Origin of the sequence: Flavobacterium reichenbachii, assembly GCF_002217435.1 — a bacterium.
GTDB lineage: Bacteria > Bacteroidota > Bacteroidia > Flavobacteriales > Flavobacteriaceae > Flavobacterium > Flavobacterium reichenbachii.
Genome location: NZ_MUHF01000029.1, coordinates 1 through 57,671, shown reverse-complemented (window position 1 = coordinate 57,671; position 57,671 = coordinate 1). Strand labels below are relative to the sequence as shown.

At 34.1% G+C, this 57,671-nt stretch carries 33 protein-coding genes and 1 pseudogene (1 of these 34 running past the window's edge); 3 read left to right on the top strand and 31 right to left on the bottom strand.

Annotated features, from left to right (window positions below):
* The 20 genes from B0A68_RS21250 to B0A68_RS21155 all read right to left on the bottom strand — a co-directional run.
* Nucleotides 1–29 carry the 5' portion of a SusD/RagB family nutrient-binding outer membrane lipoprotein gene (locus B0A68_RS21250; protein ID WP_035689975.1) on the bottom strand. Its footprint begins 1,396 nt before the window's first position, so 29 of the gene's 1,425 nt are visible here — the first part of the coding sequence; it begins with the start codon at nt 27–29; the stop codon falls past the left edge of the window.
* 11 nt (nt 30–40) lie between these two features.
* Nucleotides 41–3,223, bottom strand: a complete 3,183-nt coding sequence (locus B0A68_RS21245; RefSeq protein WP_035689973.1) for a SusC/RagA family TonB-linked outer membrane protein — start codon at nt 3,221–3,223, stop codon at nt 41–43.
* A gap of 923 nt (nt 3,224–4,146) precedes the next feature.
* A complete protein-coding gene (locus B0A68_RS21240; RefSeq protein WP_035689971.1) occupies nt 4,147–6,618 on the bottom strand; it encodes a glycoside hydrolase family 95 protein in 2,472 nt (823 codons plus the stop codon).
* A gap of 43 nt (nt 6,619–6,661) precedes the next feature.
* On the bottom strand, nt 6,662–8,647 hold the full coding sequence (locus B0A68_RS21235) for an alpha-L-arabinofuranosidase C-terminal domain-containing protein (RefSeq protein WP_035689970.1): 1,986 nt from the start codon (nt 8,645–8,647) through the stop codon (nt 6,662–6,664).
* Nucleotides 8,648–8,665: 18 nt separating this feature from the next.
* Entirely contained in the window at nt 8,666–10,105 is a 1,440-nt protein-coding gene (locus tag B0A68_RS21230; RefSeq protein WP_035689969.1) for a glycoside hydrolase family 28 protein, read from the bottom strand.
* Between the two features lie 136 nt (nt 10,106–10,241).
* Nucleotides 10,242–11,879 (bottom strand): sodium/sugar symporter, encoded by a 1,638-nt coding sequence (locus B0A68_RS21225; RefSeq protein WP_035689968.1) that lies wholly within the window; start codon nt 11,877–11,879, stop codon nt 10,242–10,244.
* Between the two features lie 242 nt (nt 11,880–12,121).
* On the bottom strand, nt 12,122–13,264 hold the full coding sequence (locus B0A68_RS21220) for an acyltransferase family protein (protein ID WP_035689967.1): 1,143 nt from the start codon (nt 13,262–13,264) through the stop codon (nt 12,122–12,124).
* Nucleotides 13,265–13,320: 56 nt separating this feature from the next.
* Nucleotides 13,321–16,461, bottom strand: coding sequence for a glycoside hydrolase family 2 TIM barrel-domain containing protein (locus B0A68_RS21215; protein WP_035689966.1), 3,141 nt, complete (start codon nt 16,459–16,461; stop codon nt 13,321–13,323).
* Nucleotides 16,462–16,645: 184 nt separating this feature from the next.
* On the bottom strand, nt 16,646–17,521 hold the full coding sequence (locus B0A68_RS21210; RefSeq protein ID WP_035689964.1) for an inositol oxygenase family protein: 876 nt from the start codon (nt 17,519–17,521) through the stop codon (nt 16,646–16,648).
* A 641-nt stretch (nt 17,522–18,162) separates the two neighbouring features.
* Nucleotides 18,163–22,200, bottom strand: coding sequence for a hybrid sensor histidine kinase/response regulator transcription factor (locus B0A68_RS21205; RefSeq protein WP_035689963.1), 4,038 nt, complete (start codon nt 22,198–22,200; stop codon nt 18,163–18,165).
* Between the two features lie 46 nt (nt 22,201–22,246).
* Nucleotides 22,247–24,082, bottom strand: coding sequence for a metallophosphoesterase family protein (locus tag B0A68_RS21200; RefSeq protein ID WP_035689961.1), 1,836 nt, complete (start codon nt 24,080–24,082; stop codon nt 22,247–22,249).
* A 58-nt stretch (nt 24,083–24,140) separates the two neighbouring features.
* A complete protein-coding gene (locus B0A68_RS21195) occupies nt 24,141–25,724 on the bottom strand; it encodes a glycoside hydrolase family 28 protein (protein ID WP_035689960.1) in 1,584 nt (527 codons plus the stop codon).
* Between the two features lie 88 nt (nt 25,725–25,812).
* The gene (locus B0A68_RS21190) at nt 25,813–26,661 is read right to left on the bottom strand and encodes a DUF4861 family protein (protein WP_035689958.1); all 849 of its coding nucleotides are present in this window, start codon (nt 26,659–26,661) and stop codon (nt 25,813–25,815) included.
* Between the two features lie 84 nt (nt 26,662–26,745).
* Nucleotides 26,746–28,542, bottom strand: coding sequence for a hypothetical protein (locus B0A68_RS21185; protein WP_035689956.1), 1,797 nt, complete (start codon nt 28,540–28,542; stop codon nt 26,746–26,748).
* Nucleotides 28,543–28,654: 112 nt separating this feature from the next.
* Entirely contained in the window at nt 28,655–29,227 is a 573-nt protein-coding gene (locus B0A68_RS21180) for a hypothetical protein (RefSeq protein ID WP_035689954.1), read from the bottom strand.
* A 9-nt stretch (nt 29,228–29,236) separates the two neighbouring features.
* Nucleotides 29,237–31,513: a GH92 family glycosyl hydrolase gene (locus tag B0A68_RS21175; protein WP_035689952.1), complete on the bottom strand. Its 2,277-nt coding sequence runs from the start codon at nt 31,511–31,513 to the stop codon at nt 29,237–29,239.
* A gap of 181 nt (nt 31,514–31,694) precedes the next feature.
* Nucleotides 31,695–34,007, bottom strand: coding sequence for a GH92 family glycosyl hydrolase (locus B0A68_RS21170; protein WP_035689950.1), 2,313 nt, complete (start codon nt 34,005–34,007; stop codon nt 31,695–31,697).
* Between the two features lie 264 nt (nt 34,008–34,271).
* Entirely contained in the window at nt 34,272–35,885 is a 1,614-nt protein-coding gene (locus tag B0A68_RS21165; RefSeq protein WP_035689948.1) for a RagB/SusD family nutrient uptake outer membrane protein, read from the bottom strand.
* A gap of 19 nt (nt 35,886–35,904) precedes the next feature.
* Nucleotides 35,905–38,916, bottom strand: coding sequence for a SusC/RagA family TonB-linked outer membrane protein (locus tag B0A68_RS21160; protein WP_035690100.1), 3,012 nt, complete (start codon nt 38,914–38,916; stop codon nt 35,905–35,907).
* A 257-nt stretch (nt 38,917–39,173) separates the two neighbouring features.
* A complete protein-coding gene (locus B0A68_RS21155; protein ID WP_035689946.1) occupies nt 39,174–41,345 on the bottom strand; it encodes an alpha-N-acetylglucosaminidase in 2,172 nt (723 codons plus the stop codon).
* Nucleotides 41,346–41,876: 531 nt separating this feature from the next.
* On the opposite strand from B0A68_RS21155, the gene B0A68_RS21150 reads away from it, so the two are divergent.
* Nucleotides 41,877–42,098 (top strand): hypothetical protein, encoded by a 222-nt coding sequence (locus B0A68_RS21150; protein WP_035689942.1) that lies wholly within the window; start codon nt 41,877–41,879, stop codon nt 42,096–42,098.
* 72 nt (nt 42,099–42,170) lie between these two features.
* On the opposite strand, the gene B0A68_RS21145 is transcribed toward B0A68_RS21150, so the two are convergent.
* Together B0A68_RS21145 and B0A68_RS21140 are read right to left on the bottom strand one after the other, a co-directional pair.
* Nucleotides 42,171–42,773: a murein L,D-transpeptidase catalytic domain-containing protein gene (locus tag B0A68_RS21145; protein WP_035689940.1), complete on the bottom strand. Its 603-nt coding sequence runs from the start codon at nt 42,771–42,773 to the stop codon at nt 42,171–42,173.
* A 323-nt stretch (nt 42,774–43,096) separates the two neighbouring features.
* Complete coding sequence (locus tag B0A68_RS21140) at nt 43,097–43,348, bottom strand: hypothetical protein (RefSeq protein ID WP_035690099.1); 252 nt, start codon at nt 43,346–43,348, stop codon at nt 43,097–43,099.
* A 237-nt stretch (nt 43,349–43,585) separates the two neighbouring features.
* Between B0A68_RS21140 and B0A68_RS21135 the strand changes: the two genes are divergently transcribed.
* Nucleotides 43,586–43,867: a hypothetical protein gene (locus B0A68_RS21135; protein WP_035689938.1), complete on the top strand. Its 282-nt coding sequence runs from the start codon at nt 43,586–43,588 to the stop codon at nt 43,865–43,867.
* 158 nt (nt 43,868–44,025) lie between these two features.
* Here the strand turns inward: B0A68_RS21135 and B0A68_RS21130 are convergent, their stop codons facing one another.
* Both B0A68_RS21130 and B0A68_RS21125 read right to left on the bottom strand, forming a co-directional pair.
* Nucleotides 44,026–44,688, bottom strand: a complete 663-nt coding sequence (locus B0A68_RS21130) for a hypothetical protein (RefSeq protein ID WP_035689937.1) — start codon at nt 44,686–44,688, stop codon at nt 44,026–44,028.
* A gap of 315 nt (nt 44,689–45,003) precedes the next feature.
* Entirely contained in the window at nt 45,004–45,489 is a 486-nt protein-coding gene (locus tag B0A68_RS21125; protein ID WP_123947537.1) for a hypothetical protein, read from the bottom strand.
* Between the two features lie 464 nt (nt 45,490–45,953).
* Between B0A68_RS21125 and B0A68_RS21120 the strand changes: the two genes are divergently transcribed.
* Nucleotides 45,954–46,568 (top strand): hypothetical protein, encoded by a 615-nt coding sequence (locus B0A68_RS21120; protein ID WP_035689934.1) that lies wholly within the window; start codon nt 45,954–45,956, stop codon nt 46,566–46,568.
* A gap of 282 nt (nt 46,569–46,850) precedes the next feature.
* Here B0A68_RS21120 and B0A68_RS21115 read toward each other — a convergent pair whose 3' ends face one another.
* From B0A68_RS21115 to B0A68_RS21085, 7 genes and pseudogenes are all read right to left on the bottom strand, one after another.
* The gene (locus B0A68_RS21115) at nt 46,851–47,033 is read right to left on the bottom strand and encodes a hypothetical protein (protein WP_035689932.1); all 183 of its coding nucleotides are present in this window, start codon (nt 47,031–47,033) and stop codon (nt 46,851–46,853) included.
* A gap of 706 nt (nt 47,034–47,739) precedes the next feature.
* Entirely contained in the window at nt 47,740–48,282 is a 543-nt protein-coding gene (locus B0A68_RS21110; protein ID WP_035689930.1) for a hypothetical protein, read from the bottom strand.
* A gap of 226 nt (nt 48,283–48,508) precedes the next feature.
* Nucleotides 48,509–49,051, bottom strand: a complete 543-nt coding sequence (locus tag B0A68_RS21105; RefSeq protein WP_035689929.1) for a hypothetical protein — start codon at nt 49,049–49,051, stop codon at nt 48,509–48,511.
* 52 nt (nt 49,052–49,103) lie between these two features.
* Nucleotides 49,104–49,259: pseudogene (locus tag B0A68_RS24890) on the bottom strand (IS1/IS1595 family N-terminal zinc-binding domain-containing protein); the annotation flags it as partial.
* 336 nt (nt 49,260–49,595) lie between these two features.
* Nucleotides 49,596–50,159: a hypothetical protein gene (locus tag B0A68_RS21095; protein WP_035689927.1), complete on the bottom strand. Its 564-nt coding sequence runs from the start codon at nt 50,157–50,159 to the stop codon at nt 49,596–49,598.
* A 1-nt stretch (nt 50,160) separates the two neighbouring features.
* A complete protein-coding gene (locus tag B0A68_RS21090; RefSeq protein WP_240475342.1) occupies nt 50,161–53,760 on the bottom strand; it encodes a DUF6443 domain-containing protein in 3,600 nt (1,199 codons plus the stop codon).
* A 12-nt stretch (nt 53,761–53,772) separates the two neighbouring features.
* Nucleotides 53,773–57,066, bottom strand: coding sequence for a hypothetical protein (locus tag B0A68_RS21085; protein ID WP_035689925.1), 3,294 nt, complete (start codon nt 57,064–57,066; stop codon nt 53,773–53,775).
* Between the last annotated feature and the right edge of the window lie 605 nt (nt 57,067–57,671).

The window sequence follows — 57,671 nt, the reverse complement described above, 5'->3', positions numbered from 1 at the left end:
AACGTTATATAGGAAAGTTTTTTAAGCATGATTCTGTGTTTTAAAATTTAAGATTAACATTAAGACTGAAATTTCTGGTAGTTGGCAGAGATAAACTCTCCAATCCTTGTGCATTTCCGGTATTGAAAGCTGTTTCAGGATCAATATTTGGTGCATCTTTATAGATAAAGAAAAGATTGCGGCCTACAGCAGTAATACTAGCTCCCTGCAATCCAAGTTTTTTAGCAAATGACTTATTAAAATTATATGCCAGTTTTATTTCTCTTAGTTTTACAAAAGTTGAACTATAAATAAAAGCTTCGCTGATATTGTAAGACGCTTTATGATATTCCTGCGCAGTAATTATCTGATTATTAGGAGTTCCATCTGCAAATACTCCATCAAAAATAACTCCGTTATCATATACTGTTGTTCCATTTGGAGCAGCTCCTGTAAGTAAGGTTTTTGTAGTTCCCACATTATAGTAACTTAATCCGCCATTTGCTGCATCACGACCTGCAAGAGTTTCTGCCAGTACACCAGTGTAAGTACCGGTTCTGTTTGTTCCGGAAAAAATTTCTCCACCTACGCTTGCATCAACAAGAAATGATAATTCAATATTTTTATAAGTCAACGTATTTGTAATTCCACCAATAAAGTCCGGAGTATAATGTCCTAAAACTTTCTTTTGCGAATCTGCTCTTGGAAGTCCTTTGCTGTCTACAACAATATTTCCATTTGCATCACGAAGATAAGCTGTACCATAAAGTGCGCCGTAAGGTTGTCCTACAGATGCCAGTACATCAACACCTCCTGTAGAACCAATAGTGTAGTTTTGAATCTGTTTATCATAATCCAGAACCTCTACTTTGCTTGTATTCTTAGAATAATTTACACCCACATTCCATTTAAACTTTTCAGTTTGAATAGGGCTTCCATCCAATTGAATTTCTATACCATTATTATTTATTTTACCTGCATTAATTAATTGCGAATTATAACCGCTCGAAGCAGTAGTTTTTATTTCCAGAATCTGGTCAAAACTATTGGTGTTATAATAAGCAAAATCAAAATGTAATCTGTTTTTCCAGAAAGAAGCTTCCAAACCTAATTCGGTAGAACGAGTAGTTTCCGGTTTCAAGTTTTCATTGAGTTTCTTTTGAGAAGAGGTTTGAATCGGATTTCCGTCAAATGCAGTTTGAAAATTATAAACCGTAGACAATTGATACGGATCTGCATCGTTACCAACTTCAGACCATCCCGCACGTAACTTTAACAAATCTAATGTATTACCTTTTAAATTTAACGCTTCTGATAAGACTAAACTACCATTAACAGAAGGATAAAAATAAGATCTGTTGCTGCTTGGTAAAGTCGACGACCAGTCATTACGAGCCGTAAGATTTAAGTAAGCGTAATTTCTATACCCCAGTTGTGCTGATGCATATGCACTATAAACTCTCAATCTCGATAATGAGTTAGATGACGTTAACGGATCTCTTGAATTGGTCAACGTATATAAATCCGGAACTGCCAGACGTGGTGCTTTTTGATAATTGTTGGCATCGCTGTGGTTACGAATATTGAATCCGCCAAGAGCATCCAGACTAAAATCATCACTTAGTTTTTTAGTGTAGGTAAAAATACCTTCTGTATTTCTTTCGCTTACTGTATAAGCATCTTCAGCATACGACCCGAAAGGAGTTCCGTTTGTACCGTATTTAATTGTATATTTTCTACGATCGTTATAATAATCGACTCCTGTACGGAATTTAAAATTAAGTCCCTCAGCAAGCTTTGCATCCAAATGGATATCACCAATTATACGGTTACGCTGCTGACTTGTAGTATTATAATAAGCGTTCCAATACGGATTGCTGTAATAACTGTTGTTCCAGTTAACATTTCTGTTATTTCTAAGCTGATCGATATCTACCTGACGTCCGAACCAAATAAATTGAAGCATTACACCCGCAGCACGTCCGCCCGATGGACCACCCGGCAGCGCTGGAGCATCTGTAACAATGTAGTTTGCAGTTACACCAACTTTTACATTTTTAGATATTTGATAATTAGTGTTGACCGTAAAGTTTGTTTTGTTTATTTCACTATTAGGTACTACTCCAGTCTGTTTTTGATTATTTACTCCTAAACGAAAATCTGCTTTGTCACTCGATTGAGCCACAGAAATACTATTATCAAGCGTAATCCCTGTATTAAAATAATCTTTTACATTATTAGGATGCGCCACAAAAGGAACTGCCTGACCGTTTGAATAAAATTGCGGAATAAGACGCCCGTCCAATTTAGGTCCCCAGCTTTCATCAACTCCATCATTAATTCCCCCTCCTTTACCGTCTACATAGCTAAACAATCCGTTTGAACCTTGTCCGTATCCATTTTGAAATTTAGGTAAAGTAGCCACTTGAGAGATTGTTACACCTGTATTAAAGGTTACACCCAGTCCATTATTTCCTTTTCCTGATTTTGTAGTAATCAAAACAACACCATGTGCCGCACGAGAACCATAAAGAGCTGCAGCATTAGGCCCTTTTAATACTGTTAATGTTTCAATATCCTGAGGATTCAAATCGGCAACAGCATTTCTAAAGTCTCTAGAAGCACTAGCACCGCCAACAGTATTCAACTGAGAATTATCAACAGGGATTCCATCTACCACAAATAAGGGCTGGTTGTTTCCAGATATAGAAGTTTCTCCACGAATAATAATACGTGAAGATCCCATATCTCCCTGCGAATTGGTGATGCGTACTCCTGCCAGTTTACCAGAAAGACTATTTAGAAAATTGGTTTCTTTTGTATCTGCTATTTCTTTGTTCTTAAGTGACTGTGTAGTATATCCTAAAGATTTTTTCTCTTTTGAAATACCCAGCGCAGTAACTACAACTTCTGACAGCGCATTCGGTTCCTGAGTAAGATTAATGACAACCGAATTTTCACTAACTACAGTTTCTACTTTTTTATATCCCAGAAAACTTACTATCAGCGTATAAGGAAGTTTTTGTCCTGTTTGGAAATAAAACTTTCCATCAAAATCTGTTAAAACTCCATGTGTAGTTCCTTTAATATTTACTGAAGCCCCAATAACAGGCTCTTTTGTAGCAGCATCTAGTACGATTCCTTCAAGTTTTGACTGGATTAAAGGTTTCGTTTCTTGAGCTTTAACCCCTATGGAAATCAACAAAATACATAACCATGTATATATATTTAATTTTTTTTTCATTACTTTGTTTTAGTTTAATAAATAAGGTGAGCCTCAAATGGATAACCATTCTCGCTTTCCTTATAGAGATGTACAATTTCTTTAAGCTTCGCCATTTCTGCTGGAACAGGAATGGTTTTTTTTTATCTGCAACACATTCGTTTCTTCATTTATACTTATTTTGAATTATTATTATTTGAATTGATTCTATAAGATTTCGACCCTAAAATTAAGGAGCGGTCTTATTAAAAAATTTGTGTGAATTAGGGTGAAGGATTTTAACAGCGATAACTAGTAAGCTCTCAATTACTTAATGGTTTCGGCATGTTTAAAAATGAAATCTCTTTGAGTCTTTAATCCTTATTTAATAACTATTTTTATATTCTACTAATTTGATAGAACAAAGGTAAATTAAAAAATTCAAAACCAAAATTTTAACTGTATTTTTTGAAAAAAAAATGTTAATTAAATGTATTACAAAAATTCAAAATACTGTAATACAAATACTTAAAGTCAATACAAAATTTTAAACCGTGTAAGAATTTTTCTAAATGGACAGCATTAATTAGAGCTTTAAATGTTTTTTAAAGCCGAATACATTAAAAAAGATAGCACTGGAACGTTGCGTTTAAAGACTGTTCAAAATAAAAATCAATAAAAAAAGAGCTAAAATGTTTTTACAAACATTCTAACTCTTTGAATATTATATTACGGCTCGAACATACTTTTTATGTTCCAACCTGCCTGTTAAGTGTAATTATTTTAACACATAGAAGCATAGATTTTGCATACTTATAAAAGGCGTTTTACTTGTATTAACAAACATAGCTATGTGCGAAAATCAAGATTTTTTAAAATTATCTTTTCTAAATACTAAAAAATCTATGCTTCTATGTGTTAAATTATCTTTTTACTAATTACGCACAACGGGTTTATCTTTAAATCTAATTTATCGGTTTTAGTATATAAGATTCTTCTTTTTTAGTTTCGAAAACAACGGTATAACCTATTGCCGATTTTTTGCTTTTTAAATTCAGTTTCTCAATTATAAAAGGCTCAGCCGATCTCACCGTACAAGTTCCGCCGTTTTTAGATAGAATTTTTGAATGAATCATTTTGCCTCCGTTCCAGTTTATATCTACAATAAAATTTCCTTTAGCCGTAATACCTTTAATTTCGCCCTCTGACCAAGAATCTGGCAGAGCAGGAAGCAGCTGGATTTCTTTATTCTGACTTTGCATCAGCATCTCGATTACTCCGGCGGTTCCTGCAAAATTGCCGTCAATTTGAAAAGGCGGATGAGCATCAAACAGATTAGGATAACAACCGCCATGTCCGCTATATTCAGAATCATTGTCTTTGGTAAGTCTAAGCTGATTTTTAAAGAGCTTGTAAGCGTGATTTCCGTCCAAAAGTCGAGCCCACATATTTACTTTCCAGGCAAGACTCCATCCCGTACCGTCGTCACCACGTAGTTCTAAGGTGCGTTTTGCAGCCGCGGCGAGTTCTGGTGTTTTAAGAGGCGATATTAAATCTGCCGGATGCAGTGCGTAAAGATGAGAGGTATGTCTGTGATGCGGATCTTCTTCTTCAAAATCCTTATACCATTCTAAAAGCTGTCCTTTACTTCCTATTTTAAAAGGAAATAATTTTGACGAAGCTTTATCGAGAGTTTGTCTGAATTCAGAATCAATGTCAAGAACTTTAGATGCTTCTCTGGTATTTTCAAATAAATCTTTGATAATAGCAATATCCATGGTAGAAGCTGTGGTTACTGTTCCCTGCTTTTTTCCATCATAATAATATTTATTTTCCGGCGAAGTAGAAGGCATCGTTACCAAATAACCATTCTGATCTTCCTGAAGCCAGTCTAAACTAAATTGTGCAGCACCTTTTATAATTGGATAGACTTTTTTAAGATATGCTTTGTCTCCCGTATATTGATAATGTTCCCATAAATGCCTGCTCAGCCAGTTGGCTCCCATATACCAGTTGGCCCACATAGGATCTCCTTTTCCAAAATCACCTACAGGGTTTGTGGCCGCCCAAATGTCTGAATTATGGTGCAGCACCCATCCGCTCGCGTGATAAAAACTTTTGGCCGTTTCTGCTCCTGTTACCGAAACATTTTTAATGAATTCGTCAAGCGGAAAAAACAATTCAGATAAACTTCCCGATTCTACAGGCCAGTAATTCATCTGCAAATTGATGTTGGTCGTGTAATTACTGCTCCATGGCGCACGAAGTTTATTATTCCAAATTCCCTGCAGGTTCGCAGGAACGTTATGCGTACGGGATGAAGAAATTAGTAAATAACGACCATATTGAAAGAACAGCGCTTCAAGGCCGGAATCTTTCTCTCCTTTAGCATATTGCATCAGCCTTTCGTCAGTCGCCAGATTGGATTTATTGGTTTCTTTTTCATTCAATTTTAAAGAAACCCTGTTGAAGAAATGCTGAAAATCTGCAACATGTTCTTTTAATAAATTATCATATTTTTTACCCGTTGCTTTTTTAATTGGAATTTCTGCAAATTTATGTTCGTCTTTTCCTTCACTGTCCGGGCATTTATCAAAACCATTGAAACTCGTTGCTGCCGAAACGAAAAGTATAATCTCACTTGCATTTTTAATCACTAATTTATTTCCCTCGTAACTTACCGCACCATCTTTTACAATCGGTTTAATAATTAATTCAAAACGCATGCCTCTGCATCCAGTTGTATCGGTGTAAATAACAGGTTCTTTATTGTAATCAATATAATTAGGATCTGAGTGTGAAGGCGCTTTTCCTTTTAAAACCAAAGACTGATTTTGTATTATTTTTTCGTTTTTTAAGAGACTCCCTGCATCAATTGTAACAGAAAGTTTTTTCAATTGATCAGCCGAAAGTTTAATTATAATACACTGCGCCGGCGCCGAAGCAAATAGTTCTCTTTTGTATTGTACACCGTCAATTTTAAAATTAGTTACCGCCAGTCCTGTTTGTATATCAAGGCTTCGGTTGTACAAATCTGGTTTATGTCCGCCAAAATCCTGTGTCAGAATAAGATCTCCCAATGGCATAAAACTTTCACTGTAAGCCCCCTGCATGTTTTTAGTCAGGTCATACGCTTTTTGATAATTTTCCTTCTTAAGTTCATCTCTGATCAGAGCAAGGTTTTTAAAAGCATTTGGATTTACATTTTTCTGCACCGGTCCACCGCTCCACAAAGTAGCTTCGTTCAGCTGAATTAATTCGGTATCCACACGTCCAAAAATCATTGCGCCAAGAGTTCCGTTTCCAATTGGGAGCGCTTCCGTCCATTCTACTGCCGGCTGGTTATATTGAAGTTTTAAATCCTGCTGTGCATGGATATAGGATCCCATCAGCATACAAAACAAGAAAAGATATTTTTTTAGAAAACTGTACAACATGTATTTTTATTTTAGTTGGAAGATCATCAGAATGAATTCTTTTTTAAATCATTTTAAGTTTTAAAACCGTTACCGAATAAGCAGGAAGAGTCAATTCTTGTTTCCCTTTCGTTATTTTATATTCGCTTTGTTTTGGACTTATTTTTTTAGGATCTGCAAAAGTATTCTCATCTTGTACATTGGAACTGGCAAGATTTATAATCGTTCCTTTTGAACCTAATTTTGCTCCTTTTAGATCGAGGTTAACATCTTGAGGCGTTGTCGCTGTATTGACCAATTTTATAATTATTTCCTTGCTGTCTGCATCTTTTACCGCCGATGCATACAAATTATTTTGTCCCGTTAAAGGTTTTCCTTCTTTGGTAATACTCAATAAATCTGTTCCTTTATTGGTTGAAAATAATTGCTGTACATAATAATTTGCCGAACCATAAGATTCCAAATTATTAAACCAAATCATATCTGGTGTCCACTGCCAGGCATCTTCATGAGCCATTAAAGGAGCATAAGAAGTAAGATGAACCACTGCCGCATTTCTTTCCAAACCTGTCATAAAAGCAGCTTCAGAAAAAGCGCATTCCCAATTGTTTCTATTGTTAGGATTTGCTCCCGAAACACTTTGAGCCGCATATTCTCCTGCAAATATTTTTGGTCCTTTTCTGTCGTAATTATCATAGCGTCCTGCATTTTCTCTAAACCATTGCGGACTTTTGTAATAATGCTCGTCTACCAATTCTGCATTCAGTTTTTTAAGTTCTTCCATAGCATAATCAAAATGCTCACCGTCTGGCGAAGGACCGCTTCCTGATACAATAATGATATTTGGATATTTTGCTTTTATTGCCTTCTCAAAAACTTTGTATCTGTCGATATAATCTGGTCCCCACTGCTCATTTCCAACTCCAATATATTTTAGATTAAAAGGTTTCGGATGTCCCATATCAGAGCGCATTTTTCCCCAAGTTGTGGTAACAGCACCATTGGCAAATTCAATCAAATCCAAAGCATCCTGAACATATGGATCAAGTTCATCTATCGGAGCTAATTCTCCTGTATTATATTGACAAGCCATTCCGCAGCTTAAGATTGGCAGCGGTTCTGCTCCAATATCTTCTGAAAGCTGAAAATATTCAAAATATCCTAATCCAAAACTTTGAAAATAATCTGGAGTTAATTTGTGGTTGAATTCTACATTCCAGCGATTCATCATCGTTTTTCTCTCTTCAACATTTCCTACCGATTTTTTCCACTGATAACGGTCAGACAATGTTCTTCCTTCTACAATACAACCTCCGGGAAAACGCAAAAAACCAGGTTTCATATCATACAAAAGCTGTACAAGATCTTTGCGAAGACCATTTTTTCTGTTTTTCCAAGTATCTTCGGGAAACAGCGAAATCATATCTAAATCGATCGTTCCAGTTCCTTCAAAGGTTAATTTTAACTTTGCTTTTGCTTCGGTCTGATTTGCTGTAATTTGTGCCGTATAATTTGTCCATTGATCAGATTTTGGAACAATACTGGTTTCTCCAATCACTTTCTGATCTTTATCAATAAACTGAATAATGATTTTTTTGATGCCGCCATTCTGATTGGCCGCTTTTAAAGAAAGATTGTATTTTGAATCTTTCTTTACTCCCATTCCCCTAAATCCTTCATTAATTAAGGAATATCCTTTGGCATTGTTTACCTCTACCCGGCAAAAATTAGAATTGGTTTTATTTTCTGAGAGTTTAATTGGCGTCGCACTCCCCGATTCTTTGTTTAAAGAGGATCTTTTTGTATTAGGCTGTTCCCATCCCATCAAGGGTTTATCAAATTCAAAAGATCTGTTTTTAATCATTTCGGCATACAAACCGCCGTCTGCAGCAAAATTGATATCTTCAAAAAACAAACCGAACATAGTGGGCTGAATTTTAGTAATCGTGTTCGCTGCATCAACTTCTAAAGTTGTTTTTTGAGCATTTGCATAAACACCGCTCAATAACAAGCTGCAAATGGTAAATTTGGTAAGGATATTATTTTTCATAGTTTTAGAATGAACTTCTTATTTTTTGACTGCCTCTAATTTAGCAGGAAAAGCCGATTGTCCGTCTAAATTAGTAATAATCAATGAATCTACATTTTTACTTTCAACTGCATATTTAAAATAGTCCGGTTTATTTTTTCCCCATTGTACGGTGCAATTCTGAACTTTTATACGTTCTGCCGAATCAAAATAAAATCCAGAAGTGCTTCCTTTTACAAAACCTTCCAGATTAGAAGGACGTCTGTCATATACTCCCCCGGGATGCGCTGTTATTTTATCAATAAAAACACTCACATTATCAAACACAATATTATTAATTTTATCTTTTGATTCGCCGCTTACGTACACACCATTTTCGCTTGTACATTGAATATTAGAAAAATAGATGTTTTTTATTTCACCAACTTTCCCCTCTGTTGCACCTTTTGGAAAACGCCAGTTGGCATCTTTATGATTCCCTTTTGCTCTGCTGTAAGCCGTCACATAAATAGGTTCTGCTTTTCCCCACCAAGTGTCTGTAGTTAATTTACTTTCGATAATAATATTAGAAAAAATAACGTCGCTTACAGTTCCTTCATCTCTATTTTGGATTCCTAACGCCCGGTTGCTGTTTTTAATAATGCAGTTATTGAACACGACTTGTCTGATCGCATCCATGTTTTCTGAACCAATTTTAATCGCACAGCTGCTGCTGGTCATGGTACAATTGGTAACCGTAATGTTTTCGCACGCACCAAATTCTTCAAATTCCCTTCTGTTTTTAAGACAGATACAATCATCACCGCTCTCAATATAACAATCGCTGATTCTCACATTTTTAGAATGATCCAAATCGATTCCGTCGCTGTTGCGGACTTTTAAACTATTCAATAAAGTAATCCCGCTGATTACAACATCATTACAGCCCACTAAATGAATGGTCCAATACGCAGAATTTCCGATATGAACATCTTTAATTCTGATGTTTTTTCCTCCAATGATAGTGAGAACGTGAGGTCGCGGATCCAGAATATTAAAAGGTTTTAAAACGTATGAATCCTCTAATTCTTCGCCCATAAAAGAAATTCCGTTTCCGTCTATTTTTCCGCTTCCGCTAATGGTAAAATCCTCTACATTTTCGCCTCCAATCCATATTGTACCTTCGCCTGGATTGGTTCTAAAAGCGCTTTTAGTATATAATTTTTCATCCGGACTTGCCAGTAATTTAGCTCCCGCTTCTATATGAAGTTCTACTTTTGATTTTACATCAAATGGGCCTGCCAAAAACGTAAACGACGCTGGAATTAAAACTCTTCCGCCTGTTTTACTACAAGCATCAATTGCTTTCTGAATGGCCGCTGCATCATTTGTTTTTCCATCTCCTTTTGCTCCGTATTTTTTAATGTCGTAAACATTTTGTGCCGAAACAGTTAAGGACAAACAAAAAATCAGGATCGCGATTATAGATTTCTTTTTCATTTCATTTTATTTATTAAAAACCTTGTTTAAGATGACCTGCACAAAGTTTTTGGTTTATTTTTTAATCTCGCAAAGTCGCTTTTCTATTAAGTCTATCTTATAAAACTTTGCGCCTTTGCGAGCAATTTTGGTAAGCTTACCAAAAAACGGTATACAAAGCCACTAATACTCCGCTGATAATAAAGGAACCAACAATAAACTCTGAAGACACTTTAAACATCGAATTATCTACTTCTATTTTATGCGTTTCAAATTCCAGTTCTGATGCAGGTTTTGCAAGACTGATAACCACCATAATAAATACAATTATAAAGAAAACAATACTCATTCGGTCTAAGAAAGGATAATCAGGAAAAGCGCCATTGGTCCACATAGGAAGGAATTTTAATACTGCCGCAATTGGTACAGTCAATAATGCGCCGGCTAATCCTGCGGAAGGAGTTGTTTTTTTCCAGAACATTCCCAATAAAAAAATGGCCAAAACGCCCGGCGAAAAGAATCCCACATATTCCTGTATAAACTGATACGCCTGATCTAATGTTTTTAATGCCGGAGCAACAATTGCCGCAATGATCATGCAGACTACAACACACCATCTTCCGGTGCGAACCAGTTTTTTTTCTGTTGCTTCTGTATTAAAATATTTTTTATAAATGTCTAAAGAAAAAATAGTCGAAATACTATTTGCTTTTCCAGCCAAAGAAGCAACAATTGCTGCGGTTAAAGCCGCCAAAGCAACACCTTTTAGTCCGGCCGGCAATAGATTCATTAAAGTTGGATAGGCATGATCTGGTTTTAAAACTCCTGTAGCATCTACCATTTCCTGCTGAAACATTCCGTTTTGGTGCATTACAAACATCGCGATACCCGGCAGAACGGCAATAATTGGAACTAATAATTTTAGAAAAGCGGCAAATAAAATACCTTTGCGAGCTGTTTTTAAATCTGCTCCCAAAGCTCGCTGAACAATATATTGATTACAACCCCAATACGCGAGATTATTGATGAGCATGCCGCCAACTAAAACAGACATTCCCGGTAATTCGCTGTAATGCGGATTTGATTTTTCTAATATCATATGCAGATGTCCGGGTGCCTCGTCGGCAATAACGGCAAGTCCTTTTAGAATATCTTTTCCAAATCCGAACTGCTCAGAAAGTAAAGTCAAAGCCAGATAAGTTGTTACCAATCCGCCAAGAATTAAAACAATAACCTGAAACATATCGGTATATCCTATTACCTTCATTCCGCCCAAAGTAACAATAACAGAGAACAAACTCAAGCCGATAACACAAAACTGAAAGCTGACAGGAGCAATAGAAGAAATAGCCAAAGCACCTAAATAAATGATAGAAGTAAGATTGACAAATACATAGATTAACAGCCAGATAATGGCCATGATTGTACTTACTGTTCCGCTGTATCTTTTGGCTAGAAATTGCGGCATTGTAAAAATCTTGTTTTTAAGATAAATAGGCAGTATAAACATAGCCACGATGATTAACGTAGCAGCAGACATCCATTCGTAAGAAGCAATCGCAAGTCCGATAGCAAAACCCGAACCGCTCATACCGATAAAATGTTCTGCCGAAATATTTGAGGCAATCAATGATGCTCCAATTGCCCACCAGGTAAGAGAACCTTCTGCCAGAAAATATTCGTTAGAACTGGTTGCTGCGGTTTTCTTGCTTCTGTAAATGTACATTCCGTAGGATGTAACAATTACAAAATAAATAAAGAAAACAATGTAATCTGCGGGTTGTAATACATTCATAATGTTGTGGTTATTGTGTGGTTAGATAGTAAAATGTATTTTCAGGATTGAGTTAATAGTTGTTTTAACACATAGATTCATAGATTTTGTAAACTTGCAAAAGACGTTTCACTTATTTAAACAAACATAGCTATGTGTAGAAACTTGTTTCTTCTGAGTTCTTATTTTTAACATCTAAAATCTATGAATCTATGTGTTAAAATAATTATTGATTATCTATTATTCTATTTTATACTCTCTTTTTAAATTTTCAAAAACCATCTCTTCTTATAGAGAAAATAAAGTAAAAGAAGCTGTATGAAGGTTACAGATAAAGCAGCAAAAAAAGGCTGCCAAACAATTGGCGTATATTGTATTAGTCCGCCAAAAACATAATCTGCTGTGTGTTTAAAATCGACTAAACCTTCGGCTGCGATGTAAATTAAAATGGAATTTGATCCGATTAATATTAAAGGAAATACCCATTTATGAAAACCAAACAGATCTATGATCACATAAAAAAAGATAAAGAACAAAATACTGAAACCACCCACAAAACATACAAAAGAACTCGTCCATAAATGTTTGTTGATTGGAAAATCAAAATCCCACAGCATTCCGGTTAGAATAAGAATAATGGCTGTAAAAGTCATTAAAAGCAGTTTTACGTTTGTCGAAAAATAGTCTTTGGCTCTTAAAAATGTTCCTAAAAAAACACCCAGTAAAGCTGTTGAAACAGCTGGTATTGTCGATAATAAACCTTCTGGATCATATACCTTGCTATGCAGTCTGCCCGGCAAAAACATTCGGTCAATATAACCTTCGAGCGAACCTTCTTTGGTTAAAACTCCAGCTCCAAAATTAGGAACGGGAATCCATTTCATTGCTGCATAATATCCAATCAAAATACCTGCAAACCAAATAAGCTGCTTTTTGAGATCAAAATTCAAATAGATAATTCCGGCAAAAAACCAAGCCAGTCCTATTCTTCCCAATACACTTGCTAAACGGGTATTTTCTAAACCGTCAAATCGTAATAATCCATTTACTACAAATCCTAAGACTATCAAAATGCAAGTTCGTCTGAGCATTGACAGGTATATTTTCTGCTTTTCGGCAGCTGGGAGTTCTCTTGGCGTTTTTACATTTGCTGCCTGCAATTTCTTTTCAAAAGAATACGGCATTGACACGCCTGCAACAAACAAAAACACGGGAAAAATCATATCATAAAATGTAATTCCATTCCATTCTGCATGATGCAATTGCGATGACATCCAGATAAAAATAGGAAATGGAGCTGCTTTAGCAAGAGCATGAACAATATGTTCTCCGCTCATAATCCAAAACATAACAAATCCGCGCAGGGCATCTAAAGAAACTAATCTTCCTTTTGTAGTGTTACTCATTTTTTACGTATTCAGTGGTCAGTTGATAGTGTTGTGTTTCAGTATTCAGGGTCAGTTTAAAAAACTGGTTTTATCACAAATCCGTAATTGTATTCGCTTTGCGTCAATACAAACTGTTCGTGCGGAGGCAGTCCCCAGCTGTTATCACCGCCCAATCCGCGCTGGGTTAAATCAACACAAACAACAACTTCGTTTCTTGGAGTTATATCGCTGGAGTGAATATTCTTTTTAGATATTCCACCGTCAAAATCACTTGGATAATTATTCAAAGTACTGATTCCTAATGGCTGGAGTCCTTTTACTTCAAGTCCTTTTCCGTTATTGTTTGAAAGTTTAAACCAACGTACATCGGTTTTATATCCATTTTCCTGCGGACGCGTATAAGGCACATATTGATCTGCTACTTTACTTTGATAAATTCCTTTGAACGAAGATGTTTTTCTGTCTGGATAATTTTCTAAAGGTCCTCTTCCGTAATAATCTAAATTCTCAAGAGTATTTTTCAAAGTAAAAATCATTCCGAAACGAGGCATTTCTGGTAACGGATTATTTCCTTTTTTATAGGATGCCTGCACTTCTAATGCTCCATCATTAGTAAGCGAATATTTGATGGTATAATCAGAAGAAACATCATTCAGTTTTAATTTCGCAATCACATATTTTTTACCATTTTCCTCAGTCTGCTGAATGTTTTCTAAGGTTGTATTTTTACCTGCTGTTCTCCAGACATTTGTTCTAATCTGCATTTTATTTCCTATGTCATTATCCGTCGGAGCTCTCCAGAAATTGGGTTCCGGATATTGTTTAAAGTATTCCTCGCCTTTTAAACTGTAATGTGAAATTAATCCAGTCGATTTGCTAATCTTAACTATAACATTCTCGGTACTCAAAACAAATTGATCTTTTTCATCCTGAACTTTAGAAAAGTTTTCCTGTCCTGACTTTGCAAAATAGCCGGAGTCTTCGATGACAAATTGTTCTTTGGCAATTTCAAAATTTTGAGGCAGTAATTCTGAACCTGTTTTAGTGTAAGCAAAAACATTCAACAAATATTCTGTTCCTTCTTTTGATTCTAATTTTGGTAAATCAAGCTTAAACTGTTTTTTAGTTTTTGGATCTAAAGCCACATTGATTGTTCCTTCTTTGATTACTTTTCCATTTTCTAAAACCTCATATCTAAAGTTGTATTTATTGAGATTTGTAAAGCCAAAATCATTATTAATTTCAATTACTCCATTTTTAATATCAACGGCATTAAACAAAATATCCTGATATACTTTTTTTACTTCAAAAGCTCCGGGATGCGGAGTTCTGTCTGCGTAAACCAATCCGTTATGGCAAAAATTTTCATCGTTTAAGTAGTTTTGGCTTCCCATATCGCCGCCGTAAGCCCAATATTTACGACCGGCTTCATCTGTTCTTTCAAATCCCTGATCTACCCAATCCCAAATAAAACCGCCCTGCATATTTTTGCTTCCGCGAATGATATCCCAATATTCCTGAAAATTACCGCTGCTGTTTCCCATCGCATGCGAATACTCACACATGATGTAAGGGCGTGTAACTTCTTTTCGAGCCGCATATTCTTTCATGTATTCTATTGTAGGATACATTGGGCACACGATATCTGTATTTTCATTTTCCTTTGCCTGTTCAAACTGAACCAATCTACCATTATCTCTTTTTTTGATCCATTTGTAGGCTTCGTGAAATACAGGTCCGTTGGCACTTTCATTTCCTAACGACCAAATAATTACCGATGGCATATTTTTATCTCTTTCTACCAAACTGTAAATTCGATCTAAATGCGCTTCTCTCCATTCTGGAAGATGACCCGGATTAGTTTTTGGATTCATCCAAATTAGAGGCTGTCCCTCTACTCCCATTCCATGGCTTTCGATATTGGCCTCATCCACCAAAAACAATCCGTATTTATTGCATAGTTTCACCCATAAAATATTGTTCGGATAATGACTGCAGCGCACTGAATTTATATTCAGCTGTTTCATCATCTTAATGTCTTTCATCATCGTAGCTTCGTCCTGATAATGACCCGTTTGCGGATTATGTTCATGAATATTGACACCGTGAACCATTAATCGGACTCCGTTTACTAATAATTGTGCACCTTTTAATTCTACTTTTCTGAATCCGATTTGAGTTGAAACAGTTTCTATTATATTATTTTTTGCATCTTTTAAAGTCAGCAGAAGCGTATATAAATTTGGCGTTTCGCTGCTCCATAATTTCGGATTGGAAACATTTTGAGCAAAATTGATTGTCTGAATTTTAGAGGCTTCAAAATTGACATTCAATTCTTTTGTAAATACATTTTTCCCTGAAGCATCTACCAATTTGGCAACCACTTTTTGATTGTTAACAGCAGTCGAAGTCAGGTTTTTTAAACTTACTTCGACATTCAAACTTCCGTTTTTGTAATTCGCATCTAAATCTGGTTTGGCGAAAAAATCTGAAATACGAACTTTATCAGTACTATATAAATACACATTTCTGTCAATTCCAGAAAGTCTCCACATATCCTGATCTTCGAGATAGGAACCATCGCTCCATCTGTACACTTCTACAGCCAGATCATTTTTGCCAGGTTTTAAATATTTAGAAATATCAAATTCCGCCGGACTTTTAGTATTTTCTGTGTAACCAACTTTTTCTCCGTTTACCCAAATATACATAGCTGAAGTTCCTGCTTCAAAATGAAGAAATACGTGACGGTTTTTCCAGTTTTCAGGCAGTACAAAATCTTTTTTATAAGAACCAACAGGATTATCCCAATGATTAATAAAAGGAGGATTTTTTTCGAAAGGATAGGTTATATTGGTATAAATTGGAACGCCGTAACCGTTTAACTCCCAATTAGAAGGTACTTGAAGTTCTTTCCAATGTAAAGTACTGAAATCTGTTTTATAAAAATCTTTCGGACGCTGGTCTGGTGTCGGCGACCATGAAAACTTCCATTTACCGTTTAAAGAAAAATACCAGGGCGAGTTCTCATATTTATCGCTTATTGCTGAAGTTTCATCTGCATAAGGCAGAAAAGCAGCGCGGGCTGGTTCTCTGTTAATTTGAAATACTTCAGGATTTTCCCAATCGTTACGCTCTTTTTCCTGAGCAGAAACAGCAGTTCCGCAAAGCAGCAGCAGGCTTAATAAAAGTATTTTGGTTTTGATTTTCTGCATTCTTTTGGTTTTAGATAGCTGGCAATTATTTTTCTAACACATCGAAACTTAGTTTTTCTTGGCCTCAAAAATTATTTTACTTGGTACAAAAACACATAGCTATGTGTTAGAAATTAGTTTCTTTTAAAAAATATTTTTTATGCTTAAAAGAAAGTCTATGTTTCTATGTGTTTACAGAGCCTTTTTAGAACTTCAACTTCTCAGGTAAATATTTAGAAACTAATTCTTTATAATATGGAAGTAATGCTTTTACATCTGGCTTAACGGGAGCTTTAGTATATAAATCGTACGGATTAAATTTTCTTACCCAGTCAAACATTTCTACATCTTTTTCATTCATTAAATGAGCATAAGCATTTTCTTTATGCTGTGAATAAAAGGAATGGTAACGAATCATGTACAGAGCCGGATCCGGAAGATAATCTTTCATGATCTGATACAAGTATTCGTCGTGTCCCCAGCTCATTTTTACTTTATCCAGTCCGCAGTTTTGGGTGTAAACGCCCAGTTTGGTATTGAATCTTTCGTCTGTATAATCAGGGTTTTCTTTGAAGAATTCAGGATATACAATTTTATCTGAATAAGCACAGCCTACAGGAAAAGTATCTCCTACAACAGCCCATTGAGGTTCTCCAAACAAACATAAAATTTTGCCCAAATCATGAATAAATCCCGTAAGTACAAACCAGTCCGGATGACCGTCTGCTCTAATGGCTTCTGAGGTCTGCAAAAGGTGCTGTGTCTGATCTAAATCAATATCCGGATCACTGTCGTCTACAAGCGTATTTAAAAAATCTACTGCTTCCCAAATTGACATTTCTTTTTTATTGAACTGCAAAAATTCTGCTTCTTTATTGCATACAAAATCATAGGTTTGATAGGTATGGTTTATTCTATAAAACTCCTTAACGGTTTCTACTCTTTCTGAATCGACATAATTTCTAAATTCCTCCTTTTGTTTTTCCGCCGCATGCTCAGGATCTGGATATCGCTGCAACAAATCATCTTCCCATTCATCTAAATTTTTCAACGGATTGTCGGTGTCTATATTCTTTTTCATGGTCTAAAAGTTATAAGTTATAAGACAAAAATAGAATTACATATGTTTTTCAAAATGGATTAATACATCAAAAACATGGATGATTTTTATTTTTGTAAGGTTTTTATATGTTTTTTATTGATTTATTTAATTTTAACTGTTTTACATAATTTCACATTGGGGAATATATCGCGTTCCCGTGGTTGAAACCACGGGCTGTATTTATCAAAATAATTTGTGCAAATTTTTGCCCGAACATATCATTTCAACATAGCCCACGGTTTCAACCGTGGGAAACGTTATTAGAAAAAATTAGATTACAGATATAGATTGTAGATATAAATTGCGTTCCCGTGGTTGAAACCACGGGCTATATTTATCAAAATAATTTGTGTAAATTCGTGCAATTAGTGGCTAAATAAAAAATCCTTTTAATCTGTGTAATCTATAGCTTTATATTTTTTGATACAGATTAAAAATAATTATTATGATTTTATTGCGTGCCCGAACATATCATTTCAACATAGCCCACGGTTTCAACCGTGGGAACATCACGAGAAAAATTAGATTACGGATATAAATTGTGTTCCCGTGGTTAAAACCACGGGCTATATTTATCAAAATAATTTGTGCAAATTCTTGCAATTAGTGGCTAAAAAAAACTAATTGATCAGTTTACTTGGCGGAAAACCAAACTGTTTTTTAAAACATCGGCTGAAATATAAGGGATCGTTAAAGCCTACTAAGTTTGTAACCTCAGAAACATTATATTTTTTTGTTTTGAGTAATTCTGCCGATTTTTTTAATCGAATTGTTCTAATAAATTCATTTGGAGCGAGATCAGTCAATTCTTTAATTTTTCGGTACAATTTAGAAGAACTCACGCCTAGTTTATCGCACAGAAAATCAGTAGATAAATCGACTTCGCTTAAATTGTCATTTATCAAAGTGGTGATTTTATCCATAAATTCCTCATCAATTGGAGAATGGGTAAGCAGACTTATTTTACTTTCTACTTCGCCCGAAAATTTCACTTTTAATTCTAATCTCGATTTGATGATGTTCTCAATTACTGTTTTCAATAAAAGAGGTTCAAAAGGTTTGACCAAATAACCGTCTGCTCCCATATCATATCCTTTTACTTTATCCGTATTTTCAGCTAAAGCAGTCAGTAATACAACCGGAATATGACTGATGAATTCGTCATTTTTTAATTCACGGCAAAATTCAAGACCATCCATAACAGGCATCATAACATCGGTAACACACAATATCGGCTTAATCTGACGGCAGATTCTAAGTCCTTCTTCCCCATTTTCGGCATCGTAAACCTTATAATAATCAGACAAATAATCTACCAGATATTTTCTTAGTTCGCTATTATCTTCTATAACCAATATTTTCTCTTTGAGATCTGTATTCTGAATGATTTTCTTGGCTGCTTTTTCTGGAATAAGCATGCTTAAATTGTCATTTTTGAGAGCATATTCAAAGACTTCTTTGTGCTCATAAGAATTACGATCAATTGGAATTTCGACTCTAAAAATACTTCCTTTTCCAGGCGTACTTTCAACTAAAATAATTCCTTTATGCAGAGAAACTAATGATTTTACCAATGATAAACCAATACCAGATCCTGTATTGTTTGCTTTACTGTTTGTGGCCTGATAAAACCGTTTGAAGATCTTTTCCTGGCTTTTCAAGGGAATTCCAATTCCGTCATCGCTTACTTCAATAACCAAAATATCTTCAACAGTATCTTTCAGCCTGATATACAAGTCTACATTTCCGTTTTTGTTTGTAAATTTTAAAGCATTAGATAATAAATTATAAAGAATCTTATCATACTTATCATTATCAATCCATCCATTAATTGCATCATCTTCTGTAATAAAATTGAGCTTAATCTTTTTGTTATAAGCCATTTCCTTAAAAGAATCAAAAATATTTTTTGAATACGTCAGAATATCGGTTTTAGTAACTTTAAGTTTTAATTCTCCCGACTGCGCTTTTCTAAAATCCAATACCTGATTCACCAGATTCAGCAGTCTGCTGGCATTTTGGTAAATAAGATTGTATCTGCTTTTTTCGTAATCTGTTGCATTACTGTTTTCATCCAATAATTGTTTTGCCGGACCTAAAATAAGAGTCAGCGGTGTACGCAGTTCATGCGAAATATTAGTAAAAAAACGTAATTTTTCATTGTTCAATTTCACATCATGTTCCCTGTTTACTTTCTCTGTAAGCAGTTCTTGTTTTAAACGGATACGGTTTTTAATTTCTCTTCTTATAAAATAAAAAATGCAAAACAATAATGCAAAAAACAGTAAAAAAGAAATGGGTGTGAGCCAGAAAGGCGGCAGGATTTTTATTTTATAAGAAACCGTTTTACTCCAATATCCATCGCTGTTGCTTGACTTAATTTTGAATACATAATTTCCGGGATAAAGATTGGTATATTGAACCGTTCTTGATGTACTGTTGGCTGTAATCCAATGTTTATCAAAACCTTCAAGCATGTATTGAAACTTATTGAGCTTTTCGTTTGCAAAGGACGGCGTCGAAAACTGAATTGAGAAATTACGGTTTTTATGAGTAAGTTCTATTTCTCTGCCGTAATTCAGATCTTTTGAGAGCGGAATTTCTCCATTAATCTCCATTTCTGGAAATACTTCTTCATTCTGAATTTTAAATTCTGAAATAACAGGTATTGGAGACCTTTTATTTCTTTTCATGGTGTGCGGCGAAAAAGAAATAATTCCGTTTTTGCCTCCAAGATAAATATTCGAATTATTAAAATTAAAGAAACCGCTGGAACTAAAAACATCCAGCCTGTTACCGCTGTTTACATGATATATACTAACATCGCTCAAATTAGATTTTACCCAGGCAATATTATTATTGTTAATATTAAGCCATAAATCGCCATTTACATCCGACAGAATATCTGTAATCCATTTTCCCGAAAGTTCCTTAAGATTTGTAACAGGCTCAAATTTGTTTTTCTTTTCATTAAACAAACATAAACCAAGTCTTGTAGATGCCCATATTTTTCCTTTTTTGTCTACCAGCACATCACTTACATTCTCATCATGAGGAACACCATTTTCTTTTCTGGAAAGTGACGAATAGGTTTCTATTTTTCCTGTTTTAATATTGTATTTTAGAACACCTGTTTCTGTAGCAAACCAAACATTATTTTTTGCATCACGTTCTATTGCATTGATCTGGAAACCAGGCAGTAATTTTCCTTTAGAAGTCTCTACTTCCAGCGTTTTGGTATTTAATATTACGGCTCCTTCTCCAAAAGAGCCTACAATAATTTCATCGTCTCCAATTTTACTAAAAGCAAATACAGGTGATTTTTCAAATCCTGCTTTAATTTCTTTTGATGAATTTGATCTGTAATTGTAAACTAAAATATTTCCATTCCAGAGTCCGCAATAAAAGATATTTCCGTCGTAAGAATAAATGCTGGCAATATCTTTTCCATTATTATGCAGCGGAACAGAGCCTTTTGCAGTAGAAATAAAGAGTCCGTTGTGGTAAGTAGCCACAATTACTTTTTCATCATAAGTTTTAGCAAAACCTCTGATAAGAGGCGCCTGATTGCCTATAGATCGCGATATGTCTTTGTTGAGCGTAAATTGATTTTCGTAAGGATCATATTTATCCAATCCATCTTCTGTCCCAATCCATAATACTCCTGACGCATCAAAATAAAGCGCTGATATTAAATTATCTACAAGAGAAGTATCATCAGACAATATCGAATAATACCATTTGTAATTTCCTTTCTGAATATCTTCTAACTGCGTACAAACCAACAGTCCGCCTAGAGTTCCTACCCAGTATTTTCCGTCTGGAGCACGTGCAACTGATAAGAAATAAGGTCCCAAAGCACCTCTAACTTGTTTGTTTTCAATATATAAATTTACAAATTGATCGTTTATTTTATCTAATTTGTACAAACCTTCACGGGTTCCTATAAAAATATCAGCTTTTGCATCTTCATAAATGAAATTAATATAAGGATTCTTTATGTTTGAATTGGGTACAGAAAGCGTGTAATTATTGATTTTTACGATAGATCCTTTGGTGTCTAAAGTTATTTTTGCGACAGATCCTTTTTCATAACTTCCAACCCAGATATCTCCTTTTTTGTCTTCAAAAATTTCTTTTACGTAATCAAAACCTTTAATTGGAATTTTTTCGAATCTTTTTTCATTCAAAAAGAACATATATATTCCCTGAGTTTTAGTTCCCACCCACACTCTTTTGAAACGATCAACATGAACAGATCTGATTTCATCTTCGGGCAGACTGTTTGGATCGTTTTTCTGTTTTAAAAAAGTAGTAAAAACATGAGTATCCATTTTAAAGAGTGTCAGCCCTTTTCTGGTTCCAATCCACAAATGATTGGATGCTTCGTCTAATTCTAAAGCCGTTATATCATCGTTATATAACTTGTTATTGCCAGCAGCAGAACTCATATAATTTTTGAACTGATAGCCGTCAAAACGGTTTAAACCGGAAAAAGTGCCAAACCACAAAAAACCTTTTTTATCCTGAACAATATGCCTTACCGAATTGTGAGACAACCCATTATTATCATTATAATGCGCAAATTTTATATTCTGTGAATACGAATTGAAAATAAAGGCGCAGAATAATAATAGTATGAGTGGATTTTGCTTCATGGAAATAAATTATAAATGCAATTTAATGTTTTTGATTTAATAAATATCAAAAATTTTTAACAGATAAATTATTAATACTGTTATTTTTTAAATCAATTTTAAAATGATCTGAGGGCGCGCCATTCATGGTTTTCATAAATATCTCTGCCCATAAAATCATTTTTTTATCCGTAGATTTCTTTAACTCACTGCATACCAAATTATATGCCTTTAATCTCTTGCTTCCTATTTCAGGATTGGCCAATTCATCGGCATTTTTTAATCTGTAAAAATCAAAAATCATATCAAAACCGTTCCATGATTCAAAATTCTGAATCGTTAATGAATTCGATTTCATAAGTGTCTCAACTTCTGAATTGTTTTTATTGATATACGCTAAATCCTTACCGGAAAGTTTTAGAATTGACGTTAAAAATGCAGCGGGAAAATCTTCAGGCAAAAACCGAAGACGCACTAATTCTTTCAGATGCCATTCTGTAAATTCCTTATAATCTTTGGTTTTGAGAATTTCTTTATTCCAAATATTAAGATCTTTTATATTTTGCAAATGCGCATATTCCTGTTCATAAAAAGGAAATAAGCTGTTGAATTTTGGAACGGAATCTACCACAATGGTTTCTACTTCAAAATCTGAATCAGAATGAATCGTGAGTATTTTATAAGCCGGCATATAAGCGGCCAGAGAAGGCGTTTGAATATTGAATAAAGTATTGCCTTTTGCCGTAGTTCGCACGCCCGTATCGTTGATGTGCATGTGTCCGCCAAAATGAATTTGAATTCCTGCATCTGCAAAGGTCTGGGCTATTTCTTCGTTTGGAACTCTTGATAACTGCATTTTATCGGCACCAAAAAGCAGTTTTAATTCGGGCGAAGCATCATTATTAAAATCAACCATCGGATAATGGCTGAAAGCAATCAAAATTTTTCCTTTTTTTCTGGCTTCCGCCGAAATCTTTTTGACCCAATTGATTAAATGATTTTTATAAAGAAACACATTATTATAACCGATACTCGCACCCGAAAAATCATTCGGATTATTCGGTAATCCAGATAAGTTTTTATTCGGAACATAAGCGTTGGCATCGATCGCCAAAAGCCAGATTCCTTTTATGGGTTCTACCAAATAACTTGCATCCGGAAGTGCTAAATTGGTATTTGGAATTGTATAAATTCTTTTGTTTAAAACTGATGCTTCAACCGCTTTTTCAAAAATATAATCATTATAATCATAATTTGAAAAAGGCGTTTCCCAATACAAATAATCCTTTTTCGGAAAAAAACCAAAACCAGACATTTCCTGCATGGTTTCTTTGTAACCCCAATTTTTTATATCAGAAGTAATGATAGGCTCTAATTGATTTTCACTTTTCTTCAAGTTAGTTTTAGAACTGCTGATAATCTGCTCTTTGCCGTCTTTCCCTAAAAAATCAATTTTAGAAGCTTCTTGTGCAAAAGGTTTTACGGCATCGTGATTTCCGGTGGTTACAAAAAACGACATTCCCTTTTCCTTAGCATATTGATCCAGTATTTTTCGCAATCCTCTTACATGAACGGGCTGTCCATCATCGCTAAAATCGCCTGGAAGCACAACTTGCGTGATTCCTCTTTTGGAAATATCATTTAAAGCTTCTAAAAAAGCAAAATAATTTTCATTAAAAATTCGGGTAGAATGCAATTGCGAATTCATTGTTCTAATATTCGTAAATTCTCCCGTTTCCGGATTTTGAACACCTTTATAAGTATTGTCTTCAAATTTTGGAAAAATATCCTGCAGATGAACATCGGCAATAAAAGCTATTTTTACTTCTTTTTTAACAACCTGTTTTGTTTTGCAACCGTACAAAGAAAGTAAGAGCACTATTATAAATGATATTCTAAACATCTAACTTTTATTTTATTTAAATTCTCTTTTTATTTTGAGTCTGAATTTTAGAAATCTTTTAATTCTTAATTTCCATTTTCTGTTCCAGCAGCTGTTTATCAAGAGTTGAAGCTGCAACGTCCTTAAATACAATTTGCTTTTTCTTTTCTTTTGGAAGCGTAATTTTTTTCATTTCTAAATTTTTAACATCATCAAATACAAAGGCAGGTCTAAAATCATCATCGTCTAATGTCAATTTAATATTCTTCATAATCAGTCCATTAACATGTCTTACGTAAAAACCGTAAGCAGGCAATTCGCCAAACATAGAAAATTCAGGATAATCTTTTGCTGCTTCGGGCACTTGATCCAATCGGTTCAAAGGCATGTACGCCATTCCTTTTGAAGCTCTTCCGGGATAGTTTATTTCTATATTTTCTAACACGACATTTTCGATAACGTAACCTTGTAAACCCACTATGGAAGATGGAAAAGGATTGTGGAAGAAATCAACTTCAGGGCCTCTTACATCATAATTGATATCCGGACGGCCAAAGGGCACTTGGACTTTTATGTTTTTAATGCTCACATTTTTGATGCTTCCCGGCTTATCGCCGCTTCGGTTTCCAATGCGAATAAAAATGGCATTTCCTGTATTAACAGCATGTATGTTCGAAACGTCAATATTTTCGATACTGCCGCCATCAACAGATTCAATGGCAATTGCTGACCGAAAAGTATCGTAAACTTTAATGTCTTTAATAATAACATTTTTAAAGCCGCCGAAAGAAGCGGTGCCAAATTTTATAGCACTAGCACTCGATCTAATTTTGCAGTTTGCAATATAAACACCATCATTATAATATCCGGGATAATATGACTTTAAGCAGATTCCATCATCGGCTGCGTTGATATCGCAATTGACTACTTTAACATTTTTGCAGTCTGTAATATCGATTCCGTCATTGTTCCAATACGAACGATTTACTATCGTAAGGTTGTCCAGCGTGAGATTACTGCATAACTCAAACGATAATCCCCAGCAGGAAGCTTCTCCAGCTTTCAAACCTTCAATTTGAACGTTATCGCATTGTGAAAAACGAAATAATTTTGGCCTCATGGTTTCATTTGGCCTCTTTCTTCTGAGAGTATATTTTGGGTCTACAGCAACACCGGCATGATGAAGACTATCAATATTTAAGGCTAATTGTAAACCCTGCCCATCAATTGTTCCTTTTCCCTTTAGGGTAATATTATTTGCTTTGTGGGCTAAAATTAAAGCCATTTGAGAATTGTCATCGTTTTTGGGAGAAACGGGTCTGCCGCTAAATTCCATATTACTATAATCTTTGGGATTTGTGCTTCCCAGCAATACAGAACCTTCTTCAAAATATAACGTTACATTGCTTTTTAAGATAATACTTCCTGATAAAAAAGTCCCTTTCGGAAAAATTACACGCCCGCCGTTGTTTTTAGAAGCGGCATCAATTGCATTTTGGATCGCAGTTGTATTGAGTGTTTTTCCATCTGCTTTTGAACCGTAATTTGTAATTAGAAATTCCTTTTGAGATGAAATTGTTTTTTGGGCACTGCATTCAAAACCCAATAAAAAAAGGTTTAACAATAAAGCCGTGAAAAACAGTTTTAGTTTAATTTTTGACATTTTATTTTTTTGTAATTTACAATTCAAACAAAAATATACTGAACTAAAACTGTTTGCCACAGGCCTAAAATGCAGTTTGTTAGTTAGTTTATTTAATGTAAGCTTCTAATTTATCAAGCGTATTCAATTCTGTTTCTCTTGCGCTCGAAGATATAATCGATGTTTCTAAGCTTTTAGCTGGTTTAGAAATCAATAAATATTGTGTTCCATCATCGGTAGTTTTTACATAATCTTTTGGATTGAATTTAATAGCGGCGCCAATTTCTACAATTTCTGCTGCTACATCTTCAGGATGTTTTCCCCAAACTGCGATATAATTAGTCCCTTTTTTGGTTTGGAAATCTTTGAAATAATTAACTCCTGTTGCAAATTGCACTTTTTCTCCGCTTAAACTTACAGCTTCTACTTTTGCTTCTCTTTTACCAGAAAATACCGTAACACGCACTAAAATATCTACTTTTTTTCCTTTGTACGGAACGCCTCTTGAGATCATTTCCATCCATGAAGTCGTTTCTGTTTTGCCAACGCGCGCCAAACGATTCGTAACCGGATTCAAAGGCACTACTTTTTCTCCGTCCCAAAGTTTTACACCGCCTAAACCAACAGTCGATGCCACTTTATAATAATCAGCGCCCCAGCCTTCTTTTTGCTGTTCTGGAGTTGGGTACCAATTTGCTTTTCTCAATTCTAAACCCGGTTTTGCTTTAGAATAAACATCAATCGCCACTTTATCACTAAAATAAATTCTTAATGCCATCCACTCATTTTCCACAGCTGGTCCGTGATGTCCTATCGTTTTGTACAAATCTCCTGTTTCTGAACCTATATCTGTCAGATAAGTAATTTTATCAGACTTCATGTACAGACTTGTGTCAGTATTATTTTGTGCAAAACAAGTACAACCCAAAAGCATAGCGGTGATCAATGATAATTTCATAATTTCAATTATTAATAGTTTAAATTTAATTATCGTAAATTTAAACTAAGAATTTAATACTTTCACTATTACGCAAACGATTTCTCAATAAATATTCATTTTGTGATAAAATGGTGTAAATCCTGTTATATAAACATGCTCGCCAATGGTTCGCAGACTTCCCTGATGATAGGTATATTCTTCGCTGTCTAGGTTTTCTACATTTAAATGTTCGCATTTTCCCGGACCAAATTGTATTTTATCCTCGCCTGTACCAAGTGCTCCGAATCCTGATTTAAGGAAATAATTCTTCTTTTCGTCTTGGACAGCTCCCATAATACTGCTTCCTTCGTTAAAGCACATTTCAATAGTTACTTCAACATTTGGCGGACCTTCGACTTTAAATTCTAAACTTAATGCGCCGTTATCTTCTGTAATTTCAATTGTTGTGGTCTGCTTTTTTACATTGCTTTTTGTTCTCGAATCAAAGTCCATTTTATTCCAAAATCTTCCGTCTGGAGATTCCGAGAGTTTATAATCGCCGTCGGCTTTGCGAAATTCTTGAGCCAAAGGCTGGTAATAATCTGCTTCTTTGGTTTCTTTCAAAATATATTTATTGCCTTCTTTTACGATTCCGTCACTGCTGAAATATCCCATTCTAAAAAACGAAGTCGAAAGACGCATGTATTTTAAAATTGAATCTCCTCTGCGGTACATCAAAAAATTAGGATTGGAAGATCTTCCCGAAACAATCTGAACCGGCTGATCGTTTCCTCCAAACAATGTTAACGAAGTTTTCCCGCGTCTGATTCGTGCCAGATTGGAAATGGCGAAAAACTTTTCGAAATCATTTTCGACTTTACTTTCAATAGGAATTTGTTTTCGAAGCACTTCATTTTCCAGGAAAAAAGCTAGAGAATTTGATAAAATATCATTTGTAAATTCTGGCAGTTTTTCGATCAGATTTACCATATATGGAAACATGGCATTATTGGTTTTAATCGCCATATAACGGTATTGCAGATAAAAATTGGTCACTTTTAAAGACATAAACTGATCTTGTCTTTTAGAATCAACCGTAACCAAATCGCCATTTGTTTCTGTATAATAAAAATAAGTCGTCAGGTTTTTGTGGACGATTTCGAGCAATTTCGGTCGGTTTAACAATCTTGCCATCGTAATTAAAGCCTTGTCAATCACGGCCGAATAAATCCCGCTTCGTTCTGCATAATGTCCGTCTTCATTCATGTAAATGCCTTCTGCAAGCCATTCGTCAATTCTGCTAACGTATCTCACATCTGGATAAAGCGCATTAATATTGGCTAAAGCTGCGCAGATGACCCACCTGTGATTTGGTGTATGGACACCGCCCGTAATCATGGCTTCTCCTGCATTTAAAATAAATTTCTTCAATTTATCTTTTAACGGTGCCAAATCATTTTGTTTATGATTTTTTAATAAAACAGCTGCCGGACAAATATATTCTAAAATAAAGGCAGTATCGGGAGGAGATTGTCGGTTGCCTCCGGCATCTAATGTTCCGTCGCTGTATTGCTCTTTTAATAAAATATCAATCGACTCATTTATTTTTTCGGTCAGCAATACAGACTTATAATATTCTGATCCTGAATTTGATAATGAAGCAGTCATGATCGTTATGGAACTTGCTATTCCACGAAAACTACTAAGCCTGACTGCAGGATCCGGCAATGCTTTGCTCAGTAAGCTTTTAACTTTGGCGTCATTGTTTACAATGAGTTTTTTTAGTAATTCAAGATCTTCTTTACCAGTTGTATTATTTAGAAATAAATCATTAGCAAAAACGGCATTACTTACCAAAGCTCCTGCCAGCGTGAGACTTGATAATCTGATGAATTCTCCACGACTGATTTGATTTTTCATAGTATATTTTTTTACTGATTTGGTTTACGTATAATCTGAATTAGAAACCTAACAGGTTTTTAAAACCTGTTAGGTTTGACAGAAAACTAAACAAAACATTTTTATTTATCTACTAATTTCCTTTATCCGTTATTTTGACTAAAGTGAAATTTATTCCTAAAGGATTTTTAATTATTTTACAGATTAAAGGATAATCCGGATTTTTTATGATCCACATTTCGGTTTGATCAATTTGTGCGATAACGTGTACTGTTTCTAGTATTTTCCCTTCTAATTCAACTTTATTTTCAGTTGCATTTTCATTTAAAACATAAGTCGTATTATTATAAATAAACTTTTTATTTTTGAGTAAATCCTGATATGCCGACTGCGAAATCATAAAAAAAGTTTCGGCTGGTTTTAAGTTCAAAATAGGTGCAAATTCTCCCTGATTAAAACTTAATTCGGTTCCGTTTTTCAAACCTTCAGAAGTAGTTACAATACTGCTTTTTACGCCTCTGGTATCTAAATCAAAAATCAGCTGATCTTTTTCGATTTTGGTGGTCAGGGTTAAGGTTCTCGTCTGTCCGTGAAGTTTGCAGATATAATGTAAAACCGTATTGTTTTTAAGAGACGGAATGTAGTTTTGTGCTATTCCGATCTGATGTATCGCACAAACAAGAAGTGCTAAAATTGCTTTTTTCATCTTCTGATTTTATTTTGTTGGTGGTAAAATAGTCGTTCCCCAAGCCGAAGGTTTTGAATCCATTTCGAAAATTAATTCGCCTCCTTTTGCAATATCTTCATGTAAAATCCAGGCTTTGTTATAGGGTTTTCCGTTTAACAAGGCCGATTTGATATATTTATTTTTATCGCTCATTTTCTTGGCTGAGATCTTAAAGATCTTACCTTCATTCAATTGCAAAGTTGTTTCTTTAATTAACGGCGTATTCAACAAATAATACGGCTGTCCGGCGTTTGGATACAATCCCATCATGTGAAAAGCCAGCCACGAAGACATCGCGCCAGAGTCATCATTGCCCGGTAAACCTTCGTGCGAAGTATTGAAATTCTCTTTTATAATAGTTCGAATTCTGTCGCTGCTCAAATATGGTTTTCCGATCCAGTGGTACAAACACGGCGTTAAAAACGACGGTTCGTTGGCTACATTGTACAATTTTGTGTCAAAAAAAGTATCGAGTCTGTTTTTAAAAGCAGTTTCGCCTCCAGATTTTAAAACCAGTTCCGGAACGTCATGCGGAATACTCAAAGAATATTCCCAAGAATTTCCTTCGTAGAAAAACACACACCAATGACAGACATACCAAGGAGATTCGATAATAACCGGCGTATATTTAAAAGTTGGTTTCTGTATTTTTGATTCACCAAAAACAACCTCATCAAGCCAGTTTCCTGAGGCATCTTTTGGCATAATAAATCCTGTCGATCCATTATTGGTGTAATCTGGACGCCATAGGTTCTGCCAATTATCTGCTTGTTTAATGTATTGATTGTATAAATCGGTATGATTTAAGCCTTTGGCTACAGTAGCGATATTATAATCGTTATACGAATAATCAATGGTTCTGTTTCCTGCGCGGTCAATTCCGTACGGGAGATATCCTAGTTTCAAATATTCTGTCAATCCGCCTCTTCCTTCTTTTTCTTCATTTCCTCCGGGCGGTACAGTAGCATCTTTAAGCATGGCTTTTAGTGCGACTTCGTAATCAATTCCTTTTAAGTTTTTTACAAAAGCATCGGCAAGAACAACAGAAGCGTTTGCTCCACCTTGTGTTCGGCCGTTGTCGTTCCCACTTCTTCCTTCTGGCAGATAACCTTCACGTTTGTAAATATTCAACATGGCATTTACAATTTCGACCTGACGTTTTGAATCGATTAGTGTAATCAACGGACTTGAACTTCTAAAAGTATCCCAAATACAGTAAAAATCATCGTAATACGGTTCGTCGTTTGTCCATAGCGGATTTTCTCCTGTTCGGTCTACGGGCATAATCATCGTGTGATACAAACCTGTATAAAACATTTTTTTATAGTCTTCTGAGGTTTCGGCAGAAAGTGTAATTCGACTTAACAATTGTTCCCATTTATTTTCTACAGAAGCTAAAACGGTACTAAAATTCCAATGCGGAATTTCTACTTCAATATTATTTTTTGCTTTTAATTCACTTAAAAAAGAAATTCCGATTTTAATGTTCAACTCCTGTTTTCCATCATTTCCAAAAGAAAATAAAGCTGCCGTTTTTTTACCCGAATCAAATTGAGCGGGCTGATTGTTATAGAATTTTCCGTCTTTAAAAGTTACATATTTCGTCATTGGCTGATCAAAAACTACCCAGAAATAAACGGTATAAGCGCGTCCGTTATTCCAACCGCCACGAATTCTGGAATAGCCGCGAACTTCAGTATCTGAAACGATTTCGATTTGAGAACCTACAAACTGCTGTGCTTCTCTTCCGTCTGGAATTGCTTCTTCTCCTAAGAAAAATCCGGGATCAATTTTTAATTCTTTTGATGCGTTTTTAGGATAGGTAATGCGATAAAATGCTGCTTTTTCTGCCGTTGTTATTTCTGTTTTGATTTGATTTTCTTTGAAAACCGTTTCATAATAACCCAGTTTTACGTTTTCTTCTGCTCTATGCGATGTTTGATCGATCTTATCTAAAGCTCCTGAAAAAGGCATAATCTGGATATTGCCATATTTTGGTCCGCCTCCGGTTCCGCTCACATGCACCTGACTGAATCCGGTTACTTCTTTTGGCAAAGGAAGCCAGCCGCTATTTGGACTTACGGTGCAATCCGGACTTGGTTTCACCATTCCATAAGGGCATGACGGACCTATAAAAACCCTGCCGACACCTTCTGACCCAATCATGGGATCTACATAATTATGAAGCTGTTTTTGGGCCTTTATTTGATGGGTACAGCATAATGCTATTGCTGAAAAAGTGATGATTTTAATCGATAATTTCATTTCCTTATTTCTTTATCAGTGTTATTTTTTTGAAAAGTTATAATTAAACATAGATACATAGATTTCTATTTAAAATAAAGCAGGTTTTCCAAAAATCATGATTTCTTCACATAGTGTTGTGATTGATTTTTAGTGAAACTCCTTATGTTTTTGGACTCTATTTCATGCATTAAAAAGAAATTTAACGCTCTGCTTTACTAGACATTTCTAAACTTAATTCTCCTCCATTGGTAATTTCCTTATGAGATATGGTAAAATCTTTGACGGCTTTGTTGTTGTATTTTATATCTTTTATATAGACATTTTCTGCACTATTATTAGATGCATTTATGACAAAACTTTTACCAGAATAATATTTGGGATTTAGTTGGATTGAGATTTTATTAAAAATCGGACTTCCTATCTGATAAACGGCATCATGGTCTGTACCGCCATTCATTTGAAATAAACCTATTTTGAGCAATACATTCAGACTTCCCATTAATCCCTGATCTTCATCTCCGTTGTAACCGGTGTTTGGGGCCAATCCGCTGAAGGTTTCCTTCACTACATTTCTGGTCCAGTACTGTGTTAAATCTGGTCTTTTCAATAAAGTAAAAATATTAGAAGTCTGCATAGAAGGCTGATTTCCAAAATTTACAGGAATTCTGCTGAATTCTGGGTGCAGTTCTGCATCGTGCGATGTACCAGAAGTATATTTTTGCTTTTTAGCCGTTTCAAATTGGGCATTTAATTTTGCTGCTGCCTTTTCTTTTCCTCCCATTAAATCTGCCAGACCTTCAATATCATGCGGCACAAACCATGTAGATTGTGCTCCGTTTGCTTCTATAAAACCATTTTCATATTGGTACGGATCGTAATTTTCGCGCCATTTTCCTTCTACATTTTTAGGACGCATCCAGCCTGTGTTTTGATCAAATACGTTTTGGTAATTTTTAGATCTTGTGATAAAATAATTATAGTCTTCCTGATGGTTTAGTTTTTTTGCCAATTGTGCCAAAGTCCAGTCCTGATAAGCATATTCTAAAGTCTGGCTGGCTCCGTCTTCATGGCTTCCAAAATTACCTTCGGGAAGCGGATATGGTACAAAACCTTTTTCTATATAATATTTTAATCCCCCGCCAATATCGGTTTTATGTTCGTATCCGGCTTTTGCCATGATACCGCCCGGCATATGATTTTTTTTGAGTGCGGTATAAATCGCTTCAAGATCTTCTTTTACAATTTCTTTCTGAATGGCACTGACAATAAATGGTGTAGCCGATGCTCCTGTCATTACGTAAGTATCATTTCCTCCCGAAGGACCACGCGGAATCATGCCGCCGTCTTTGTAATACTGCATTAGAGAATACACAAATTCTTCCATAATCTCAGGATAAACCAATCCCCAAAGATTATTTATAGTCCATTGTGCTCCCCAAAAAGCATCAGAATTATAATGATTAAATTTTGGTTTTCCGTCTGCGTTAAGAGGCAATTGTCCTACCCTGAATTTCTCCCCAGTATTATCAGGATAGGAACCATTTGCATCACTGATCATTTTTCTCCCTTGCAGGGCATGCCATAAATCAGTATAAAATCTTCTTTGATCTGTTTCTGTACCGCCTTCAACCTTTATTCTTCCTAATAAATTACTCCATTCTTTTTTAGAGTCTGAAATCGTTTTATCAAAATCCCAATGCGGTAATTCTGTCTCTATATTGTTGTTGGCATTTTCTATTGAAGTATAAGAAATACCGACTTTCATTACTATTTTTTCTGTCGTTTTATTAAAATTAATCAAATAATTACCTGTAAGATTGTCTCTTTCTACAGAAGTAATGGGCTCGTTTGTTTTAATTTTAAAGAAAACGGTCAATGGTTTCGGACGTCTAAAATTGGTACTCAAAACTAATGATCCTGAAAGTTCGTAATCATTGTTTTTTTCTAATTTTCCGTTTGTATTTTCACAAGGTCCAAGAATGGTATTCAAATTAAAAAGAACTGCTTTTTGTGCTGTTTCAGGAAAAGTATATCTATGAAAACCAACTCTTTGGGTACTTGTTAATTCTGCTGTTATTTGATATCTATCTAATAGAAGTGAATGATATCCGGGAGTTATTTTTTCGGTTTTATGACTGAATTTAGAATAGAAATCTTTAAAGATCGTTTGCTTATTTTGTTCCGAAATCGTTACTGGCATAACAGATACGCCTGAAAGCTGCCATTCGTGAATATGGCTAAATCCTTTTACTGTATCTGAAGTATATTTATAACCGCCTCCCCAATCGCCTTTAATTTCTGTATCTGGATTTAAATTTACCATTCCGAACGGACGACTTGCCGACGAAAAAAAGAACCATCGGGAATTTTCTGTATCCAGTAAGGGATAAACCATATCGGATAACTGTTTCTCTTTTTGCGGAATATTTTTTTCGGCTTTACAAGACGCTAAAAAAACAAGAACTAAACTTATTCCAATGCATCCAATATTATAAATTTTATTTAGTTTCATTTATCTGTTTGTATTGATGGGGCGTTGTATTGGTTTAGGTATAATGATGAATCATTTCTAAATGAAAAATCAGTTAGAAGAATTCAACTATAAATTAGATTAAATGGTGCAAAGTTTAATCTTTCTCTCTTGCCGAAACTGCATTCGATTAAACGCTGCGCCCATTCTAAAAAAATAACTTTAGGAAAAAAGGAGAAGGATTCTTAATCTTCTTCTCCTTTTAAAATTAAAAACTGCGTACTAATTGTATAACTAACTTCTTTATTAATATCCTGTATTCTGAGTTAAAGCAGGATTTAAAATTCTTGCATTGGTCGGGATTGGGAAAACACGACGGTAAGTGTCTGTATTTGTTTTGAATCCCCATTGTCCTTCATATTTTCCAAAACGAATCATATCATTTCTATGCCATGCTTCTTGTGCAAATTCGCGGCTTCTTTCTTTGTAAAGATCTTCTAAAGTTACACCGCTCAAAGCTGCAGAAGTAGTACGATTAGAACGAACCATATTTACTAATGCATCTGTAGTTTGTCCTAAAGTTGCAGTTCCTCCGCGTAAGATTGCTTCTGCTTTCATCAAAAGAATATCAGAATAACGTAAAAATGGAACGTCGTTGTTTTGATTACGGTTTGTTGAGGAAGCGTCTGGATAAAATTTAATGTTTCTATATCCCATGTTCCAGGCAATTTCATCATTTCCGCAGTCAAATAAAGTAGTGCTTTGGCGAAGTACAATATTTGGTGTTAAATTTACCTGATAAGTGTAAGCGGCGCTTCCGTCTGATCCTGTATAAAATTGATCGTATCCTTTTTTGGTTGTGGTAACTGTTACTGGTGTTACACCGTCATTCAAAAATTGAAGACCGGTTAACCATTGTCTGTTACGAATATCATTTACGTCATTAAAATTGGCATAAAATTCAGGCAGCGTACTTCTTGGTGCACTTGGCGTAAACGAAAGTCCAAACTTTACTCTTTCTGAACGAGGCACGTCGTAGCGTGAATGATACATTTGTCCGTTAAAGCCAACCGTAACTGCTGCAGGATCATAAGGAACTGCAAAAATAAATTCTTTCATCTGCGGTCCGTTATTCGGATAAAACATCTGCAGATAAGTTGCTCTTGGTTCTATATTATATAATCCTGAATTGATTACCTGATCGCAGGCAGCAATAGCTTCATTATAGTATTGAGTTCCTGTATATACCTGTCCATTCAAATATAATTTTGCCAGTAAAGCATTGGCAGTTTGTTTGTTTGGTCTTCCGTAAGTTGTTACTCCAGAAGCAGGATTCAAATTCGGAACTGCTCTTTTTAATTCTCTTTCAATAAAATTAAAAACATCTTTTCTCGGTGTTTTAGCATGAGAACTAAAATCTCCGTAAAGGGTATCCAGCGGTACATCTCCATAACTATCCATTAACATGAAATATGAAATCGCACGCATGGTTTTCAATTCAGAAATCAATGTTGATTTGTTTGCTCCTTCCGGCATAGTCTGACTTAAAATTGAAATCGCCTGATTGCTTGATCCTATTACTTTAGAAGACCAGTCCCAAAGACTTCCTATGATTCCGTTGTCTGCATTCCAGTCATGATAATGCATTGCAATGTAATTTCTATTATCAAACCAGTTCCCTCCTCTTGCTGGTAAAATGGCTTCGTCTGTAGATAGTGACTGTGACCACCACCAGGCAAATGAATATTCGCCGCGAAAGGCTGCATAAACAGGTCCGGTCACCTGAATATATTGTGTATCGTTTTGAGGAAATACTTCTGGTGTAAGCTGTGTTGTAATTGGTACATCAAGATCTTCACAAGACCATAATATACCGGCCATAAGCATTGGAAGTCCTATATATTTTAATATCTTTTTCATAATTTTTAGAATTTAATTTTTAGAATATCACGTTTAAACCAAACATATACGTTCTGGTTTTTGGATAGAAGTTATTTGAATCTACGCCAGGAGCAGTTCCTCCTTGTTCAACTTCCGGATCAATTCCTGAATATTTAGTAATTACAAATAGATTATTTACCGTTTGATAAATGCGTACACTGTTTATGTATCTGCCTACTTTTCCAAAATTATACCCCAAAGTCATATTGTCTAATCTTAGGTAACTTCCGTCTTCAATAAAACGAGAAGAATACTTGTAAGAGTTAAGGTCGTTTGGCGATTCGTCTCCTGCATCTACCAAAATGTTATTGGTCATTGCAGTGCTTGGTCTAAACAAATCGGCACGTGTGGCATTAAAAATTTTATTACCAAAAACTCCTCTGAAGAAAATACTTAAATCAAATTTTTTGTATTGAAAGTTATTTCCCCAGCCTAATAATAATTTTGGCTGCGCGCTTCCTGCATAGTGATAATCTACTCCGTTTAGAGGCGTAGTAGTTAGATTTCCGTTTTTATCATAATACTGCGAAACGCCGTCTGCATTTTTACCTGCATATTTAAGTGTGAAAAATTGTCCTAGAGGTCTTCCTTCTTTAAAAATCTGTAACGTACTTCCTGTTTGTCCGCCTCCGTCAGGCTGTACACGACGGATTGAATCGCCGCCAATAAAGAAAGGATTGGTTAATTTTACAATTTTATTTTTGTTGCTCGCCAAATTCAGATTGGTTGACCAGCTAAAATCTGCTGATTTAATAATTGCTGCACCCAAGCTAAGCTCAATACCTTTGTTTGACATTGTTCCTCCGTTGGCAACAATTGTTCCTACTGGCACAAGTACTGGATTAACAGAGTAATTAAAAATCATATCGGTTGTTTTCTTATCATACACATCTATAGAACCTGTTATTCTTCCTTTTAAAATTGCGAAATCAAGTCCAATATTTGCAGTAGCAGTTTTTTCCCATTTCAAATCAGGATTAGCAGCCTGGTTAGGACCATACGCTCCTATTTGCTGTCCGTTATAATAAAAAGTACCTAAACTTCCTGAAATAAACTGAGCTGTATACGCATTAAATCCTGAAGAGTTTCCTGTTACACCGTAACTACCACGGAATTTTAAATCACTGAAAAACTTTTGATTCTGCATAAAATTCTCTTTGTCTACTCTCCACGCACCCCCTACAGAAGGAAAATATCCCCAGCGGTTGTTTACTCCAAACATAGAACCTCCATCTCTTCTGATGGTTCCCTGAAGAAGGTATTTGTCTTTGAAATTGTAGTTTAAACGTACAAACTCCCCTATTAAACGTGTTTTTTGGTAGGCTTTACTGTCTCCAAAATTTACTACATAACCATTTACAGAAGTGTAATTACTTAATGCAAGGTTATTAAAACCAACGTTGTTTACAGGAAAATTAGTGGTTGTAGCCTGAAATCCGTCTCCTAATGTGTTTTCCTGCCAAGAATATCCTAAAACCGCTTTTATTTTGTGGCTTCCCAACGCTTTATCCCATGTTAGAAAACTCTCAATAATGTTGTTTGTATTCTCATAAGAATTTCTCAATGCTGAACCATTTATTCCAAAATTAACCAATGTTTTTGTCAAAGGCGGATCTGGGTTATTGTAGAAGTTCGCACTATTATATTGTGAATAATAGCTGTCGTAAAATTCGCCGTGAGATGTAGTTAATTTTTGGTGTGCAATATTCAAATTATAAGTAAATCCAAACGGAAGTTTTACTTCTGCCGTAACATTTCCAACAAGGTTATTGGTTTTTGTTTCGTCTGTTCCATGTTCAATTAAGGCTGCAGGATTAAAATATCCAGGACTTACAAAATTTTCAAAGAAAGTTCCGTTTGCGTTTTTTACAGGAGAAACCGGAAGGTAGCTCGCTGCCTGTAAAAGTACTGTATTACGCTGCGGTACATTTTGGTAAGTACTTTTAGAATTTGTAACATTCAATCCAAATTTTACTTTATCATCAAAAGCAAACTGCTCAACTGATAAACGGGCTATAATTCTTGAAAAGTCACTTTTCTGCATTACACCTTCTTTGTTCAGCGAAGTTAAACTGGCAGTATAATTACCATGTGCGCCGCCGCCACTCATAGACAAGTTATGACTGCTGGATGCTGCACGTCCAGGTCTTAAAATTTCTTTCTGCCAATTTGTATTTGCTCCTTTATCATTTTCCGGAGTAAAGTTCAAATTGTTTTTTGTTGTAAAAGCTCTTAGCTGATCTGCATTCATCATATCCAGCTGATTCGATACTTCTTCCCAACCAACGTAACCATTGTACGCAATCTGCGTTCTGTCTTTACTGCCTTTTTTTGTCGTTACCATAATAACTCCATTTGCAGCACGGTTCCCATAAATTGCCGTTGCAGCCGCATCTTTAAGCACATCAATAGTAGCGATATCGTCTGGTGAAATTACCGAAATATCAACACCAGGAACACCATCTATTACATAAAATGGTCCTTGAGAACTGTTTAATGTAGACACTCCACGTAATACTACAGAAGCTGTTCTTGTAGGATCGCCGCTAGAAGAAATATTTAAACCAGAAACTTTACCCTGCAAAAGCTGTCCAACATCGCTGATCGCTCCTCTATTAAGTTCTTCACCTTTAATAGAAGTTACAGAGGTGGTAAGATTTTTACGAGATCCTTTTCCGTAACCTACCACGACTACTTGTTCTAAGTTGGTTGTGTTAGGCTGTAATTTGATCGAGTAGTTTGTTTTTGTTCCGTCCAATTTAAGAGTCTGATCTTCAAAACCGATAAAAGATATTATCAGTGTTGCATTTTTATTTGAAGCAGAAAATTTAAATTTCCCATCAAAATCTGTTACTACAGTATTACCTGTACCTTTTTCGAGTACGTTAGCAGCTGGAAGCGGTATTCCCTTCTCATCTAAGATTACACCAGACACTTCTATTTTTTGTGCCCAAGTGTTAATGGAGAAGCCAAAGAAGAAGGCTAATAATAAAAGTTTAAGTTTTTCCATTTTCATATTGGTTAATTGGTTAAATAGTATTGACGAAATTAATGGTAAAGAAATGTTAACAAATGGACAAGTTATTCAGAAACATGGATAAATCCTTTAAACTCAATAACAGCAAGGGTTTACAGTGTTATTATTAATAAATTATATAGTCAAAAACTTATTAATTAATCGATTTCGTAAATCTTATCATTCTATATTGGCTGTTATGATTAAGTTAATTTTTTTATATACGTAATAATGTTTGTCTGAGTATTTATTTATTTGTTTTCGGTCCAGTTAATTTCCCAGTTTTTGATTAATTCTCTTTCTTTTGTTTCATTAAATTCAGTTTTATTGATTGCTGCTTTTTTTAGTGCTTCTAAAAACATTTTCCATCTCGGCCAGTAAAATCCTTTATACATGCCGCTCCACGATCTGGAAGCGTAATCGTTTAAGTGGCCTTCTCCTCCCCAGAGTGTGATCAGCGTTTTGGCATTTTTTACATACAATTGAGAGTCTGCAGGAGAACTTCCGTATTCAGAAGCCGACTTCACCCAATAATCCAGACTGTTTAAAGGCTGTGCAGAAAGAATGATTTTATCGATATCCAGAGCTTGTTTCTCTATCTTTTTAAATAATTTATCTCCTTTTGCAATATCTTTTTGTTGATAGGCTTTTACGCATTCTACCAAATCTTCGTCAATACATAATGAATAATAATGTCTCGAAGCATCGGCCAAATCGTAATGAATAAAATTCTTTTTATCGTATTTTTTGGCTTCTTCATTTAAAAGATCTAAAGCCTCTTTTAATTTTTTCTTGTCTCCAGGATTTCCTTTAAATTCTGTTATTGAGGCTGTCGGGCGTTTAAAAAATAAATACGCTCCGGCCCTATCCTTCCACCAGCGGGTTTCCCAATATTTTGTGCTGTAAACAGATTCTAACAATAACTCCCAAGCTTTAAAAGCAGAAGCACCAGTGTTTTGACCATATCTGGCATGCAAATATTTAGTAAGCCAGTCGTTAATAGGCTGTTCTCCCTGACTCCACGCAAGATCATAAATATATTCATAAACAACCGAATTGTTATTTAAACCTTCTGGCATTGCTCCATATCCCACAACATTCCCTTTATTAGGATGCTGCAGCAACGTTGTAATTTCATTTTTGTAAAAATTAAGATCGCCATATACCGGATTTGATCCTCCATAATTATGTACATAACCATAAGTCCACTGTTTTCCGTAAAAAGCTTCCTGATTTTCCCATACTTTATATCTGTCATTGGCATAATCCTGAATCATCAATCGGTCATTTGGTACCTTACTTAGAAAAGCGCTTGTGGCTTCTTTTGTCCAAAATTCTTTATTATCTCCAAAAAGCCATCCCTGCATTACCCATACAGCACCGGGAGAAGCTTCATTTATGGTTTCAAAAATTGCGCTTCCGTAATTGGACAATTCTTCGTATTTGTTTTGTTCAGAAACCGGCGGCGTAATTTCGTTAAAGGAATCGGCTAGATAAAAATCGGATTTTCCGTATACTTTGGTATAAATTTCTATAAATCGTTTTCCTATTTCTTTAAATAAAGGATCTTTTGAATCTAGCAGAAACGTACTTTCAAATCCACCGCCAGACCATGATTTTAATTCACTGATTTTTGCTTCAGGATGTTTTTCTGCAAAAGCTTTAGGTACGTAACCGCTAAAAGCAGGCACGACAGGATGCATTTCTAATGTTCTCATCCTTTCTAATATTTTCTTCTGAAGATCTTCTTTTTTACTAATAAATTCTTGTGGCAGCGGTCCTTCAAGGCTGTTAATATTTCCCATTCGCTGCCAAGGCAAAAATGCCGGACCTGCAAAATGTGTCTGCAGCTGACTGTCGGTTAGTCCATATTCTTTCCATAAGCGCTGCCAAACTGCTTCCTGACCTTCCATTGCTGTCGGCAGATTAATCCCGTGCACTGCCATCCAGTCTATTTCCTGTTCCCATCGTTTCCAATCCCACCATGGCGTAGTGTAACCAAACGTGCAGGCGTTAAGATATTCTCTGTATTTAAATGGAGTTGTTCCTTTTTTTGAATAAGACGGCCATTTTTGAGGTAAATTGATTCTGTTTCCTTCCCAGCTCACTAATACAGCGCCAATATCTCTAAGAAAATTGTAAGCCGCATAACAAATTGCGGTATGATCGGATGCTGTAATTTTTACCCGATTATTTGTAGTTTCGACTTCAAACCAATTTGATTTTGAAGGATCTTTAATAACTTCTAAATCAAATTCATTTGCTCTGCTTCCAATAAGTCTTTCGATTACTGCTAACGAACTTTTTGTTTTTTCATCGCTTTTGCAATATCCTACAGAGGTAATAAAAAACAGCATTATAAAAAAAGGGGCTCCTTTGTTTATAAAATTTCTGCTGGTAATTTTAAAATTCTTTCCTTTCATACAATCCTAATATTTAATAAATTATCATACTATTTTATTCTAAACAAAAAACAAGGGAGATTAAAAACCAATTAATCTCCCTCTTACATAAAACAAATCAAAACATCTATTACTAATTAACAATTTTTCTGTTTTATTTAATTCTACTTACTTTAAATAAAAATCTTTACCATTAAAATAGTTCTAACAAGTATTCGTTAAAAAAACATGAATTAGCAAAGCTTTAAACTTAAATAAATTGCTTTTGAATTGAAAATAAAAGTACAAACGGAATCTTTTTTTAAGATGGATTTATCAATCAAAAGTATAGACGATTTGTACAGTAAAAAATCAGATATTGTTATTAGTAATCCATGTTTTAGAGAAAGATAATAGACAAAACTGGAATGAAGCTGAAGAAAATTCAAATAAGATCTATGTAATAAGACTCTAATAATCAGATGTAAATCTCGTAACAATTGAAGCTTTAACTATAAATAAGAGTGGTATTCGGATTGTATTTTTATCATTATTAATTAAAAACTAAAAATCATGGATTATACAGATAGTAAATACAACGAAGAATTACAAAAATGTCCTTACCACAGTCAATTGCAAGCACAGGAAAAAGACAAGTCTGAAAGCGATGAACCAAATACGGGAGACTGGGATGATCAGCGTGATGCTAACGAAAATGAAGAAGGTTATGATGAGGACCGTAACGATAATTCTGGTGGTGCAGGCAGTACAGGCAGTGCAGCAGTAAACAGCTAATCATCAAAAATGTAGTGAACACAAAAAAAGAGCTCTAAAGCTCTTTTTTTTGTTGTGATTGGTTATCGGTTATTAATAATAAACATACATCATAATTTTAGAATTAGAGCTGTCTATGATTTTTTCAAGTCTTTTAAAAAATGCTTCGTTGACCATCGGACATCCGTGGCTGTTGATGATGTAATATCCCTGCTCTTCACTCGGAACTTCTTTATAATGGTGCAGTACAATAGCTCTTTTTAGAGCGTTGTTATTAGTTTCGTCAAGACCATTCAGCCTAAATGCTTTACCAAATACCCCTGTGTAAGATTTCTCTACAGTATATCTTCCTAAAGAAGTACAGTTGGAATTTGGAACATTGCTGAATTGCAAAATATCTCCCTTTATTCCCGTCTCAGAGCCCGATCCGTGTGCTACAAGTCCTTGATCTAATATCTGGTTAGTTTCCAGATCATAGACAAAAAAGCGATTTTTTCCGGATTTGATTTTCATATCTACAAGAAAAGCAATTTTCTTATTGTAGCATTTACTGGAAGAAGTAAAAGATTTAATCTCACTTACGTGGTCTGTAAGTCTAGCGAATTCCATCTCGTTTAATATTTCTTTTTTATCTGTTACGTGGATAGTTGTAAAAGAGCTCAAAGAAAAAAGCAGTGCCATAAAAAATATTCTCATATAAAAGACAATAAGTTAAATTAAAAGCAGATTAGGGGACAGCAATCAAATAGTTGACTTTTGTTGCTGCAAAATTATACAGAAACATTATACAATTCCCATATTGTATGTTAAAGATATTATAAATATCTGAAAATACAACACTTACCCAAAAAAAATATGGTCTAAATCTAAAATTCTTCTTTTAAGTTTAATTTAATTATAACTTTTTAACTATGATTCGCTCTTCTAATAACATAGTTAAATCGCACAAATTTGCTTAAATAAACAAGCCCGGCGGTTATTAACCGTCGGGCTTGCTTGTTAAGTGTTTACTCTAAATTTTAAGATGGTTTAAAAGAAATGGTATCCGATAGATTTTCTGCATGAATGAATGATGCAATGTATTGCTGTACTTCATTTCGATGTTCGGCAGGGGTTTCAAATGTATTAAGGTGAAACTCATCATCCTGATCAACGATGTGGATAATTTCTGTATAGCCTTTTGAAATCAGGTTACCTTTTAATTTAATTACAGTGAGCTGTTGGCGAGGATTCAAATCTTTTCTCACTCTTAATTGTATAGCTTTTTCCATTGTTAAAGATTTGTGGTTGTACATTTAGTTTATTCTTAATCAAATTTATATATTAAAATCTTGCCTTTATGGCTGCAATGTGTTAAATGTTAGACCCGGATGAGAATTTAGCAGCATTGTAACAAAATTGTATAAAACATGGATTTGCAAAACACATTATATTTATTCTAGTATTCAAATTATTCTACTATCGAAAATTAAATACAATTTTGAAGAAGTTAATCTAAATCTATTTATATGATATTAAAAAACTACATAAACGATTCTTATCAGGATTCTAATGAGTCAGACGTATATAATGATCCGACAGTCGAAGTAACTTCGTACGAAGAACAGCTTTTATTGCAATATGATGATTATCTGAAAACTGGTTTTTCAAATCCATCGTTTGCTTCTAAACAGTATGATTATTCTTTACAAACTAAATTGGAAGAAGAGGAAGATGATGATGCCACAGAAGATCAAGACGAAGAACCAGATCCTGAAACTTTTTCTGATGATGGTCTTAAAGTAGATTAGCTTCTATTTATTTTTCGATGCTTTTTGTATTTTAGCACAAGATGACGGCGGCATATGGAAGAAAAACTGACTGTTTAATATAAATTTTACTGTAAAACTATCAAACTATTTAGGGGATTCAATGGATCCGTGTGGGAGCCTGGATAGTTTTTTATATACTAAAACCTAAACTGACTACAATCATCTTTAAAACCAGTTGCACATGCACCGCTCATATTTAAAGATTCAAAAGTAAAAGGTTGTTCTATTCCAAAGTCTTTCTTTATTTGTTCTAATATATTTTTTAAAACATTCCGGTTATATGCTGCATATTCTTTGCCTAATAAAGGTTTGTTAGGCTGGTCTAGCACTTCATCAACTCCTGCCCATATCTGTTCTGAAAAAACATTTATATGCATCCATAATGATAACGAAATACTGCTTGTCGGATAATCATCAGCTGTTAATAAAAAACTAATACCTTCTTTAATAACATGCTTTTCCTTTCCTTCAAGGCATACATCAAAATAATAATCAGCCAAGGTAGATTCTATACTGTCCTCAATGACTTCAAGATTATTCAACCATAAATCAAAGTCTTCTTCGTACGCTACCCATGTTGCGTAATCGTTTGTTTTTATACGCCTCATGTCGGACATTAATAATTTGGGTGGTTTTCCTGAGATACTCAACATTTTCTTTAATAAATTAATCATTGAAACAGATGTTAAGTCTTCTTTATCAATAGAAAAACTGCCTGTCCAATCACCAACAATTCTCCCATAAGGACTTACTTTTTTGATGTGATCTTCTACATCTTTAGAAATCTTAAATGTTATCATCTTTTTATTTTTTAGAACCTTTTATTGACATACTGCAATTTGTACAATGTACTATAATTTCTTCAATGGTATTTAAGTGATGAATTGGTAGCGAATTTCATTTTTTCATTATATCAGATTTCGCTGTATCAGTTACTTCAATATAAACAGAAATGTTTTTCTGTTATTAAATACACACTGCTCAAGCTTCTACCTAGTGAACGTAATCAAAAAAACATTCAGTAAAAGGAATGGTATTTGGATTTTATACTGTTATTACGTTTTTAGCGAAAGTGTCTTTTAACAAAGAAAACTTCACGGATAATATTCTAAAAATCAAATTCCTTGAATTACTTTAAAATTATCAACATCAATTTTATTAGATTCAGGATCAAACATTTTTACTTTTATATTGCGGTTTTTTAAAATCAAATAATTATCATATTCCTTTACAAATTTATTATCATTATTTTTTTTATGGTATTTGATTAAAATCACTGCTAATCCATAGCCTTCATTGTCCAATTTAATATTTTTATCTATTATTAAACTTTGCCATAACATAGATTTATTTGTATGTCTCAAAACAATTCCATCCTTAATGTTAAATTTATTTATGTCTTTAAAATTGGTTTTATTCTTTTCAATTAATAAAGGGTAAAATTCTAAATATCTTATAGAACCTGTTGAATTGGGCGTAAATCGAATAACTCCATACCCCTCATAGCTCTCTACCAAGTTAATAACTTCCTTTACTCCATTTTTATCTGAACATCCTGTAAATACCACACTAATTGTAAAAAAAAATATAACTAGTCTCATAATCCTGTTTTTAATTCTTATCTGATTGTTTAGTCTGATAGCTCAAATGTAACGATAGCGCGGAAATCCCTCTATACCCGCAAAGCATTCAATCGTAAATGCTGTGCAAATGTCTGTGAATTTGTGCCATTCTAAAAAATATTTCTAAACGATCTAAATGTATATAATCTAGTTTAGACTGCATAAAATTTCTTGATTATCTTCTCCTTCAAAACATAATTTTTAACTTACTTTGTATTAAAAAACTAAATCACTATGCATTGAAACTAGAGAGTGATTTAGGTTGACACTGGAAGAATTTCCACGCTATAGTTACCTAATATATTTGAGAGATAGTATTTTTATATTCCTTGTCGAGTCTCTTTGCGGGCACGGAAAGAATTTCCGCGCTATCTTTGTTTTATCCGAGACATCGGGACGATACAGATACAGAATAGTAAAAAAATTTGCAATGTAAATATCATATGACAAGATCACGAAAATATAATTTAATATCTCAAAAATTTATTTCCAAATATGAGGATATTCCGCTGATTAGACAGAACAATAAAACGGATAAAAAATGTAATGTTTCTGTTGAGGTTTTTGATACAGATTATTTGAAGTTTTTTTTTGAAACGTTTGATGTTTATAATTTGTATGCTATTTTTATTTTAGATTCTGCTGTTGTTTTTCCTGATCCAGATTTTAGTCATGTTTCAAAATATAATCGCTGGAATAAGAATATTGTAATTGCTAAAATCGATTTTAATTTCTTTAAAGACATTAATTACAATTCTAGACGCGAAATCGAGAAACCATTTTTTTTTCGATCAGATAGTTTTGAAGAATTAAATATAAACGAGATTTTGAATGAATGTTTATATGAAAGAGAATTGGTTATGGGAGATTTTAGAAAAAATATTGTAACAGTTGATCCTTTACAATTATTAAACAATAAGCTAATTAAAGCCTTTTCAGAATTTTATGTTGATCGTACAGAAGCTTTTATAGAAAAAGTTTTGCATCTAAAAGATTACATCCTAGATGAAAATCGAGATTATATATCAAAAATAGAAATCAGCTTAATTAATGATTAAGTCCGCTTTTTTGAAATATTTATTCCCCCGATCGCTCGGATATGTGCAACGATATCGCGGAAATTCTTTCCGTGCCCGCAAAGTATTCAATCGTAAATCGCTACGTAAATGCCTTTGAATTTTTGCAATACTATATATATATATAATTATTGTACGATTTTAAAATCTAGAATGTTTATAGTACAGAATTTAAATGTATATAATCACTTTAAACTACGTAAATTTATAGTGGGAATTTGATTAAAAAAATGGATGGAAAAGTTTTGTAACTTACAACTGAGTTCACAGTAAGATGACCGCACCAGCGTGGTTTGTTATTGTTTCATATCCCGAAATCCCCCCTTGAATTAATCCATTTTCATCTAAAACAGCATCTGTAAGATTAGCTCCATTATCGATTGCATTTTGACCTTTTGCTAATCCTGAAGTATTTCTCCATGCTCCTTTTAGATTACCACCAGACATACTTCCTTGTATCCACCCAGAAATGCCATCAATCAAAGGCGCATACTCATCCGATGGCGCGGATATGCGAAACGATAGCGCGGAAATTCTTCCCGTGCCCGCAAAGTATTCTATCGTAAATCGCTGTGCAAATGTCTGTGAATTTGTGCAATACTAAAAAATTTTTCTAAACGATCTAAATGTATATAATCTAGTTTAGACTGCATAAAATTTCTTGATTATCTTTTCCTTCAAACATAATTTTTAACTTACTTTGTATTAAAAAACTAAATCACTATGCACTGAAACTAGAGAGTGGTTTAGTTTGACACTGGAAGAATTTCCACTCTATAGTACCTAATATATTTGAGAGATAGTATTTTTATATTCCTTGTCGAGTCTCTTTGCGGACACGGAAAGAATTTCCGCGCTATCGCTGTCTATATATCCGAGACATCGGGTTTAGTAAAAGCTTTGGATATACTCATGAGGTCTGAATACTCTTCAGATTATGTACCTAATCAATTGGAAAAGAAAAGAAAAAAGAGAAAGAAAAAGGGGCTTTCTCAATAATCGAAAAAATGAGTATATTTTTAAAACAATATTAAATTTGATTTAAACCCAGTTAACTTAGTGCAAACTATTTTTGTATTTGACAAGTAAAAACTAAAAGGATGAGCTATTAGCTCATCCTTTTCTGTTGCTGGTAATTATCAAAAATAAAAATTTATAGATTTTTATTTATCAAAACATATTTTCCTGAATCATCATTTTGCATTACATAATAATTATTTTTAAAAAAGAAAAACATAAGACTTTGCTTCTCATTGAGACTTAAACCACTTATTATATAGTACTTATTTTTACTATTACTCTTTTCGCAATATGTTTTTATTAAATAATCTAATCCCTTATTATCATAATTATGTAGTAATTTTTCACTTAATGTAAAACTATATTCAGAATTTTTAAGCAGATCTGATTTAGATAATAAATCCTCGTTTATGGCTTTAATTAAAAAACTATCAAAATCTTTATAATCTTTATAATTTCTATTATTTATTTCATACAATTGTCTAAGACTAGTTGAATAAACAGTATCATTTTTATCAATTAAAATCTTTAAGGACTCATTGTGCAATGGTAAATTAAAATCAACATCATTTGATAAACTTTCAATAAATTTTTCATCATTTGATAACTCTTTGTTACACGAATAGAACAAAAAAGCTAAAATGATAGTCAGTAATTTGTACTTAATTTTTATCATCCTTTAATTGGTTTTTTAAATTGTTTATTATTTGGTGGATTTGCTAATTTCAAAGGGTCTATTTTTTGCCTTTCCTCGACGAAGTGCGTTTTATCCGTAATGGAATGGCCTTTTTTTTATATTATAAATTCGTAACGAAGTGACTTTTTTTGTTTTACATTTTGGGTACAAAGTCAGGACAAATTTTTAATTTTCATAGGAACTTTGGAGAATAAGGATAGATTAATCACTTATTATCCTTATTCAAATTATTCACGTAATAGCCACCTAAATGGTCATCAAATATAATCCCAAATCCACTTTCAAAAAGAAAATAACCTACATTTTCGATTTCCTCCCATTCTAGCTTACTATTTATAAAATATTTATTCTTGTAACCACTTGTAACAGTATATTTCTTTAGGAATTCATCTTTTTCTAATTTTAAAAAATCATTATTAATTTTCTTATCAATTTTAAAGCATTTGTGATTTATTGAATCAATTTTCATAGATTTTTTTTGATTTAAAATATCATTAAAAAATTCTTCATAATTGGATGCTTTACTATCACCTTTGTATGCATGGTAAATTTCAAATGATTCAACTAAATATATATGCTCGTCTTCACTTTTAGCAAAGAAAATATATCCGTTTTTTCCGATTTGCTCACTTTTTTCATTTTTTATTCCATATATTTTATAATAATCTACCTCTATTTCTTTCGAACAGGATGTAATTATTGTAAACAATAATAAAATTCTAGTCAATATTAAATGCCTTGCCTCCATAAGTAGTTCTCTTTGGTAAATTAATTAATTTTCTTGCTCTATTTTCAAAATTTGTATAACTTTCTATAAAACGGTGACAGTACATTTTACAGTAGTACTGCTGTTTATAATTTTTAGTCCTCACATTTTTGATAACCTTTTTCTCGTTACATTTTGGACAATTTACATCATCACTAACTTTGGAACACCATATCGAATTTTTATTCATTTTAACAAATTTAAGGCAATAATAAAACAAAAAAGATGAGCATCACTGCTCATCTTAAAATTATTTATTGGTCTCAGATTCGGGTTTAAAACCCTGCAATTTATTGCAGTACTTTAGTAATGCGAAAAAATATAATCATTTGACTTTTTAGTATTGATAGAAGTTTTCAAAGTTGAGAGACCTTCAGTCTCTCGTCAATCAAACCTCTGCACTTTCAGTGCAGAGTGGTTTAGTTCTAAATTTGTTCAATTTCAAAAGGTTAGAAATCTAAAATCTTATATCACTAACTTTTAAACACTACAAATCTGTAACACTACCCATCGACAAAAGCATTTCCTATTTGTAGAATAATTGTTTTCTGCTTACTATGTAATAGTTCCCTCTAATGTCGTCAATTTTTATATGGTACTTATTTTTAAATAAATAATAAGAAACTGTAATTTGCTGATTGTGATTTAAGTTGTCTTTTTTTAAAATATAGTTTTCATCTTTTGAGGTTGAAAATGTGGTGAAATCTTTAAAAAAAGCATTAAAATCCCTCTGCTGGTATATTTTTTTTATACTATCATTAAGGGAAAAAATTTCATATTGAGTTTTCGAAAAATTTGCTTCATGTAACTCAATTTCATTATTTAATATATCGTTTAAAAAAAGCCCAAAGTTGTCATAAGACTTTGTATAATACATCTTATATATATAGGCTAAATTTGAAGAATTTGTTTCTATTATCATGTTATTATCTGTTGAAACAAAAAGTGGAACAGTACTATACAATGATATCGGCTTTGTATAATCTTCTGATAATTTATTTATAAGATCAGGTTCGAAGTTGCTATCCTTCCTTGTACAGAAGGCAAAACTTCCAATCAAAATAATCAAAATTATGTATCTGAAATTCATATTAATATTTATTATTTGGTGGATTATCTAAATATCTTTTAGGAATTTCACCACCATATCGATGGCGAAGCATCCTATCTGCTTTCTTCATTTTATTTTCTTCTTTTCTTGCAAGGTTTTCAAAAAATACTGCTCGTTGTTCTTCGGGATTATCTTTATCATGATTCCCTGTACTATCTTTCTGGTTTCCTATATCTTTATTATATGCATGACCTAATTCATGTACTACAACTTCAAATATAGTCCAGTCCACTTGATCCTTTTCAGAATAACTAAGTCCTTTCTCAGAAAAATCATAGTCAATTAAACTTCCAACCTTTCCACTTTTTCCTTTAGAATCTACATCCTCTGGAATACCAAATCCTACAGTTACATTCTCACTTCCTTCTCTTACATAATGTTCTCTAGGACTATTAGCCAATGTATGCAAAGCATTAATTAGCTTAGCATTTTTTGAACTTTCAATTCGTCTGTATGCTGTTAAAACTTTATACATTGTTGGGCTAACACTTTCTTTTCCTGGATTATATCTTTTACCCAAATGATCCCCCCTTGCATCAGACTGATAAAAATTACCTTTTTTATAAGTATAGTGTCTATCATTAGTTCCGTTTGTTCCTGGCACGACAAAAATTATATCTTTCCCGTCTGGATCAATATTTACCATTGGATTATTAGCAACATAATTATAAGCACTTAAATTAAAATATTTTTCACCTTTAGGATCAATATTCATCCAACGACCAAGTGCAGGGTCATAATTACGTGCCCCATAGTCGTAAAACCCAAGCCCCAGCTCGTCTTGAAGTTCTTTTCCGTTGTACTTATACTTATTTTCTACCCCTATTTTAACATTATTATACCCTTGATGTTTCAAACCAAAAGGATAATAATTGCTTTCTTCCTGAATGACAAGTGTTTTGTCATAACTCAAACGAACATTGCCAAGATGATCCTTGTACTGGTAAACGTACTTATAAGAACTTCCCGAAGGTTCTGCATATCCCTCTGCTGTCGGCAAAAACTTTAATGTGCCGTTGTCATACTGATAACCTCCCAGATAATCTGTTTTTACAGAATCAACTCCTGTTTTATTGACGATTTTTTGTACTTTCTGTCCTGATGCAGTATAAAGATATACAATATTTCCTGCAGCGGCAAAAGTTATTTTTACAGGCAGGTTTAAATGATTGTAAGTAATAGAGGTGATATTTTTATTGGCATCAGAAATCATATTTCCGTTAAGGTCATAGCTGTAATCATCTCCTGTATTTGTTCCGTCAATAAAACCTTCGGTTTTATTACTGCTGTCGGATACCTTTAGCAGCTTATTGCTGTTGCTGCTGTTTGCATATGTGTAGGCTAAAGCATCAATCGGCGTGGCAGTTTCACTGTTTCCATTACGGGTAAGATTTAATATGTTTCCGTTTTTATCATAAGATAACACTTCATTATAAGCATTGCTGAATGTTTCGGCCTTTTTGAAGACACCTTCCCTTAAGCGGTTCAGATTGTCGTATTTATAACCGTATGACCTTATTATGCCGTTGTCTGAATTTGTTGCCCAATAGGTTTCAGAAATGTTTCCGTTGTACAAAGGTTTTACATCTGCAATTCCAGATGCTGCAGTATTGTAGTTAATTTTAAAAGCAAATAAATCTTTGGGGTCTCCAGATTTTAGAAGCGAAGCAGGATCATTAATTCCCGTCAGCCATCCCCGCACATTATAGGTATAATTGATGTTCTGCGCCGGCGCTGTTTCTGTATTTCCTACTTTTTTGGAAATCAGCTGGCCCAGTTCATCATAAGTATTACTGGCAGTTAACTCAATGGGACCCTGGTTTATCTGATGGGTCTGGGTCAGTAAACGATCCTGTGCAGAATAAGTAAAAGCATCTTTTACTGTAAGCTCTGCATCTGTGCTGAGTCTTTTATGACGGGTGATGCTATATTGTGTTTTGCCTGTAAAGTCAAGTTTACTGTCTGTATAAGTATAACCGCCCAGATAGTTTGTATTATATATTCTTACAGGTCTTGCTTTTTGATCATAAAATGTTGCGGAAGTTTCTCCCAAAACTACTGTACTTGAAGAAAGGACTCTTGTCCATGAAGCTGTGGCCAGACCTTTTACCTGTGCCGCTGTCAGGACATCCTGCGCTTCTACAGAAGCCGGCACTGTAATCTGCGGCGTACTGGGAAAAGTATAGTTGTCGTAATAATTAACAGTAAGCAGTTTAAAACTAGCCGGCGATACGGTATTGCTGTAATAAGCCGCAATGCCGTCTATGGTGCCGCTGTTTTGTCTGGTTTCATTTAAAAGGGCCGGATCTGCATTGTTCTGAGCGGTCTGAAGTGCTGTTCTTCCGGCAGCATCTGCAGGCTGTGCGGTCATCCAGCCGGTATATACCGGACGGCTGAAAACATCATATTTTGTAATAATCCACCCGGCAGTGCTTAAATCTGAAAATGGAGAATTGGCAGGTCCTGTGGCCACAACCCTGTCCAGTTTATCATAAACGATAAATTCCCACTGCTTGCCGGGCAGTTTTTTCTCTACTAACCGATTGCGGTCGTCGTATTTATATTGATAACATAAGTTATCCAGAACAGATTGATTTCCATTTGTTACTATCAGTGCACTAAAAGTACTGCCTGCCTGTGCATGAAATCCTTCTTTTAATGTAATAGAATTGGAAGCCGTTAAATGCAGTACGTTAGCGGGAGCTGTTACGGCTGTTGAAGTTATATCTGAAGGCAGAACTGCAGAATCATCTATTAAATCAACTGCCTTTGGCGGAATTACATAGGTAAGGTTTCCATATATATCATAGACATAATAGGTGTCGTGCTTCACCTGCTCATTATAAGTTCTTTTTAAAATCACCTGTCCTTCCTTGTTTTTAAACTCAACAGTAGACCCATTGATTTCAAGGGGAGCAGACGCGGTATTTTCATCATAGGTAATAGTTTTATAAAGCTCATTTGCATTATAATATCCATTATTTAAGAAAGAAATTTTGTATAGTTTTGATTCGGAATTCCAATTTGTACTGGCGCTGAATAGTTTTACTTCATTGGTCACATTGGACTGATAAGCAATTTTTATTTCATGACCGGATCCTAATCTCCAATCGTTGCCCGGGGCAGCTTGTTTTAAAATACGGTTAAGCGGTGATGCTTCAAATTCCTTTTTGCTTAAAGGAAAATTTGTAGCATCAAGGGCAGGGTTTCCGTTGACTGCCGAATTTGGTGTTCCATAATAGGATAAAACTTTTGTCTTAACTGCAGGATCAAAAGTCATATCGGCGGTTTCTGCTTTAAAAGGCAGATATTCTTCGGCTTGACGTCCAAAAGCATCGTATTCGATATGGGTAATAATATCTTTTCCTGACTGGGACTGTTGTCCTTCAACCTGCTGTACTGGCCTTCCCAGCCCGTCAAAATAAGTGGTTTTCTGCGTCGCTTGTGTACTGGCGGGTGCAGGTATTTGTGCGGTAGTGGCTGTCTTATAAGTAACCGTTTTAATGTAATTTTCGGTTTTTGTCTGCGCAATTACCATAAATGGAAACAGAACAAAAAGAAGTCTTACTATGTTTTTCATGATAATTTTGGCTTATTGTTTATAGTTATATTGGTTCTCTGACAGGATATTTTGGTCTTTATCCTTAACAAATTCAAGTCTTCCTAAACTATCATAGGTGTAAGTTATTTTGTCTCCTTTGGGATCTGTAATGGTGCTTATCCCAACAAGCGGAATATGGGTGTAAGTGGTTATCATGGCATTGACCAAATCATTTCTCATTGTATTTAAGGCAGAAATTAGATTAATTTCTGTTCCTGTATCTGAAAGGCTTTGAAGATTTTGTACATAAGATGTGATCTCACTATAGGATGCATTTTCGACTTTTGCAATTGGCTGTGTTTTATTATATCCCCAAATGATAGATACTGGCATGCCGTTTTCAAGTGAGTATTGAACAATATTTCCCTTATCATCATATTGATCATAGGTTATTTTTTTATCCAGATTTACATTTATTTCATCTGCGCCTTTGTTTGAATAAACATATCTGGGAAGAAGCAGATTACTTGTTGCAGAACTTTTATCGTAAACTGATACTTGTTCTGATAATTTTGCAACCCCATTATACTTTTGGGTTCTTAAAGGAATACCAATCATATTTTTAGTTATCATTTCTGACACAAAAGGCAAACCACTTACTTCAATATCTGTAGGATAAAAATATTTTGTTTCAAAAGTCTCCCCTTTTGAATTTATAGTAGTTTGAGAACTTAATTGTAAATGAGTCTGATTGTTATAGTTATAATTATTAGTTGTAATAACTGGATTTGATCCATTCAAATCATATATTTCTTCAGTAGTCATTTTCAAATAATACCATCGCGAACGCATTGTATACTTTGTAATATCGTAGCCTCTGATTTTATCCTCATAAGTCCAAGTTCCACCAGAAAACATATCCCTTTGATTGATATTATATCCATAACGCTCTTTATTCAAAACAGGATTTACAGCATAATAATTACTTATTTTTTTTGTTGTGGTGTAAGCACCTTCATTCTTTAAAAAATATTGCGTCTCAATTTCATCACCAGTATTAAATGTTGTACTGAGAGGGGTACCAGGAACATAGTACCCTTGCAATCGCACAGCATTTTCTACTGGGGCAATAATAAATTTATGCGAGATACCACCTGCTCCAAAGTTTTCTCCAATACTTTCAATTACAGAAGTATAACCAATATGACTATTTTGTTTAGTGTATAAAGAATATAAAGTACTAGAAGACAGCGAAAGAATATCGCTTACTTTAAAGGAATAATTTGAGTCGCCAGAGAAAGAGCTGCCACTAAAATCATGGAATGTTTTTAATGTAATAGATGGTATTGGAGCCTCTACAATACCGCTTGAACAGGTTAAGCAGGAAAGTGTGCCATAATAATAATCCTTTATTTCTTGTTTGCCATCATTTGCAACAGCTTTAATTCGAGCTAATCTTTGCCCGCCGACTTCTGTATTTATATTTTCAGTTATCGGAGCTTGTTCGTAAAATGAAGTGCTGAAGTCACCTCTTACACATTCAAAAGGAACACTTACTTTAAATCGATATCTCTTTCCTTTTTTTAGATTAATATAGCGCTGCCCAGTAAGTCCAGAAGGCAAAGAACTGCTAATGTCATAAATAAAATTACCGTTTACACTTATGCTGTAAAAACCTTCATTTGCGGCAGGTATTTTAAATACGTCAGATCCTTCGTCTGCAACTTCTGCGGTTAAAGTTGCTCTAATAAGGTCACTAGGCCAAGAATCTTCTTCCCAGCAAGTCGTTGTCCCAGCACTAAAATACAGTGGTGTTCTTTCCTGATCGTATGGAATTTTTTCTGTTGTAACAGTCTCGCTTCTTGCATGCTGAATATCAGTGTTAGATATGCTTATAGTATATCCTTTCTTATTTCCATAATTTAATCGTGTTCCGTAATAAGAATGTGGTTCATAAGTTAATTCATTATATCCTCCTGTTGGATACGTAATTATTTTTAAAAGTCCATTTTTACTGTAAAGACCACTTGGTTTTTTATTTCCTCCAACATTACTGAATAGGTTTTTAAGAACTGAAGGCGAAAAAGTATTGCCTACAAAAAAATAATCATCATTACTTACTAAATAAGAATTACCAACAGCTCCATTAAAATAACCCCAATAATCTTGTACATAAGAAAATCTTGGAGGAATTTTATCATAATCATAATATGCAAATTTATATGGTGGATTACTTTTTCCATTATTTACTTCTGTAATGCTTGATAGAAATAATCTTTGCCCGTATTGAAGTTCATACGGTATATGAGGATTTTTGTATTCATTTACTAATGAACTTGTAATAATATCGTAACCTAATACAAATTTTTTGATTTTATTTCCAACAAAATCTTCAATTTCAACGCTTTCAACTTTTTTTGTATTAGAAATATTATCTCTAACAGAATATATAAAACTGATTTTCCCTGAATTTGATGTAATAGAACTTAAAGATACTCCTAAAACTCTTGATTCCGTTATTACTAGATTTTGTCCTGCATATGAGCCGCCTGAAGATGGACCTCTAGTCACTGTCTGTGATAAGCCTGCGTCATAGGAATAATTTGAATCTTCATAATTAAATGTAACAACATCACCAGAATTAGGATTCTCAATTTTACTTAAATACCAGCTGCTTGCTTCTTCGCCAGTCCATGTATTATGACCTGCCAATTTGCTTCGACACATTGTTTTCTCTGTAGAATCTGCATCGCCAAACCAATAAATAACTCCATTGGGGTCTGTAATTTTAAATGCATACGTACCAAATGGTGTGTTAACTATTTTGATTGGAGAAGGTTTTGTTAATACTGGATTTTTATTTTCATCTAAATAAAATGTACCAGAAAAACCATTAAAATTAAAAGAATACAAATCAGCCATTGTATCAAATCCATCATTTGGATTTGTGGCATTTCGTAGATACGCTAGTGTTTCTTCATTATAATTAGAAAAATTTGGAACTGCAGGTGTAATATTTTCATCTCCATCATCCATAATAGTTCGAGTAATAACACCGCCTGAATTTAAAACCCATCCTAACCCTACATCAGATGCCATTTCATCAACTCTTATACCATTTGAGCTATAGCTCAGAGATATAGGAACATTTATTTTTCCTGTTTTGAAATCATATAATGGTATACTAATCTGTGGTGTACCTGTAAATAATCCCACTGGCACCTCTCCATAATTCCCTAGAGAAGCGGCGTTAGGAGAAGGAGGTATAATATTGGGTAAATCTTGGGCATTACAATACACAAAGCTTAAGGCAAAATGTATAAAGAGTGATATTTTATTTTTCATAAATTAATAAATGATTATATCATTAGGTTTTTGGGGATATGGTAAAACTATTTTATTTTTTATTATCAAGAAGTAATACCTACTGTCTATTAAACAGTCTAAATAACTTTAGAAGGCTATGTTTTACAGTAGTTTTATATTGATTGAAAGATCCACAGGGTTATCAGCAAACTGTTTCAAAAGATGAACTTGTGGAGATTTAAGATTATTCTCTGTCGCAGTAAAAGGACTGGCAATTGTTTGTGAATAATTTTTTATTGGTGAAAATAAAATAAGTAAAACTAGAATGTATCTGGTCATGAATTTTAATTTATTTAGAAATTGAGATGTATGAATTAGTTTCAAAATAAGGTTAAATATTAAAATTAATTTTAATGAATAGACATTAAATAATTGCAAATTACTTTTAGAATTCTAAGAGTAAAAAATTGCGTACTTCTATTCTATTTGAGCAAAATAGAAAAGAGATTAAGCTGTAAATAAGACAGGTAACTTATTATCGAGAAGTAAAAATTTTTCTTAAAACTTAAGTTGTTTAATAGTAATGTTTTATTCATTCGCTTTTATTTATAAATGGATTCTAATAAATTTGATTTTTTAGTAAT

What these genes read in the sequence shown, in the direction of transcription:
- B0A68_RS21115 (WP_035689932.1), bottom strand. Translation starts at nt 47,033, where the DNA reads ATGTCTGGTGGTAATCTAAAAGGAGCATGGAGAAATACTTCAGGATTA.
- B0A68_RS21095 (WP_035689927.1), bottom strand. Translation starts at nt 50,159, where the DNA reads ATGAATTTCAGATACATAATTTTGATTATTTTGATTGGAAGTTTTGCC.
- B0A68_RS21220 (WP_035689967.1), bottom strand. Translation starts at nt 13,264, where the DNA reads ATGAGTAACACTACAAAAGGAAGATTAGTTTCTTTAGATGCCCTGCGC.
- B0A68_RS21110 (WP_035689930.1), bottom strand. Translation starts at nt 48,282, where the DNA reads ATGATAAAAATTAAGTACAAATTACTGACTATCATTTTAGCTTTTTTG.
- B0A68_RS21195 (WP_035689960.1), bottom strand. Translation starts at nt 25,724, where the DNA reads ATGTCAAAAATTAAACTAAAACTGTTTTTCACGGCTTTATTGTTAAAC.
- B0A68_RS21215 (WP_035689966.1), bottom strand. Translation starts at nt 16,461, where the DNA reads ATGCAGAAAATCAAAACCAAAATACTTTTATTAAGCCTGCTGCTGCTT.
- B0A68_RS21130 (WP_035689937.1), bottom strand. Translation starts at nt 44,688, where the DNA reads ATGATAACATTTAAGATTTCTAAAGATGTAGAAGATCACATCAAAAAA.
- B0A68_RS21150 (WP_035689942.1), top strand. Translation starts at nt 41,877, where the DNA reads ATGGATTATACAGATAGTAAATACAACGAAGAATTACAAAAATGTCCT.
- B0A68_RS21120 (WP_035689934.1), top strand. Translation starts at nt 45,954, where the DNA reads ATGACAAGATCACGAAAATATAATTTAATATCTCAAAAATTTATTTCC.
- B0A68_RS21160 (WP_035690100.1), bottom strand. Translation starts at nt 38,916, where the DNA reads ATGGAAAAACTTAAACTTTTATTATTAGCCTTCTTCTTTGGCTTCTCC.
- B0A68_RS21205 (WP_035689963.1), bottom strand. Translation starts at nt 22,200, where the DNA reads ATGAAGCAAAATCCACTCATACTATTATTATTCTGCGCCTTTATTTTC.
- B0A68_RS21245 (WP_035689973.1), bottom strand. Translation starts at nt 3,223, where the DNA reads ATGAAAAAAAAATTAAATATATATACATGGTTATGTATTTTGTTGATT.
- B0A68_RS21105 (WP_035689929.1), bottom strand. Translation starts at nt 49,051, where the DNA reads ATGGAGGCAAGGCATTTAATATTGACTAGAATTTTATTATTGTTTACA.
- B0A68_RS21165 (WP_035689948.1), bottom strand. Translation starts at nt 35,885, where the DNA reads ATGAAAAAGATATTAAAATATATAGGACTTCCAATGCTTATGGCCGGT.
- B0A68_RS21145 (WP_035689940.1), bottom strand. Translation starts at nt 42,773, where the DNA reads ATGAGAATATTTTTTATGGCACTGCTTTTTTCTTTGAGCTCTTTTACA.
- B0A68_RS21140 (WP_035690099.1), bottom strand. Translation starts at nt 43,348, where the DNA reads ATGGAAAAAGCTATACAATTAAGAGTGAGAAAAGATTTGAATCCTCGC.
- B0A68_RS21240 (WP_035689971.1), bottom strand. Translation starts at nt 6,618, where the DNA reads ATGTTGTACAGTTTTCTAAAAAAATATCTTTTCTTGTTTTGTATGCTG.
- B0A68_RS21235 (WP_035689970.1), bottom strand. Translation starts at nt 8,647, where the DNA reads ATGAAAAATAATATCCTTACCAAATTTACCATTTGCAGCTTGTTATTG.
- B0A68_RS21125 (WP_123947537.1), bottom strand. Translation starts at nt 45,489, where the DNA reads ATGAGACTAGTTATATTTTTTTTTACAATTAGTGTGGTATTTACAGGA.
- B0A68_RS21210 (WP_035689964.1), bottom strand. Translation starts at nt 17,521, where the DNA reads ATGAAAAAGAATATAGACACCGACAATCCGTTGAAAAATTTAGATGAA.
- B0A68_RS21230 (WP_035689969.1), bottom strand. Translation starts at nt 10,105, where the DNA reads ATGAAAAAGAAATCTATAATCGCGATCCTGATTTTTTGTTTGTCCTTA.
- B0A68_RS21155 (WP_035689946.1), bottom strand. Translation starts at nt 41,345, where the DNA reads ATGAAAGGAAAGAATTTTAAAATTACCAGCAGAAATTTTATAAACAAA.
- B0A68_RS21175 (WP_035689952.1), bottom strand. Translation starts at nt 31,513, where the DNA reads ATGAAATTATCGATTAAAATCATCACTTTTTCAGCAATAGCATTATGC.
- B0A68_RS21225 (WP_035689968.1), bottom strand. Translation starts at nt 11,879, where the DNA reads ATGAATGTATTACAACCCGCAGATTACATTGTTTTCTTTATTTATTTT.
- B0A68_RS21190 (WP_035689958.1), bottom strand. Translation starts at nt 26,661, where the DNA reads ATGAAATTATCATTGATCACCGCTATGCTTTTGGGTTGTACTTGTTTT.
- B0A68_RS21180 (WP_035689954.1), bottom strand. Translation starts at nt 29,227, where the DNA reads ATGAAAAAAGCAATTTTAGCACTTCTTGTTTGTGCGATACATCAGATC.
- B0A68_RS21085 (WP_035689925.1), bottom strand. Translation starts at nt 57,066, where the DNA reads ATGAAAAATAAAATATCACTCTTTATACATTTTGCCTTAAGCTTTGTG.
- B0A68_RS21135 (WP_035689938.1), top strand. Translation starts at nt 43,586, where the DNA reads ATGATATTAAAAAACTACATAAACGATTCTTATCAGGATTCTAATGAG.
- B0A68_RS21090 (WP_240475342.1), bottom strand. Translation starts at nt 53,760, where the DNA reads ATGAAAAACATAGTAAGACTTCTTTTTGTTCTGTTTCCATTTATGGTA.
- B0A68_RS21200 (WP_035689961.1), bottom strand. Translation starts at nt 24,082, where the DNA reads ATGTTTAGAATATCATTTATAATAGTGCTCTTACTTTCTTTGTACGGT.
- B0A68_RS21185 (WP_035689956.1), bottom strand. Translation starts at nt 28,542, where the DNA reads ATGAAAAATCAAATCAGTCGTGGAGAATTCATCAGATTATCAAGTCTC.
- B0A68_RS21170 (WP_035689950.1), bottom strand. Translation starts at nt 34,007, where the DNA reads ATGAAACTAAATAAAATTTATAATATTGGATGCATTGGAATAAGTTTA.